45 protein-coding genes are annotated in these 44,287 nt (G+C 72.8%); 28 read left to right on the plus strand and 17 right to left on the minus strand.

The features are described 5' to 3' along the window. Positions 1-311: 311 nt before the first annotated feature. Positions 312-1,265 (minus strand): LLM class F420-dependent oxidoreductase, encoded by a 954-nt coding sequence (locus BG482_RS35295; RefSeq protein WP_069773303.1) that lies wholly within the window; start codon positions 1,263-1,265, stop codon positions 312-314. A 144-nt stretch (positions 1,266-1,409) separates the two neighbouring features. Here BG482_RS35295 and BG482_RS35300 point away from each other — a divergent pair, with 144 nt between their 5' ends. The 13 genes from BG482_RS35300 (at position 1,410) to BG482_RS35365 (ending at position 11,826) form a co-directional block, all read left to right on the plus strand. Next, on the plus strand, positions 1,410-3,254 hold the full coding sequence (locus tag BG482_RS35300; RefSeq protein ID WP_107450863.1) for an NAD(P)/FAD-dependent oxidoreductase: 1,845 nt from the start codon (positions 1,410-1,412) through the stop codon (positions 3,252-3,254). Between the two features lie 4 nt (positions 3,255-3,258). Then, positions 3,259-5,106 carry a transketolase gene (locus BG482_RS35305; RefSeq protein WP_069773304.1) on the plus strand — a complete coding sequence of 616 codons (1,848 nt, stop codon included), beginning with the start codon at positions 3,259-3,261 and terminating at the stop codon, positions 5,104-5,106. After that, entirely contained in the window at positions 5,103-6,044 is a 942-nt protein-coding gene (gene ligD / locus BG482_RS35310; protein WP_107450864.1) for a non-homologous end-joining DNA ligase, read from the plus strand. The genes BG482_RS35305 and ligD overlap by 4 nt, the downstream gene beginning before the upstream one ends. Before the next feature lie 417 nt (positions 6,045-6,461). Next, positions 6,462-6,767: a gas vesicle protein gene (locus tag BG482_RS35320; RefSeq protein ID WP_079142549.1), complete on the plus strand. Its 306-nt coding sequence runs from the start codon at positions 6,462-6,464 to the stop codon at positions 6,765-6,767. Positions 6,768-6,837: 70 nt separating this feature from the next. Continuing rightward, positions 6,838-7,269, plus strand: coding sequence for a gas vesicle structural protein GvpA (locus tag BG482_RS35325; protein WP_069773306.1), 432 nt, complete (start codon positions 6,838-6,840; stop codon positions 7,267-7,269). Continuing rightward, on the plus strand, positions 7,266-8,021 hold the full coding sequence (locus BG482_RS35330; protein WP_069773307.1) for a GvpL/GvpF family gas vesicle protein: 756 nt from the start codon (positions 7,266-7,268) through the stop codon (positions 8,019-8,021). Before BG482_RS35325 ends, BG482_RS35330 begins: the two co-directional genes overlap by 4 nt. 7 nt (positions 8,022-8,028) lie before the next feature. After that, positions 8,029-8,292 carry a gas vesicle protein GvpG gene (locus BG482_RS35335; protein ID WP_069773308.1) on the plus strand — a complete coding sequence of 88 codons (264 nt, stop codon included), beginning with the start codon at positions 8,029-8,031 and terminating at the stop codon, positions 8,290-8,292. Then, complete coding sequence (locus BG482_RS35340) at positions 8,289-8,987, plus strand: DNA primase (protein WP_069773309.1); 699 nt, start codon at positions 8,289-8,291, stop codon at positions 8,985-8,987. The genes BG482_RS35335 and BG482_RS35340 overlap by 4 nt, the downstream gene beginning before the upstream one ends. Further along, a complete protein-coding gene (locus tag BG482_RS35345; RefSeq protein ID WP_069773310.1) occupies positions 8,984-10,174 on the plus strand; it encodes an SRPBCC family protein in 1,191 nt (396 codons plus the stop codon). Before BG482_RS35340 ends, BG482_RS35345 begins: the two co-directional genes overlap by 4 nt. Continuing rightward, positions 10,171-10,542 carry a gas vesicle protein gene (locus tag BG482_RS35350; RefSeq protein ID WP_069773311.1) on the plus strand — a complete coding sequence of 124 codons (372 nt, stop codon included), beginning with the start codon at positions 10,171-10,173 and terminating at the stop codon, positions 10,540-10,542. The genes BG482_RS35345 and BG482_RS35350 overlap by 4 nt, the downstream gene beginning before the upstream one ends. Continuing rightward, positions 10,539-11,360: a GvpL/GvpF family gas vesicle protein gene (locus BG482_RS35355; protein WP_069773312.1), complete on the plus strand. Its 822-nt coding sequence runs from the start codon at positions 10,539-10,541 to the stop codon at positions 11,358-11,360. The genes BG482_RS35350 and BG482_RS35355 overlap by 4 nt, the downstream gene beginning before the upstream one ends. Beyond that, positions 11,357-11,545, plus strand: coding sequence for a gas vesicle protein (locus BG482_RS35360; protein WP_054241593.1), 189 nt, complete (start codon positions 11,357-11,359; stop codon positions 11,543-11,545). The genes BG482_RS35355 and BG482_RS35360 overlap by 4 nt, the downstream gene beginning before the upstream one ends. Next, positions 11,542-11,826 (plus strand): gas vesicle protein K, encoded by a 285-nt coding sequence (locus tag BG482_RS35365; RefSeq protein ID WP_069773313.1) that lies wholly within the window; start codon positions 11,542-11,544, stop codon positions 11,824-11,826. The genes BG482_RS35360 and BG482_RS35365 overlap by 4 nt, the downstream gene beginning before the upstream one ends. A 61-nt stretch (positions 11,827-11,887) precedes the next feature. On the opposite strand, the gene BG482_RS35370 is transcribed toward BG482_RS35365, so the two are convergent. Together BG482_RS35370 and BG482_RS35375 are read right to left on the minus strand one after the other, a co-directional pair. After that, entirely contained in the window at positions 11,888-12,058 is a 171-nt protein-coding gene (locus BG482_RS35370; RefSeq protein WP_069773314.1) for a hydrophobic protein, read from the minus strand. A 93-nt stretch (positions 12,059-12,151) separates the two neighbouring features. Next, positions 12,152-12,973: a methyltransferase domain-containing protein gene (locus tag BG482_RS35375; RefSeq protein ID WP_069773315.1), complete on the minus strand. Its 822-nt coding sequence runs from the start codon at positions 12,971-12,973 to the stop codon at positions 12,152-12,154. Between the two features lie 246 nt (positions 12,974-13,219). On the opposite strand from BG482_RS35375, the gene BG482_RS35380 reads away from it, so the two are divergent. The 3 genes from BG482_RS35380 (at position 13,220) to BG482_RS35390 (ending at position 16,158) form a co-directional block, all read left to right on the plus strand. Next, entirely contained in the window at positions 13,220-13,879 is a 660-nt protein-coding gene (locus BG482_RS35380; protein WP_069773316.1) for a histidine phosphatase family protein, read from the plus strand. Positions 13,880-13,957: 78 nt separating this feature from the next. After that, the gene (locus BG482_RS35385) at positions 13,958-15,577 is read left to right on the plus strand and encodes an ABC-F family ATP-binding cassette domain-containing protein (RefSeq protein ID WP_069773317.1); all 1,620 of its coding nucleotides are present in this window, start codon (positions 13,958-13,960) and stop codon (positions 15,575-15,577) included. Positions 15,578-15,825: 248 nt separating this feature from the next. Further along, positions 15,826-16,158: a DUF6158 family protein gene (locus BG482_RS35390; protein ID WP_256096580.1), complete on the plus strand. Its 333-nt coding sequence runs from the start codon at positions 15,826-15,828 to the stop codon at positions 16,156-16,158. A 204-nt stretch (positions 16,159-16,362) separates the two neighbouring features. Here the strand turns inward: BG482_RS35390 and BG482_RS35395 are convergent, their stop codons facing one another. The 3 genes from BG482_RS35395 to BG482_RS35405 all read right to left on the minus strand — a co-directional run bounded on the left by BG482_RS35395 (position 16,363) and on the right by BG482_RS35405 (position 19,396). After that, on the minus strand, positions 16,363-16,905 hold the full coding sequence (locus BG482_RS35395) for a type 1 glutamine amidotransferase domain-containing protein (protein ID WP_069773318.1): 543 nt from the start codon (positions 16,903-16,905) through the stop codon (positions 16,363-16,365). Positions 16,906-16,977: 72 nt separating this feature from the next. Further along, complete coding sequence (locus BG482_RS35400; protein ID WP_069773319.1) at positions 16,978-17,358, minus strand: DUF2795 domain-containing protein; 381 nt, start codon at positions 17,356-17,358, stop codon at positions 16,978-16,980. 136 nt (positions 17,359-17,494) lie between these two features. Continuing rightward, positions 17,495-19,396 (minus strand): thiamine pyrophosphate-binding protein, encoded by a 1,902-nt coding sequence (locus BG482_RS35405; protein ID WP_069773320.1) that lies wholly within the window; start codon positions 19,394-19,396, stop codon positions 17,495-17,497. Positions 19,397-19,658: 262 nt separating this feature from the next. Here BG482_RS35405 and BG482_RS35410 point away from each other — a divergent pair, with 262 nt between their 5' ends. The 4 genes from BG482_RS35410 to BG482_RS35425 all read left to right on the plus strand — a co-directional run bounded on the left by BG482_RS35410 (position 19,659) and on the right by BG482_RS35425 (position 24,382). Then, a complete protein-coding gene (locus BG482_RS35410; protein ID WP_069773321.1) occupies positions 19,659-20,453 on the plus strand; it encodes an RNA polymerase sigma factor SigF in 795 nt (264 codons plus the stop codon). A 474-nt stretch (positions 20,454-20,927) separates the two neighbouring features. Beyond that, the gene (locus BG482_RS35415; protein WP_069773322.1) at positions 20,928-21,674 is read left to right on the plus strand and encodes a hypothetical protein; all 747 of its coding nucleotides are present in this window, start codon (positions 20,928-20,930) and stop codon (positions 21,672-21,674) included. Positions 21,675-21,920: 246 nt separating this feature from the next. Continuing rightward, positions 21,921-23,273 (plus strand): aminotransferase class I/II-fold pyridoxal phosphate-dependent enzyme, encoded by a 1,353-nt coding sequence (locus tag BG482_RS35420; RefSeq protein ID WP_107450866.1) that lies wholly within the window; start codon positions 21,921-21,923, stop codon positions 23,271-23,273. After that, positions 23,270-24,382 (plus strand): MBL fold metallo-hydrolase, encoded by a 1,113-nt coding sequence (locus BG482_RS35425; RefSeq protein WP_069773341.1) that lies wholly within the window; start codon positions 23,270-23,272, stop codon positions 24,380-24,382. Before BG482_RS35420 ends, BG482_RS35425 begins: the two co-directional genes overlap by 4 nt. 130 nt (positions 24,383-24,512) lie before the next feature. On the opposite strand, the gene BG482_RS35430 is transcribed toward BG482_RS35425, so the two are convergent. Continuing rightward, on the minus strand, positions 24,513-25,142 hold the full coding sequence (locus BG482_RS35430) for a DedA family protein (protein WP_069773323.1): 630 nt from the start codon (positions 25,140-25,142) through the stop codon (positions 24,513-24,515). Next, on the minus strand, positions 25,139-25,912 hold the full coding sequence (locus BG482_RS35435) for an MBL fold metallo-hydrolase (protein ID WP_069773324.1): 774 nt from the start codon (positions 25,910-25,912) through the stop codon (positions 25,139-25,141). Before BG482_RS35435 ends, BG482_RS35430 begins: the two co-directional genes overlap by 4 nt. An 84-nt stretch (positions 25,913-25,996) precedes the next feature. Between BG482_RS35435 and BG482_RS35440 the strand changes: the two genes are divergently transcribed. The 5 genes from BG482_RS35440 to BG482_RS35460 all read left to right on the plus strand — a co-directional run bounded on the left by BG482_RS35440 (position 25,997) and on the right by BG482_RS35460 (position 32,138). Beyond that, positions 25,997-26,407, plus strand: a complete 411-nt coding sequence (locus BG482_RS35440; RefSeq protein WP_069773325.1) for a hypothetical protein — start codon at positions 25,997-25,999, stop codon at positions 26,405-26,407. A 143-nt stretch (positions 26,408-26,550) separates the two neighbouring features. Then, entirely contained in the window at positions 26,551-28,677 is a 2,127-nt protein-coding gene (locus BG482_RS35445; protein ID WP_370745941.1) for a phage holin family protein, read from the plus strand. A gap of 106 nt (positions 28,678-28,783) precedes the next feature. Continuing rightward, entirely contained in the window at positions 28,784-29,845 is a 1,062-nt protein-coding gene (locus BG482_RS35450; RefSeq protein ID WP_069773326.1) for an ATP-binding protein, read from the plus strand. Then, entirely contained in the window at positions 29,842-31,638 is a 1,797-nt protein-coding gene (locus BG482_RS35455; protein WP_069773327.1) for a hypothetical protein, read from the plus strand. The genes BG482_RS35450 and BG482_RS35455 overlap by 4 nt, the downstream gene beginning before the upstream one ends. A gap of 71 nt (positions 31,639-31,709) precedes the next feature. Continuing rightward, a complete protein-coding gene (locus tag BG482_RS35460; protein WP_069773328.1) occupies positions 31,710-32,138 on the plus strand; it encodes an OsmC family protein in 429 nt (142 codons plus the stop codon). A 219-nt stretch (positions 32,139-32,357) separates the two neighbouring features. On the opposite strand, the gene BG482_RS35465 is transcribed toward BG482_RS35460, so the two are convergent. The 5 genes from BG482_RS35465 to BG482_RS35485 all read right to left on the minus strand — a co-directional run bounded on the left by BG482_RS35465 (position 32,358) and on the right by BG482_RS35485 (position 37,334). Then, positions 32,358-32,765, minus strand: a complete 408-nt coding sequence (locus BG482_RS35465; protein WP_069773329.1) for a hypothetical protein — start codon at positions 32,763-32,765, stop codon at positions 32,358-32,360. Further along, positions 32,762-34,483 carry a right-handed parallel beta-helix repeat-containing protein gene (locus tag BG482_RS35470; RefSeq protein ID WP_069773330.1) on the minus strand — a complete coding sequence of 574 codons (1,722 nt, stop codon included), beginning with the start codon at positions 34,481-34,483 and terminating at the stop codon, positions 32,762-32,764. The genes BG482_RS35465 and BG482_RS35470 overlap by 4 nt, the downstream gene beginning before the upstream one ends. A gap of 131 nt (positions 34,484-34,614) precedes the next feature. Further along, positions 34,615-35,436 carry an SAM-dependent methyltransferase gene (locus BG482_RS35475; protein ID WP_069773331.1) on the minus strand — a complete coding sequence of 274 codons (822 nt, stop codon included), beginning with the start codon at positions 35,434-35,436 and terminating at the stop codon, positions 34,615-34,617. A gap of 55 nt (positions 35,437-35,491) precedes the next feature. Further along, complete coding sequence (locus BG482_RS35480) at positions 35,492-36,355, minus strand: helix-turn-helix transcriptional regulator (RefSeq protein ID WP_069773332.1); 864 nt, start codon at positions 36,353-36,355, stop codon at positions 35,492-35,494. A 109-nt stretch (positions 36,356-36,464) separates the two neighbouring features. Continuing rightward, positions 36,465-37,334 carry a helix-turn-helix domain-containing protein gene (locus BG482_RS35485; RefSeq protein WP_069773333.1) on the minus strand — a complete coding sequence of 290 codons (870 nt, stop codon included), beginning with the start codon at positions 37,332-37,334 and terminating at the stop codon, positions 36,465-36,467. A gap of 162 nt (positions 37,335-37,496) precedes the next feature. Here BG482_RS35485 and BG482_RS35490 point away from each other — a divergent pair, with 162 nt between their 5' ends. Beyond that, positions 37,497-37,802 carry a 4a-hydroxytetrahydrobiopterin dehydratase gene (locus tag BG482_RS35490; protein WP_069773334.1) on the plus strand — a complete coding sequence of 102 codons (306 nt, stop codon included), beginning with the start codon at positions 37,497-37,499 and terminating at the stop codon, positions 37,800-37,802. Positions 37,803-37,959: 157 nt separating this feature from the next. Continuing rightward, positions 37,960-38,751 (plus strand): class I SAM-dependent methyltransferase, encoded by a 792-nt coding sequence (locus tag BG482_RS35495; RefSeq protein ID WP_069773335.1) that lies wholly within the window; start codon positions 37,960-37,962, stop codon positions 38,749-38,751. Here BG482_RS35495 and BG482_RS35500 read toward each other — a convergent pair. Further along, complete coding sequence (locus BG482_RS35500; RefSeq protein WP_370745940.1) at positions 38,678-39,301, minus strand: hypothetical protein; 624 nt, start codon at positions 39,299-39,301, stop codon at positions 38,678-38,680. The genes BG482_RS35495 and BG482_RS35500 overlap by 74 nt on opposite strands. After that, complete coding sequence (locus BG482_RS35505) at positions 39,298-39,786, minus strand: hypothetical protein (protein WP_069773336.1); 489 nt, start codon at positions 39,784-39,786, stop codon at positions 39,298-39,300. Before BG482_RS35505 ends, BG482_RS35500 begins: the two co-directional genes overlap by 4 nt. Before the next feature lie 127 nt (positions 39,787-39,913). Here BG482_RS35505 and BG482_RS35510 point away from each other — a divergent pair, with 127 nt between their 5' ends. Beyond that, positions 39,914-40,882: a YafY family protein gene (locus tag BG482_RS35510; RefSeq protein ID WP_069773337.1), complete on the plus strand. Its 969-nt coding sequence runs from the start codon at positions 39,914-39,916 to the stop codon at positions 40,880-40,882. A gap of 151 nt (positions 40,883-41,033) precedes the next feature. Here BG482_RS35510 and BG482_RS35515 read toward each other — a convergent pair whose 3' ends face one another. Then, positions 41,034-43,697: a cellulose-binding domain-containing protein gene (locus BG482_RS35515; RefSeq protein WP_069773338.1), complete on the minus strand. Its 2,664-nt coding sequence runs from the start codon at positions 43,695-43,697 to the stop codon at positions 41,034-41,036. A gap of 328 nt (positions 43,698-44,025) precedes the next feature. After that, positions 44,026-44,287, minus strand: a 262-nt coding sequence (locus BG482_RS35520) for a glycoside hydrolase family 48 protein (RefSeq protein ID WP_141746566.1), incomplete at its 5' end; no start/stop codon positions are given.

The raw sequence follows: 44,287 nt of genomic DNA on the forward strand, positions 1-44,287 counted from the left end.
CCCGCCGGTGCCGCCGGTGCCGCCGGTCGCGCCGGTCGCGCCGGACGCGCCTCTGCGGGAACAGGGCGGGGCGCCGCGTGCCCAGGGCGTCGACCCCGGGGACCCGCACCCGCGCGGCTGACCTGCGACCGACCCGCGACGGCACCGGGCCCGCGGCGACGTGAACCGGGCCCGGGCGTCGTGATCGGCGTCGGAGCGGTCTGATCGGCGACCGGGCGGCCGGGGCCCCGCGGCACATCTGCCGCGGGGCCCCGGCCTGCAGCGGGTCAGGACTCCATCCCCTGCCGGTCCTCCGGCCCCCAAGGCCGGTCTCACTGGAGGCGGGGCAGCACCTTGGTCCGGTAGAAGTCGAAGAAGCCGCGCTGGTCCGGGCCGATCTGGTTCACGTACACCCGGTCGAAACCCGCGTCGGCGAAGGCGGTGAGAGCGGCGACGTGCTCGTCCACGTCGTCGCCGCAGACCGTGTTCTCACCGACCATCTCCTCGGTGATCAGCGGCTCCAGCTGCTCGAAGTGGCTCGGGGTGGGCAGGATCTGGCCCATCTCGCCGGGCAGCAGCTGGTTCGACCACAGCCGGTGGACCGTACGCACGGCCTCCTCGCGGTCGGCGCCGTAACAGACCTTGGTGCCGCCGCTGACCAGCTTCGCGCCGCCGCCGCCCTTGCGGAACTGCTCCACCATCGGCTCCTCGGGCATCATCGTGATGTAGCCGTCGCCCACCCGGGACGCCAGCGACGTCGCCTTGGGCCCGAATCCGGAGATGTCGATCGGGACCGGCTCGTCGGGGACGGTGTACAGGCGGGCGTTCTCCACCTTGTAGTGCGTGCCGTAGTGGCTGACCTCCTCGCCGGTGAACAGCCGGCGCATGACCTGGACGGCCTCCTCCAGCATCTCCAGGCGTACGTTCGCCGGTGGCCAGACGTCGCCGAGGATGTGCTCGTTGAGCGCCTCGCCCGAGCCGACGCCGAGGCGGAAGCGGCCGTCCGTCATCACGGCGGCCGTGGCGGCGGCCTGGGCCACCACGGCGGGGTGCATCCGTACGGTCGGGCACGTCACGGCCGTCTCGATCGGCAGCGACACCGCCTCCGACAGCGCGCCGATCACCGACCAGACGAACGGGCTCTGTCCCTGCGCGTCGTTCCACGGGTGGTAGTGGTCGGAGATCCACAGCGCCTGGAAGCCCGCCTGCTCGGCCATGCGGGCCTGTTCGACGAGGTCCGCGGGGCCGAACTCCTCGCAGGACAGGAAGTAGCCGTATTCGGGCATGGGGGGTACCTCCGAGTGGGTGACTCCGGTCCCGCACCGGGTACCCGACGTCCGGGCGGGAAACCGGCGCACGTTTGGCCGCCCCTGCCAGGGGGACGCGGAAACCCTCGTACGACAACCGTCCGCACCCGCCGGAGGCCACCCTTGAGTCGACCCCGCATCGTGATCGTCGGAGCGGGCTTCGCCGGACACCGGGCGGCTCGCACCCTCGCGCGGGCGGACCGCGGCCGGGCCGACATCACCCTGCTCAACCCGACCGACCACTTCCTGTACCGGCCCCTGCTGCCCCGGGTGGCGGCCGGCGTCCTGGAGCCGCGCCGGGTCGCGGTGTCGCTGCCGCGCACTCTGCGCGGGGTGCGGCTGGTGCTCGGCGAGGCCGACCGGGTGGACCTCGACGCCCGCACCGTGCGCTACACCGGCCCCGAGGGCGACGCGGGCGTCCTCGACTACGACCGGCTCGTGCTGGCCGCCGGCGTCGGCGGCCGGCTGCAGCCCGTCCCCGGGGACGCCGAGCACGCGTACGGGCTCCGCGGTCTGCCCGAAGCGCTCTGTCTGCGCGATCACCTCATCCGTCAGGTGGAGTCGGCCGCGGCCGGCGACGACGCGGCCGAGCGAGTGGCGCGTTGTACGTTCGTCGTGGCCGGCGCGGGCTACACCGGCGCCGAAGTGGCCGCGCAGGGACGGCGCTTCACCGAGGCGCTGGTGCGGGACCATCCCGCCCGCAGGGGCATGCGACCGCGCTGGCTGCTGCTCGACGCCGCCGAGCGCGTTCTTCCCGAACTGGACGAACGGCTCTCCCGCGCCGCCGAACGGGCGCTGCGCGAACAAGGCGTCGAGGTGCGCCCGGGGACCTTTGTGAAGGAGGCCACGCGCGAGGGAGTGCTGCTGACCGACGGCGAGTTCGTCCACAGCCGCACGCTGGTGTGGTGCGTGGGCGTACGGCCCGATCCGCTCCTGGGGTCGCTGGGACTGCCCCTGGAGAAGGGCAGGCTGCTCGTGGAGCCGACCCTCCAGGCGCCGGGCCGGCCCGAGGTGTTCGCCTGCGGAGACGCGGCCGCCGTGCCGGATCTGGACCGCCCCGGCGAGTACACGCCGATGACCGCGCGGCACGCCTGGCGGCAGGGGAAGGTGGCCGGACGGAACGTCGCCGCCTCCCTCGGCGGCGGAGCCGGGATGCGCCCGTACCGGCACAGGGATCCCGGGATCGCCGTCGATCCGGGCGGGGTGCGGGCGGCGGCCGACCCGCTGGGCATGCACCGCTGCGGCCCCGTGGCCGGCGCGGTCGCCCGCGCCCACCGACTCGCCGCGATGCCGGGCAACCGCGTCCGCGACGCCGCCGACCGGCTGCTCGACGCGCTTCTGCCGCGCCGACCCGTCCAGTTGGGGCTCGTCCGGCCCTGGTCGGCGCGCCTGGACACGGCGTCGCCCGAGCCGGCCCGGGTCCCGGACGCCCGCAGCCGCGTACCGACGGCTTTCGGACCCGGCGCGGCCACCGAGGAGGACGTGCACGCCGCCGGGGCCGCCGGGACGGACAGGGACACCGCGAACGACACGAACGGCACGACCACCCACTTCGACAGGAATCAGGTGAACGACGTGAACGACGTGAACGACGTGAACGACGAGAACCAGACGACCGGCGGGTCCGCCGAGCGGCGCCCCTCCCCGGAGGACGGCTCCCAGTCGATCACCTCGCCGACCCCCGAGGTGGGACGGCACGGAGGCGGTCACGGAGGCGGTGAGGACGACACCCGTACGGGTCGGTCGTCGCCCGAGGACGGCTCCCAGTCGATCACCTCTCCCACCCCGGAGGTCGGACAGCACAGCACCGGACCGGCGGCCCCGGGCGCCGACGAGGCGGCCGAGCCGGCCAAGAACCAGCCGGGCGGCGAGCCCGCGAAGAACCAGCCCGGTGGCGAGCCCGCGAGGAACCAGCCGGCCGCCGGCCCCGCCCGGAGCGCCGACGAGCACGCGGAAGGAAACCGATAGCCCGATGGACACCGCCGAACTCATCGAACTCGGACAGCAGTTGAGGGTGGACAGCGTGCGCGCCTCAGCCGCCGCGGGATCCGGGCACCCGACGTCGTCGATGTCGGCCGCGGACCTGATGGCCGTGCTGCTCGCGAACCACCTCCGCTACGACTTCGACCGCCCCGCCCACCCCGGCAACGACCGCTTCGTCCTCTCCAAGGGCCACGCCTCCCCGCTGCTGTACTCCGCCTACAAGGCCGCCGGGGCCGTCGACGACGAGGAGCTGCTGACCTTCCGCAAGCTGGGCAGCCGGCTCGAAGGCCATCCCACCCCGCGGCGGCTGCCGTGGGTCGAGACCGCCACCGGCTCGCTGGGCCAGGGACTGCCGGTGGGCGTCGGCATCGCACTCTCGGGCAAGCGGCTGGAGCGCACCGGCTACCGGGTGTGGGTGCTGTGCGGGGACAGCGAGCTCGCCGAGGGCTCGGTGTGGGAGGCCGCGGAGCACGCGGGCCACGAGCACCTCGACAACCTGACGGCGATCGTCGACGTCAACCGGCTCGGTCAGCGCGGCCCGACCCGGCACGGACACGACCTCGACGCCTACGCCCGCCGCTTCCAGGCGTTCGGCTGGCACACGGTCGAGATCGACGGGCACGACGTGGACGCCGTCGACCGCGCCTACGGCGAGGCGGTCTCCACCAAGGGCCAGCCCACCGTCATCCTCGCCCGCACCCTCAAGGGCCGGGGCGTGGAGTCCGTCCAGGACCGCGAGGGGTTGCACGGCAAGCCCCTGCCGGACGCCGACGAGGCGATCGAGGAACTGGGCGGCGTGCGGGACCTGCGGGTGCGGGTGCACGAGCCGGCCGACGCCCGCATGCTGCACTCCGTGCCGACGGGGCGCCTGGACCTGCCCCGCTGGGACAAGGGCGAGGAGGCGGCCACCCGGGACGCCTACGGTCAGGCGCTGGCCGCGCTCGGCGGCGCCCGCGAGGACGTCGTCGCCCTGGACGGCGAGGTGAGCGACTCCACGCGGGCGGAGGTCTTCGCCAAGAAGCATCCCGACCGGTTCTTCGAGTGCTACATCGCCGAGCAGCAGCTCGTCGCCGCCGCGGTGGGGCTCGCGGCGCGCGGCTGGGTGCCGTACGCCTCCACCTTCGCGGCGTTCCTGACCCGGGCCCACGACTTCGTCCGCATGGCCGCGGTCAGCGGCGCCGGGATCAACCTGGTCGGCTCGCACGCCGGGGTGGCCATCGGGCAGGACGGGCCCTCGCAGATGGGCCTGGAGGACCTGGCCATGTTCCGGGCCGTGCACGGCTCCACCGTGCTGTACCCGTGCGACCCCAACCAGACCGCCCGGCTCGTCGCCACGATGGCCGGCCTGGACGGCGTCCGCTATCTGCGCACCTCGCGCGGCAAGGCCCCGGCCCTGTACGGCCCGGACGAGGAGTTCCCGGTCGGCGGCAGCAAGGTGCTGCGCTCCTCCGACCGGGACCGGATGACGATCGTCGCGGCCGGTGTCACCGTGCACGAGGCGTTGAAGGCCGCCGAGGCGCTCGACGCCGAGGGCGTCGCGGTGCGGGTGATCGATCTGTACTCGGTCAAGCCGGTCGACCGGGACACGCTGCGGCGGGCCGCGGAGGAGACCGGCTGTCTGCTGAGCGTGGAGGACCACCACGAGCAGGGCGGCCTCGGCGACGCGGTCCTCGACGCCTTCCTCGACGGGCGGCCGGCGCCCCGCCTGGTGCGGCTCGCCGTCCGCACGATGCCGGGGTCGGCCGGTCCCGAGGAGCAGCTGCACGTCGCCGGCATCGACGCCGAGTCGATCGCCGCGTCCGCCCGGCTGCTGGTGGAGCAGGCGATCGCGCCGTGAGCGCGCAGGCGGGCGGCGGCGTACGGACGGTGCGTGCGGGCCGCCGTACCGTCGAGGTCCACCGGCCGGACAAGGTGCTCTTCCCGGCCGGGGAGGCGGCGAGGGAGTACACGAAGGCCGACCTCGTCGCCTACTACCGGTCCGTCGCGGCGTTCATGCTGCCGCACCTGCGGGGCCGCCCGCTGATGCTGGAACGGCATCCTGACGGGGTCGAGGGCCCCCGGTTCATGCAGAAGAACACCCCCGAGCACTATCCGCAGTGGATCAGACGGGTCGAGGTGGCCAAGGAGGACGGCACGGTCCACCACACCGTCTGCGACGACACCGCCACCCTCGTCCACCTGGCCGACCAGGCCTGTCTCACGCTGCATCGCTGGCTGTCGCGGGCCGACCGGGTCGACCGTCCGGACCTGCTGGTCTTCGATCTCGACCCGGCCGACGACGCGCATTTCGACGCCGTCCGCGAGACCGCCCGGTGGCTGGGCGAGCTGCTCCACGAGCTGCGGCTGCCCTCGGGGCTGATGACGACCGGCTCGCGCGGGCTGCACGTCGTCGTGCCGATCGACGGCGGCCACGGCTTCGACGAGGTGCGCGCCTTCGCCCGGGACGTCGCCGAGCTCCTCGCCGCCGAGCACCCGGACCGGCTCACCACGGCCGCCCGCAAGAAGGACCGCGGCGACCGGCTCTACCTGGACGTGCAGCGCAACGCCTACGCGCAGACCGCCGTCGCCCCGTACACGGTGCGCGCGCTGCCCGGTGCCCCCGTCGCCACCCCGATCACCTGGGAACAGCTCGACGACCCCGAGCTCGGCCCGCGGCGCTGGACGGTCGCCGACGCCGTCGAGCAGGCCCGCTCCCGCCCCTGGTCTGCGCTGACCGGCCGCGGACGCTCCCTGGACCCGGCCCGACGGCGGCTCGACGCACTGAACGGCTCGTGAAGGTTTGGCCATGAGGCTTCCGGCCACACGGAAGGAGAGGTGGCCATGGCGAACACAAAAAGCACATCGCATTCCACAGAGAACACATCGGGTGCGCGGACTTCACGAAACACCCGGAAGAAAGGGTCCGAGAGCGAGGAGCCCCGGCGCCACCGGCCCGCGCGCCACAGGGACGAGCGGGACGCCGAAGAGCAGGACGCCGCCGAGGCGGACGCCGAAGAGCTGGAGGCCGAAGAGGCGGACGGCGAGGAGGCGGAAGCCGAGGACGCCGAAGAGCTCGACGACGAAGAACAGGACGGCGAAGAACAGGACGTCGAAGAGGCGGACAGTGACGAGCCGGACACCGGCGAACTCGACGGCGACGAGTCCGAAGCCGACGAGGACGAAGCCGATGACGACGAAGCCGATGACGACGACATGAAGGGCGAGGACCACATCGTGACGGACGACCGGCCACGCCCCATGGAGGTACTGCGCGAGGCGCGTGCCCAGCTGGCGGAGCTCACCGGCATGACCGCCGAGAGCGTGTCCTCCTTCGCGCAGACGGAGGACGGCTGGTCCCTGGAGGTCGAGGTACTCGAGCTGGAACGAGTCCCCGACACCATGAGCCTCATGGCGACCTACCAGGTCGAACTCGACCCGGAGGGGCAGCTCACCGGCTATCGGCGCGTTCGCCGTTATGAGCGCGGGCGGGCCGATGCCCACCGGGCCGGCGGCCGTTAGGCCGCCGCCGAAGACCATTTCCGATCATCAATCGCGATCACCCATCACGAAGCAAGGAGGTGCGGTCGGCATGACCGTAGTCCCGGCACAGCAGTCCGGTGGCGGAGGCGGCTCGAGCGGTCTTTACGACGTTCTGGAGCTCGTCCTCGACAGGGGGCTTGTGATCGACGCGTTCGTGCGGGTCTCCCTGGTCGGTATCGAGATCCTCAAGATCGACGTGCGTGTCGTCGTGGCCAGCGTCGACACCTATCTGCGCTTCGCCGAGGCGTGCAACCGGCTGGACCTGGAGTCCGGCCCCAACAAGAGCCCGGGTCTGCCCGAGATCGTCGGGGAGGTCACCGAGTCGGGTGCGCGCGGCAAGTCCAAGGGCGCCCTCTCCGGGGCCGCCGAGACCATATCCGACGCGTTCAAGCAGTCGCGTGACGACGCTTCCGCAGAGCGCGAGTCCAGGCCGCGCGCCCGTAAGACCACGGCTTCGCGCCGGAAGGAGGAGCAGGAGTGAGCACCTACGTGTACGGCATCACCGCGGGCTCGCACCCTGCCCTTCCGGAGGGTCTGGGAGGCGTCGGGGACCCTGCCATGCCCGTGCGGGTGCTGAAGGAGGGCGACCTGGCGGCCGTCGTGAGCGACGCGCCGGAAGGCCTGCGCCCCAAGCGCCGTGAGCTGCTCGCGCACCAGAACGTCCTCGCCGAGGCGGGCGCCGGCGGCTGCGTGCTGCCCATGCGGTTCGGCAGCGTCGCGCCCGAGGACAGCGCCGTCACCGGCGTGCTGGCCGAGCGCGCCGAGCACTACAAGGAGCGGCTGAGGGCCCTCGACGGCAAGGTCGAGTACAACGTCAAGGCGACGCACATCGAAGAGGCCGTGCTGCACCACGTCATGGCCGGCAGCCCCGAGCTGCGTGCCCTCGCCGAGGCCAACCGGAAGGCGGGCGGCGGCAGTTACGAGCAGAAGCTGCAGCTCGGCGAGATGGTCGCCGCCGCTGTCAAGGCCCAGGAGGCCGAGGACGCAGGCGTCGTCCAGCAGGCGCTGGAGCCGCTCGCCGCGGCCGTCGGTCTGGGCCCGGAGTCCACGGGCTGGCTGGCCAACGTGTCGTTCCTGGTCGCCCGGGATTCGGCCGCCCGCTTCGCGGAGGCGGTGGATGAGCTGAGGCAGGCCCATCCGCACCTCGACGTGCGCCTCAACGGGCCGCTTCCGCCCTACAGCTTCGTCGAGCCCGGACCGTCCGAGCCCGCGGAGACGATCACCGGGGAGTAGGTGTGTCGTGGGACTGCTCGGAGAGGTGTTCCTGCTGCCTTTGGCTCCGGTCCGAGGCAGTGGATGGGTGATCCGCCAGGTACTTCGTGAGGCCGAACGGATCTACTACGACCCCTCCACGATCCGGGCCGAACTCTCCCGCCTCGAACAGCAGTTGGAGGCGGGAGAGATCACGGAGGAGGAGTTCGACCGCCAGGAGGACGAACTCCTGGACCGGCTGGAGGCCAGCGCACGCGGCACCACGCAAACGGACGACGGGACGGCAAGATGAACCGAATGGGACTGGGCCTTGCGGTCGGGGCCGGATATTTCCTCGGCCGTACCAGGAAACTGAAAATGGCGGTGGCCGTCGGGTCACTGGTGGCCGGCAAGCGGCTCAACCTGACGCCGAAGGGCATCGCCGATCTGGTCTCCCAGCAGCTGCGGGACAATCCGCAGTTCAAGGAGATCGGGGACCAGCTCCGTCAGGACCTGCGCGGGGTCGGCAAGGCCGCTTCCGGCGCCATGGTCGAGCGGCAGATCGACGCGCTCGCGGACCGGCTGCACGGCCGCACCGCCGAGGTGCGCGACCAGCTCGCCGGCGCCGTGCCCGGCAAGGGCGGAGAGCGCGAGCAGGACGACGAGCTGGAGGCGGACGAGGAGTACGACGAGGAGCCTCAGGACGCCCAGGACGACGAGGGCGAGGACGAGGAGCCGCGGGACGACTCCGACGACGAGGACGAGTACGAGGAGGACGAGGAGGAGGACGAGGAGCCGCCGAGGAAGACGGCGGCGAAGAAGACGGCCAAGAAGGCGTCGGCCAAGAAGGCCCCCGCGAAGAAGGCGCCCGCCAAGAAGGCTCCGGCTCGCAGGACGGCCGCGAAGAAGACTGCGTCGGCCGGGAAGACGGCCGCGAAGACGGCGTCCAGGCCCGCCTCCGGTGGCGGCTCCGGCGCCCGGCGCTCGAAGGGAGGCGGTGACCGATGACCGAGACCCTCGGATCCGCGAAGTCCGCCGCAGGGAAGGCGGACGGGGCCAACCCCCTGTCCGGCCTGGCCCAGAGCGAGGCCGCCGACCGGCTCAAGGGCGAGGTGCAGGACTATCTCGCCGCCCAGGCCACGCGTCTGCTCACCGGCATGGGGCACAAGCTCGGCGAGACCACGAACAAACTCAACGACATCGCCGAGGGCAACAGCCCGGGGTTCGCCAAACTAGCCCTGGACGGCGGCAAGAAGATCGCCGAGGGCAAGGGACCGGTCCGCTCCGCCCTGGAGCTCGGCGCCTCGCGCGCCAAGGACAAGGTGACCGGTGCCCTGAAGAACCTCGGCGGCGGCAAGGGCGGCAAGGGCAAGAAGAGCGCCGGCAAGAAGCCGACCGTGATCATGGAGACGATCGACGTCGGCGTGCCGCTACGCACCGCCTACGACCAGTGGACGCAGTACCAGGACTTCAGCACCTTCGCCAAGGGCGTCAAGAGCGCGAACCGCGCCGACGACACCACCAGCGACTGGCAGGCGAAGGTCTTCTGGTCCAACCGCAGCTGGAAGGCGAAGACCACCGAACAGGTGCCGGACGACCGGATCGCCTGGACGTCGGAGGGTGCGAAGGGCACCACGAAGGGCGTCGTCTCCTTCCACGAGCTCGCCGAGAACCTCACCCGCATCCTGTTGGTCATCGAGTACTACCCGACGGGCCTGTTCGAGAAGACCGGCAACATCTGGCGCGCCCAGGGCCGCCGTGCCCGTCTCGACCTGAAGAACTTCGCCCGCTTCATCACCATCAAGGGTGAGGCGCAGGACAGCTGGCGCGGCGAGATCCGCGACGGCGAGGTCGTCCGCTCCCACGACGACGCGGTCGCCGAGGAAGAGCAGGAGAACGGCGAGAACGAGGAGAACGGCGAGAACGAGGAGAACGGCGAGCCCGAGGAGGACGCCGAGGCGCGGGATGCCGAGGACGCCGCCCCGGAGGACGATGAGGAGTACGAGGCCGAGGACGAGGGTCCGGACGCCGAGGACAGGGAGGAAGAGGAACCCGAGGAGGAGGAGCCCGAGGGCGAGTACGAGGAAGAGGAGGAGGGCGAGCCCGAGGACGCCGAGGGCGAGTTCGAGGAGAGCGAGGACGAGTACGAGGAGGAGCCCGAGCCTGAGGACGCGAAGGGCGGGAGTCGTCGATGACCATGTCGAGCCGGCTGCCGGAGCCGTACGGTCAGGGCGGCGGCGCCAACCTCGCCGACATCCTGGAACGCGTTCTCGACAAGGGCATCGTGATCGCGGGCGACATCCGGATCAACCTGCTCGACATCGAACTGCTCACCATCAAACTCCGCCTCATCGTCGCCTCCGTCGACAAGGCCAAGGAGATGGGCATCGACTGGTGGGAGACCGACCCGGCGTTGTCCTCCGGCGCCCGCCGCGACGAACTCGCGCGTGAGAACGCCGAGTTGCGCGAACGGTTGGCACGGCTGGAGGAACTGGAGCTGGGCCGCGCCCCGGAGAACGCCCGGGAGCAGGGCCCTCGTGACGTCAGGAAGGAGTCGCCGTGACAGGACTGCGGTACGTCTACGCCGTCTGCCGGCCCTTCGGCGCGCCTCTGCAGACGGCCCTCAAGGGCGTGGCGGGCGATCCGCCCCGGCTGCTCGGCCATCGCGGACTGATCGCGGTCGTCAGCCACGTCCCGGAGGGGGACTTCGCCGAGGCGCCCCTGCACCGGCATCTGGAGGACCTCGACTGGCTGACCGAGACCGCTCGGGCCCACCAGCAGGTGATCGACGCGCTGACGGCCGTCACCACGCCGCTGCCGCTCCGGCTCGCCACGGTGTTCCGCGACGACAGCGGCGTCCGCGTGATGATGGAGGAGCGCGAGGCGGACTTCCTGCGCACTCTGGACCGGCTGGAGGGCCGGGTCGAGTGGGGTGTGAAGGTCTATGTGGAGCGCGAGCCCGCCGTCCCCTCCGAAACCACGGCGAAGCCCGCCTCGGGCCGGGACTACCTGCGTCAGCGGCGCATGCAGAGCAGGGCGCACGAGGACAGCTGGCAGCGGGCCGAGCGGTTCGCCGGACGACTGCACGCCACATTGTCCGCGCACGCCGACGGCGCCCGGCTGCACGCTCCGCAGAATTCCGCCCTTTCCAAGGCGCCCGGACAGAACGTGCTGAACGCCGCCTATCTCGTACCGCGCGCGGAATCCGAGGAATTCGTGGAACTGGTGGACCGCACGAAGGGTGAGGAGCCCGGAATGCGCGTCGAACTGACCGGTCCCTGGGCCGCCTATTCCTTCGTGGAAGACCCGGCGGATTCCTCGACGGCAGGGGAGTCCTCGTCGGCGGCGGCCGGCGCCGACATCGGCGAGGGAGGCTCATGACCGTCGTGGAGCGCCGCGAGGTCGCTCTCGTGGACCTGCTCGACCGGCTGCTGGCCGGGGGAGTGGTCATCACGGGCGACATCACGTTGCGCATCGCGGACGTCGACCTCGTCCGCATCGACCTGAACGCCCTGATCAGCTCGGTGAACGAGCAGGTGCCGTCGCCCTGGGGGGAGTCGCCGTGACGGACCGACGCAACCACATCGACCTGGAGCCCGACACCGTCGAGCGCGACCTGGTCAAACTCGTCCTGACCGTCGTGGAGTTGCTGCGTCAGCTGATGGAACGGCAGGCGTTGCGCCGCTTCGACCAGGGCGATCTGAACGAGGAGCAGGAGGAGCGCATCGGGCTCACCCTGATGCTGCTGGACGACCGCATGACCGAGCTGCGCGAGCGGTACGGACTGCGGCCCGAGGACCTCAATCTGGACCTCGGGCCGCTCGGACCGCTGCTTCCCCGGGAGTGAGCCCGGCCGGCGAGAGCCGGCGGCGCTCCCGGCGGAAGCCGGTTTCACCTCAGAACTTCGGTCACCACCTGTACCAGCGCCCCCTGCCTCCCGAGGCAGTGGTTCCGCGAGCCAGGAATCCCAGGAGCCACAGGACCAGAACCGCGAGCGCGATCCACCAGAGCAACTTCACCGCGAATCCGGCACCGAAAAGAATCAGTACCAGCAGCAGCACCAGCAGGACGGGAACCATAGTCTCTACCTCCTGCAGTGCGTGTTTCCCGGATTCGATGAAACATTCACCCCTGGATCTCCCGTATCTCCCGGATCTCCCGGAATGCCTGGATCAGGCGGCTTTTCGGCACAGGATCTCTCCGTGCAGGACGGCGAACCAGCCGTCCTCCCGCCGACCCCACTCCCGCCAGGCCGCCGACACGGCACGCAGCTGCTCCGCCGTGGCGTGTCCGCCGCGGGTGGCGAGCTCCGCGTACGCGGACGCCAGGGTGCGGTCCGCCCACAGGCCGCTCCACCAGGCCCGTTCCTCGGACGTGCTGAAAGTCCAGGTGGAGGACGTGGCCGTGATGTCGGTGAACCCGGCGGCCAGTGCCCAGGACTTCAGTCGCCGTCCGGCGTCCGGCTCGCCGCCGTTGGCGCGGGCCACGCGCCGGTACAGGTCCAGCCAGTCGTCCATACCGGCGGCGGCGGGGTGCCAGGTCATCGCCGCGTAGTCCGAGTCGCGGACCGCGACGTACCCGCCGGGCCTGGTGACCCGCAGCATCTCCCGCAGCGCCTGTACGGGATCGCCGACGTGCTGGAGCACCTGGTGGGCGTGCACGACGCAGAACGTGTCGTCGGGGTGGTCCAGGGCGTGCACGTCCGCGACCGCGAAATCGACGTTGGTCAGCCCCCGCCCGTCGGCCGTGGCGCGGGCCTGCTCCAGGATCCCGGGCGCGTGGTCGACGCCGGTGACGTGCCCGTCGGGCACCAGGGCGGCCAGGTCGGCGGTGATGGTGCCCGGGCCGCAGCCGATGTCCAGGATCTTCATGTGGGGCTTCAGCGAGCCGAGCAGATAGGCCGCGGAGTTGGCGGCGGTCCGCCAGGTGTGCGAGCGCAGCACCGACTCGTGGTGTCCGTGCGTGTAGACGGCGGTCTCCTGGGCTTTCGGCATGGCTGCTCCCCTTCTCGACGGACCGGGTCCGGCCCGGCCCCCGGTGACGCCACGCTACGCCGACGGTCGCATGGTGAGACAGATCGTTCTGAAATATGGACTGACACATCATCAGGTCTGGTTCCCGCACGGACGATGCGCCCCTGCGGCCCGAAGGCGGGGCCGCTGCCCGGGCTCGGCCGCCGCGGGTACCCTGAAGTGGCCGTTTCCGGTGTGGAGGCGGCCTCGGCACCGGAGGGTCCCCGCATGCGACTGCTGCTCGTCCGTCACGGCCAGACCCCCGCCAACGTCGACTACCTCCTCGACACCGCAGTCCCCGGCCCGGGCCTCACCGAACTCGGCGCACGACAGGCCGCCGCCCTGCCCGAGGCCCTGGCCGACGAGGACGTCGAGGCCCTCTACGCCTCCACCCTCGTGCGCACCCAGCTCACCGCCGCCCCGCTGGCCGCCGCCCGCGGCCTCGACGTCGTCGTCCGCGACGGGATCCGGGAGATCTCCGCCGGCGACCTGGAGGCGCTGCCGGGCGACACGGAGCAGGGCGCGCTGTACATGCGCACGGCGTTCGCCTGGGCGGCGGGCCGGACGGACCTGCGCATGCCGGGCGGGGAGAACGGCGCCGAGTTCCTCGCGCGCTACGACGCCGTGGTCGCCGAGGTCGCGGCGAGCGGTGCGGGGACCGTCGTCCTGGTCAGCCACGGCGCCGCGATCCGCACCTGGGCGGCGGCCCGTGCCCACAACGTCGACGTCCCCTTCGCCGCCGCGCATCGCCTCGCCAACACCGGCACGGTGGTCCTGGAGGGCTCGCCCACGGACGGCTGGAAGGCCCTGTCCTGGGCCGGCGCCACGGTCGCGCCCGTCGGGGAGGGCGGGCCGGCCGGGCAGCCCGTCGAGGGTGCCGGCCGCTGACCGGCGGGCCCGACCGCTCCCGGCCTGCGCCGATATCGGTTTGCCGCGGGCGGCGGGCGGCCCGCACAATGCGTCCTCATGGGACATCTGGAAGCCGCGCACCTCGAGTACTACCTCCCCGACGGGAGGGCGCTGCTCGGCGACGTCTCCTTCCGGGTGGGCGAAGGGGCCGTCGTGGCCCTGGTCGGCCCCAACGGCGCCGGCAAGACCACCCTGCTGCGGCTGATCTCCGGCGAGCTGAAACCGCACGGCGGGACCGTCACGGTGAGCGGCGGCCTGGGTGTGATGCGCCAGTTCGTGGGCTCGGTACGGGACGAGACGACCGTCCGCGATCTGCTGGTGTCCGTCGCCTCGCCCCGCATCCGCGAGGTCGCGCAGGCCGTCGACAAGGCCGAGCACGCGATCATGACCGTCGACGACGAGGCCGCCCAGCTGCAGTACGCGCAGGCCCTCTCCGACTGGGCGGAGGTGCGCGGCTACGAGGCCGAGACGCTGTGGGACATGTGCACCACGGCCGCCCTGGGCGTGCCCTACGACAAGGCCCAGTTCCGACTCGTGCGCACCCTGTCCGGCGGTGAGCAGAAGCGGCTCGTGCTGGAGGCGCTGCTGCGCGGCCACGACGAGGTGCTCCTCCTCGACGAGCCGGACAACTACCTGGACGTGCCCGGCAAGCGGTGGCTGGAGGAGCGGCTGAAGGAGACCCGCAAGACGGTCCTGTTCGTCTCCCACGACCGCGAACTCCTCTCCCGCGCCGCCGAGAAGATCGTCTCGGTCGAGCCCGGCCCGGCCGGCGCCGACGCCTGGGTGCACGGCGGCGGTTTCGCCACGTATCACGAGGCCCGACGCGAACGCTTCGCCCGCTTCGAGGAGTTGCGCCGCCGCTGGGACGAGAAGCACGCCCAGCTGAAGAAGCTCGTGCTGAGCCTGCGTCAGGCGGCCTCCATCAGCCATGAGTTGGCATCGCGCTACCAGGCCGCCCAGACCAGGCTGCGCAAGTTCGAGGAGGCCGGCCCGCCGCCGGAGCCGCCCCGCGAGCAGGACATCACCATGCGCCTCAAGGGCGGCCGCACCGGCGTGCGCGCCGTCACCTGCAAGGGACTCGAGCTCACCGGCCTGATGAAGCCGTTCGACCTGGAGGTCTTCTACGGCGAGCGGGTCGCCGTCCTGGGCTCCAACGGCTCCGGCAAGTCCCACTTCCTGCGGCTGCTGGCCGGCGACACCGTCGCGCACACGGGGGAGTGGAAGCTCGGCGCGCGCGTGGTGCCCGGACACTTCGCCCAGACCCACGCCCACCCCGAGCTGCTGGGCCGCACCCTGCTGGACATCCTGTGGAGCGAACACTCCCAGGACCGGGGCGCGGCCATGTCCCGGCTGCGCCGCTACGAGCTGACCCAGCAGGCGGAGCAGACCTTCGACCGCCTGTCCGGCGGCCAGCAGGCCCGTTTCCAGATCCTGCTCCTCGAACTCCAGGGCGTCACGGCGCTGCTCCTCGACGAGCCCACCGACAACCTCGACCTGGAGTCGGCCGAAGCGCTCCAGGAGGGCCTGGAGGCCTTCGACGGGACGGTGCTCGCCGTCACCCACGACCGCTGGTTCGCCCGCTCCTTCGACCGCTATCTGGTCTTCGGCAGCGACGGACGGGTCCGGGAGACCTCGGAGCCGGTGTGGGACGAGCGGCGCGTGGAGCGAGCCAGGTAGCAGGCGAGGTAGCGGGCCGGGCGGTCCGACGGCCGGCAGCCCCCGCGCGCGGTGTCCGGCAGTCCTCGCGCGCGGTGCGCCGTCGGCGCGTGCTGCCCGCGCGTTCTGCTCGCCGGGCGTCCTCGGCGAGGCCCGGGGGCCGGAATGTTCGTACAGTGGAGGCAAGGAAAGCGAGATCCGTGACTCCCTCCCGGATGCTGCTCGGGGGCAGCGCCGGTAGTGCTTCCGGGGGCGGGTACCCGAACCGTATGGACGAACACGACGAGCGGGGCACCACGATGACCGGAGTCGACCCGGACCGGCTGGACGACCAGCAGCTGATGAGAGAGCTGGAGACGATCCACCGCACGCGCCACGACACGCTGCTGTACGGCTCGAACGACGCGCTGCGCGCCCACAACGACCGCATGGCCCGGCTGGAGGGCGAGTACCTGCGCCGCAACCCGAGCCGCTTCGTCTCTCCGGGCCGGACCCGCGAGGGGGCCCGGGAGCGGACCGCCGGGACGGACGTGCGCGGCCCGGCGGGCGCTCCGGTCGGCAAGTGGGGGCCGGGAACGACGGCGGGCTCCGGCGGGGCCTGAACGACGGCCCGCTCGGCGCGCCCGCCGGAGCGAGGCCCATCACGAGGACCATCAGGGGTGACCGCCGCAGCTGTGCCCACCACCGTCGTGTGAGAAGCGGGGCGCCGGTCTGCGTCGTGAAGCGGGGCGCCGGTGAGGGGAGCATCCGCGCCCCTCACCGGCGCCCCGCGCCGTTCCCGCCGTCCTCGTCGTCCCCGTCGTCCGTCAGTCGCCTTCCGCGGCGAACACGCGCAGGTACGCCTCGCAGAACGCCGCGAGATCGTCCGGCTTGCGGCTGGTGACGAGCTTGCCGGGACCGTGGTCGCAGATCCGGACCTGCTCGTCGACCCACTCGCCGCCGGCGTTGCGGATGTCCGTCCGCAGGCTCGGCCACGAGGTCAGCACACGGCCCCGGACCACGTCGGCCTCGATCAGGGTCCACGGGGCGTGGCAGATCGCGGCGACCGGGCGGCCCTGCTCGAAGAACGCCTTGACGAACGCGACCGCCTTGTCGTCGGTGCGCAGGTAGTCGGGGTTGGCGACTCCGCCCGGCAGGACCAGGCCGCCGAAGGAATCCGCGGAAGCCTCGCCGACCACCTCGTCCACCATGAACGTGTCGGCCTTGTCGAGGTGGTTGAAGGCCTGCACCTTGCCCGATTCGGTCGACACCAGGACGGGTTCGTGACCCGCGTCCACCGCCGCCTGCCAGGGCTCGGTGAGCTCGACCTGCTCGACGCCTTCCGGTGCCGTCAGAAACGCGATGCGCATGAGGGTTCAACATCCTTTCCGTGTCATCAGGGATGGTCTGCTCATCAGGGATGGCCTGCCGCGCCGAGCGGGTCAGCCGCCGGCGCCGACCAGCGCCTCGGCCAGTTGCTGCACGTTGGTGTAGCGCTCCTTGTGCGGCAGCTCCTGCACCGCCTCCACGAGCGCGTCCGGCGCGTTCTCGCGGCGCAGGCCCACCGCCAGCGCACCCGGCCCGGCGGGGAACGAGGTCCGTCCCAGGATCCTGGCGAGCTCCAGCCGGACCGATTCCAGCGACGCCCGGGGGTTCCCCGGCACCACCGGCCCGCCCCACACCTCGGGGTCGTCCTCGGCGGACGGCTCCGGGTCGTGCCACTCCTCCGTGCGAGTGGGGTGTCCGGACCTCAGCAGGCCCTGCAGTTCGTGCTTCATCTCGTCGTCCCGGTGCACGCTCAGCCGGTCACTGCCTCGCTGCATGTCTCGCCCTCCAGATCTTCGGGTGGCCACCGCGTACCCGAGGAGGGCAGGCCGACACGGAATCGCCGCCGGGCTCTTCGAAAAACACTCTGACCTGTGGTGATGGCCCGGGCGAGGACGGGGCGAGCCTGCGGACCTACCCGGCCTGCGGGCCCGGCAGGAACTCCTGCATCTTCGCCTTGAAGGCGTGCCGGACCACGGAGCCCGCGTCGGGCTCGCCCTTCAGGACCGCCGCGGCGGCGGCCCCCAGCTGTTCCCAGGTGGCGTGAGCCGGCACCGGCGGCACCGTCGGGTCGGTGAGGAACTCCACGACGGCCGGGCCGTCCGCCGCCAGTGCGGTCCGCCAGCCCGACTCCACGTCCTCGGGCGTCTCCACCCGCACCCCGGTCAGCCCCAGGGAGCGGGCGAACGCCGCGTACGGCACGTCCGGCGACGGGACGGAGGGGACGGAGGGGACGGAGGGGACCGCAGGGTCGTCCTCCGTGTCCTCCGTCCGTCGGGCGCCCCGGTCGAGGCCGCGGTCGTTCCACACCGCGACGACCAGCCGCGGGTCCCGCCACCGGTCCCGGTACCTCGCCGCGGCGAGCAGCTCCACGAGCCCGTCCAGCTGCGTCGCCCCGCCGCCCACCAGCGCGATCACCGGCCGGTCCGGGTGGGCGAACTTCGCGCCGATCGCGTACGGCACCGCGCAACCCGTCGCCGCCAGGCCGAAGGAGAGGGCGCCCCGCATGCCCGGCCGCATCGTCAGATGGCGGGCGTACCAGCCCGTCACGGGGCCCGAGTCGCAGGTGAGGATCGCGTCGGGCGGCAGCAACCGGTCCAGGACGCGGGCCACCTGCTCGGGGTTGATCGGGTCGGCCGACAACCGAGCCCTGCGGTCCAGCACTTCGTCCCAGCGCCGCACGTTGTCGCAAACGGTTTCGAACCACTCGCGGCCGCGTTCCTCGCTCCGGATCGTCGGGATGAGCCGCCCCAGCGTCTCCCGCACGTCCGCGACGAGTTCCACCTCGTACGGATCGCCCGACCGACCCCCCGCGGGCCGGTCCGCGGGCCGGTCTGACGCGTGGTCCGATGAGCAGCGGTCCGACGGACGGTCCGTCCCCGTCGGGTCCGGTTCGACGTCGATCCGGACGCTGCGCGCACGGCCCGGCTCGGGCAGGAACGGCGGGTGTGCGAACGACGAGCCGATCGTCAACAGGGTGTCGCAGTCGCGCATCAGCTCGTAGGACGGGCGGGTCCCCAGCGGTCCGACCGTGCCGGTGACGTACGGGAGTTCATCGCTGACCACGTCCTTGCCGAGCAGCTCCTTGGCCACACCCGCGCCGAGGAGCTCGGCGATCCGGCGCACCTCGGTGCTCGCGCCGGCAGCGCCCCGACCGACCAGGATCGCCACCTTGTCACCGGAGTTGAGGATCTCCGCGGCCCGCTCCAACGACTCCGCCGAGGGGGCCGGCGCCCCCTCGTCCCGGCCGGGACCGGCCGAGACCCCACCGAAGCCGGCCGGGGGCCCCGCGGACTCAGGGGGCTCGGGGCGGTCGAGCTCCTGGACTTCCTCGGGGACCACGACCACGACCGGGCAGCGGCGGGCGTACGCGGTGCGAAGGGCCCGGTCCAGGACGTCCGGAAGCTCCTGAGGGGTCGTCACCGTCTCCAGGAACTCCGATGCGACGTCCCTGAACAGCAGGTACGGGTCCATCTCGGGCCGGTGCGGGTCGTCCCCGCCGGTCCGTCGGCGTCCGACGATCGCCAGCACCGGGACGCGGTCCAGCTTCGCGTCGTACAGACCGCCGAGGAGTTGGATCGCGTCCGGCCCGGACGCCGCCGCGCACACCCCCGGACGTCCGCCGAACCTGGCGTGGCCCACCGCCTGGAACGCGGACGTCCGGGCGTGCGTCGACCGCACGAGACGCGGCGCGTCCTCGGTGCGGTCGAAGGCGGCGAGCAGTTCCTCGATGCCGTCGCCGGGGCAGCCGAAGACGTGGTCCACGCCCCAGGCGTGCAGTCGTCTCGGAATGTGTTCGCAGACCGTGGCGGTCATGAACGGGACCTCCCTGACTGGGGAAGAAGCGGAAATTCGGGAGTCGGCCGTGCACGGGCACGGGTGACCCCGCAGGCCGTCCGAAAACCTGGGCGGTGTTTGCAGGCGTGAGTCCGGGGCAGGCGCAGCCTCAGTGCTTCGGACCGGAGGCACGTCCGTGGCGGGTCCCGACCTCGTGGCCCCTCAAAGTCCGGTCGGGCCGCGGCTGCTTCCACGAAAGGCCGGCCAACCCGAAGCATTGCTCAGGGAGTTGCTGCGTCCCATGCCGAACCGAGCGCACACGAAGCACCATCCGCACGACGACGCCCCCGACACCGCCGACGCCTTCCGCAGGCTCGCCGCCCTGCCTCCGGGGGAGCGGCGCGACGCCCTTCGGGCCCAGATCGTCGAGGCATGGCTGCCGATGGCGAACCGCCTCGCCGGCCGTTTCCGCAACCGCGGCGAGAACCAGGACGACCTGCGCCAGGTCGCCGCCCTCGGCCTGGTCAAGGCCGTCGACCGCTACGACCCCGCGCGCGGCAACGCCTTCGAGAGCTACGCCGTGCCCACCGTCACCGGCGAGATCAAGCGCCACTTCCGTGACCACATGTGGACCCTGCACGTGCCCCGTCGCGTCCAGGACCTGCGCAACCGGGTGCGCTGCGCCGGCCAGGAGCTGGCCCGGACCACCTCGGGCCGACGGCCCACCGTCGCCGAGCTCGCCGAATGCGCGCAGCTCAGCGAGGAGGACGTACGCACCGGGCTGGAGGCGCTGGAGAGCTTCACCGCGCTGTCGCTCGACGCCGAGCTGCCGGGCGCCGAAGGCGGGTACTCGCTCACCGACACCATGGGCGAGGCGGACCCGGCGCTGGACAAGGTCGTCGACCGGGAGGCCGTCCGGCCCAGGCTCGCCGCCCTGTCCGAGCGAGACCGGACGATCTTGTACATGAGGTTCTTCGGGGACATGACCCAGAGCCGGATCGCCGAGCAGTTGGGGATCTCGCAGATGCACGTGTCCCGGCTGATCAATCGGTGCTGCGACCGGTTGCGGGAGCAGATCCTGAACGACGGGGTCTGAACGACGGGGTCCAGACGGACGCGGCAGGCGGAATGCCGGATGCCGACGTCAAGGTCGGGTGAGGGTCTGGGGCGTCGGGGCGCGGGCGCGAGGGCCTGCGGAGCGAGGGGGCGGCGCGAGGCCTCCGGCCCGGCTCCCTCCGGTCTTGCCGGTGCGCGCGGCCCCGGCCGTGCCGGTCAGGGACCGGGCGAGGCGTCTCCGCCGGTCCGGGCGGTACCGGTGGCACGGATGCCCAGCCGGCACGGCCCCGGCATGAGCCCGGCGTGAGCCCGCTACGGGCCCGGCATGAGCCCGGTACGGAACATCGAGACAGGCATGGCGCCGCAGACGCGGTGAGCCGGTCGGCGTCACCCGCATGGGGGCGTCCGTCCCGCCAATGGCGTCCGGCCGCGCGCGGCCCGGGCCCCCTCGGGCTGTGATGGCTGTGGGGCGGCGACGCCCCGTCCCGCAGCCACCGGCCGAAGGAGCCGTCCCATGGGTCGCACCGCCCACTTCCTCTCCGCTCTGGCCGTGGCCGGTGCCGTCCTGGTCGCCGTCGGTCCGGCCGCCTCCGCGGACCCGTCGGCGGAGGTCAGCCCGGGCAGCGTCGCCCCCGGCGACAGCGTCAGCGTGTCCGTCGCCTGCGGCCCTCTCGCCGCCCCCGCACCCGAGAGCCTCGACGCCACCTCGCGCGCCTTCGCCGAGGGCACCGTCAAGCTCGACAAGATCCCCGGCGACGACGCCCAGACCGGCGCCGCCTACCGGGGCACCGCCCGGATCGCCCCCGCCGCCGACCTGGAGGCGAGCCCGGACGCGGCCGTGGCGGACGCCGCCTGGACCGTCGACGGCACCTGCCCGGCCGCGCCCGGCGCCCAGGGCCGGCCCTGGACCGCCTCCCTGGAGGTCGCCCACGGCCCGACGCAGCCGTGCACGGCGGCGACAGCCGGCGCGTCCTGCGCCACCGGCCGGCCCTGCCCGCAGACCCCGGGCGCCACCCAGCCGCACTCCGACGCCTGCTCCACCGCCCGGCCGTGCGCCCGGCCCGAGCCGCTGCAGCACGGCGCGGCCTCCGAGGAGGCCTCCTGCGCCCCGGCGACCGTCGACCACGGCGTACAGGCCGGGGAGGGCGGTGCCTTCACCGACTCCGTGCCCGCGCTGATCGCCGGCGGACTGCTGATCGCCGGTGGCCTCGGCGCCGCCGTGCACCGGCTGCGCCGCCGGGCCCCCGCGGGCGACGCCTGACCGCGGCGTACGGGCGGCCCGGGCCCGCGATGTGACCGGCGCAACGCCAGACGGCGGTCATGGGGCGCCGCCCCACCGGGTACTCATCCCCCAGGGGGCACGAACCGCCTCCTACGAGGGTCCGGCCCCCTGCGAACGCCGAGTCCCGGACGGGACGGCGCGCACCACGCGCCCTGTGACGTCCCACGGCCGGGACGCCACAGGGCGCCGAGCACGACACGAGGGACGGACTGCGCGGAGGACGCGATGCCACGGACGGAGCCGGGGGACCAGGGACCCGTCCGGGAGCCCGGCTCCGTGCCGGACGAGGGGCCGGTGCCGGACGATCGCTCCGCGGCCGACGGACCCGGATCGGGCCGCGGCCGCGCGCAGGGCCACGGGCCCGTCCGCTACGGCCCGCCGCCGCCCACCGACGTCCTGCCGGTGCTGCCGGAACTCGCCTCGGTGCTGGCCCGGGCAGCCGGCCGTGCCGAGGGCGAACCGGTCGGCGGCGGCCCCGCCCTCCTCGACGCGGCCCGCGGTTACTGGTCCCGACGCGGCGCCCCCGCCGGGCCGGGCCGGGTCGTGGCCGGCCCGGGCGCCCCCGCCCTGCTGCTCGCGCTGACGGCCGCCCTCGGCGGCGACGTCCTGGTGCCCCGGCCCTGTGCGGCCTGGTGGGCGCCGTACGCACGTCTGCTGGGGCGACCCGTCTTCCATGTGGCCACGCCCGCCGAGTGCGGCGGCGTCCCGGATCCCTACGCCCTGCTGGAGACCGTGCGCCGGGTGCGCGCCGAGGGCGGCGACCCGCGGCTGCTGGTGCTGTCCGTGGCCGACGACCCCACCGCGACCGTCGCGCCGCCCGAGGTGCTGCACGCGGCCGTGGAGGCCGCCGCGGGCGAGGGCCTGCACCTGGTCAGCGACGAGACCTGGCGCGACACGCTGCACGCCCCGCACGAGACCGTGCTGGTCAGTCCGGCCGACATGCTGCCCGAGCAGGTCACCGTCGTCAGCGACCTCGCCGGCGCGCTGCTGCCCGCGGGCTGGCCCGCGGCGATCGCCCGGTTCCCCGCGACGGCGGCCGGCGACGGCCTGCACGCGCGCGTGCTCGACGTGCTCACCGCCCTCGACGGACGCGTGGCCGCCCCGGTGGCGGCCGCTGCCGCCTACGCCCTGGCCGAGCCGGAGCCCGTCACCACGCGCGTGGCCACCGCCGTACGCCTGCACGCGCGTGTGGCGGACGCGCTGCACTCCGCCGTGGTCGCCGCGGGCGGTCTGGCCCGCCCGCCCCGGGCCGGCCGTCACCTGTACGCCGACCTGAGCCCGCTGCGCGAGGCGCTGTCCGCGCACGGGGTCGGCGACGCCCAGGAACTCGAGGACTTCCTCTCCGCCCGGCTCGGCATGCCCGCGCCGGGCGGTCACCGCTTCGGGGACGACCTCGGGGCGCTGCGGGTCCGGCTGTCCACCGGCATGCTCCTGGACGGGACGGACGCGCAGCGCAGGGAATGCCTCACTTCCCCCACGCCGTTGGAACTGCCACACGTGCAACGCGCGTTGATGCTCTTGAGGTCCGTCTTCGACGATCTCCGTGACGACGCTCAGCGATGGGAGCCTCCTCGATGACGCAGCAGTCCGAGACCACTGCCGGCACGGTCGCCTCCCACGAGGGCGCCACCACCTCCGCCACGGTCGCCGCCCGCGGCGACGACGCCCCGGCCCCGCTGTCCCCGCCGTCCTCCCTGTCGCCGTTGTCGCGGCCCGCCCCGCCGCTCGCCGAGCCCCGTCCGCCGGGCGAGCGGCGGGTGTGGCCGCGCAGTTTCCACGACCGGCTGACGTCACCCCTGCCGGGCCTCAAGGCCCTCGCCCGGTTCGCCCGCGAGGGCTCGGTGCGGCCCGGCAAGGAGGGGCTCGCCGACATTCCCCGGCTGCCCGTCGCACCCGCCCCGGCGCCCCGTGTGGACGCCCGCACGATCGCCGTCACCTGGGCGGGACACGCCAGTTGGGTGGTGAGCATCGGCGGCCTCACCGTCCTCACCGACCCGGTCTGGTCCCGCCGCATCCTCGGCACCCCGGCCCGCATCACCCCGGTCGGCGTCCCCTGGGAGGAGCTGCCGCGGGTCGACGCCGTCGTCATCAGCCACAACCACTACGACCACCTGGACGCCCCCACACTGCGCCGGCTCCCGCGCGACACACCGGTGTTCGTGCCGGCCGGGCTCGGCCGCTGGTTCCTGCGCCGCCGGTTCACCCGCGTCACCGAGCTGGACTGGTGGGAGGCGGCCGAACTGTCCGGCGTGCGCTTCGACTTCGTGCCCGCGCACCACTGGTCCAAGCGCACCCTGGTCGACACCTGCCGCACCCTGTGGGGCGGCTGGATGCTCACCGCCCCCGACGGACAGCGCGTCTACTTCGCCGGGGACACCGGCTACGGTCACTGGTTCTCCCGCATCGGACAGCGCTACCCGGGCATCGATCTGGCGCTGCTGCCGATCGGCGCCTACGACCCGCGCTGGTGGCTCAGCGACGTCCACTGCGACCCGGAGGAAGCGGTCCGCGCGGCCCTCGACCTCGGCGCCCGGCGTATGGCCCCGATGCACTGGGGCACGTTCGTGCTGTCCGCGGAGCCGGTCCTCGAACCCCTCACCCGCGTGCGTGCGGCCTGGGAGAGGGCGGGCCTGGAGCGGGACGACCTGTGGGACCTGCCCGTCGGCGGCTCACGCGTCCTGGAGTGACCCGCGCCGGGCCGTTCGCGCTCCTGCCCCGGGCGACGTCCGTGCCCGCCGTGATCCCGTGACCGGCGTGACGTCATGAGCCCGACGCGATACCACGCGCCCGCGTGCCGTCATGGCGCTCGCTGCGGCCTCAGGCGGTCCGGGTCCGTCTGACCCGGCGCCACAGGCTCGGCGCCGTGCTGACCACCACGGTCAGCACGACCGCGGCGACCACGCCCTCCCAGGGCTCGGGAAACAGCGAGCCGCCCAGGATCCCGATCAGCTGGTAGGTCACCGCCCACGCCAGACACGCGGGCAGATTGCCCCGCACGAAGCGGCGCAGCGGCCACTTCGCCATCAGACAGGCCAGCATCACCGGTATCCGGCCCGCCGGCACCAGCCGGGACAGCACCAGCACGGCCACGTTGTGGTCGGCGAGCTTCTCCTGGGCCTGCGCCAGCCGCTCCTCGGGCGCACGCGAGCGGATCGCCTCCAGCCAGCGCGAGCCGTTCTTCGACCGCATCCCGCGCCGCCCCAGCCAGTACAGCGCCGCGTCCCCGCAGAACGCCGCCAGCGACGCCGTCACGAACACCAGCGCCAGGGAGAACGGCGCCTTCTGGTGGAACGCGACCACGGCCGCCGTGCTCACCAGGGCTCCCGTCGGCACCACCGGCACCAGCGCCCCGATCAGCACCAGCAGGAACAGGGACGGATAGCCGAGCGCCTGCTGCGTGGCCTGCGTCGGTATGACCGTCGTGGCCGCGGCGGCCAGCACGGTCACCGGTCGGCCTTCAGACGCACGCTCTCCCCGTGCCCGAGCCGGTGCACCGCGACCCCCGGTGCCCGCTCCGCCGCGAGGCGCACGAACTCCTCACCGGGAGCATGGAATTCATGGGGGCGCACGGCGTCCATGCCGATCGGCCAGTACGTCCCGTAGTGCACCGGCACGGCGCTTCGGGGGGCCAGCCGGCGCACAGCCTCGGCCGCGCGCCCCGCGTCCAGGTGCCCCTCGCCGAGATAGGGCCCCCAACCGCCCACGGGCAGCAACGCCGCGTCGACCGGCCCGACTTCCTCGGCCATCTCCTCGAACAGGCCGGTGTCCCCGGCGAAATACGTCCGCGCCCGGCCCTCGATCACATATCCGAGCGCGGGGGAGCGGTGACGTCCGACCGGCAGCCGGCGCCCGTCGTGCCGCGCGGACACGGCGCGGACCAGCAGGTCGCCGACTCGCGTCTCGTCCCCCGGCGCCACCTCGCTCAGCCGCAGATGACGCAGCCGGCGCAACCCCGGCACGGCGCGCGGAGCGCCCTGAGGCACCAGCAGGCGCGTGCCCGGCGCGAGGCGCGCCAGCGAGGGCAGATGAAGATGGTCGGCGTGCAGGTGGGAGACGAGCGCCACGTCCGCCTGCCAGGCCTCGGGCCGGGGCAGGACGCCCCGGCGGCGGCGCAGATGCGCGAGCCGCCGCGCGAACAGGGGGTCGGTGAGCACACGTACGTCCGAATCCTCGACCGTGCAGGTGGCATGACCCCACCACGTGATCTCCACCGGCACCTCTTTGCCTCCTTCGCGCGACTCCCCCGAAGCCTACGGGCAGGAGTAGGGTCGGCGGCGAAACCCGGAGGTGAGGGGGACGCCATGGGACCGTTGCGGGTCATGCGGGTCACGGCGATCGCGAGTCTGACGCCGCTCGAGGAACTGGACGCCGATCCCTTCCTGGTGGACTCCCGAAGTCAGCACGCGATGTGCGCGCGGTGGGCGGCGGAGCGCGGATACGTCGTCGGCCGGGAACTGCTGGTGCGCGCGGTGCGCGCCGACCACTGTGTGCTGTGGGACGGCGTCCGGCCCGGGGTCGACCTGTTCGTCGCGCCGAGCCGCCGGGTGCTGGAGAGCGCGCTGTCGTCCATCGAGGAGTTCGCCGCGGAGTGCGCGCGGCGCGGGGTGCGGATGGAGACCGTCGGCAGCGCCGAGCCCGCCTACGACGCGCAGATGAAGGCCCGGGTGCACCGCAGGCTGTCGATGCCGACGGCCGGCTACGACGGACGGTAGACGGTGGTCCCGGAGGCCCGGGACGGCGGTATGACAAGGTGGAGGACGGCCCCGCGGGCGTCGGGGCCGGAACGCGAGGTGTACGGGGCGTGCGTGGGGTGCGGTGGCGGCGGGCCTTCAGCCAGGCCGGGCGCAGCATCGCGGTGTGGGGTGTGTCCACGCTGACGATGCTGGTGCTGGCCGGGATACTGCCGGACTTCCGGCTGCAGTCCGCCGACGGCGACAGCTCCACCACCATCGCCGTGACCGCGGCCGTCGGCGCCGGGGTGTTCGGCGTGCTGTCGGCCCTGGTCTGGCCGCTGCTCGTGCGCCTGCTGCTGCTGGTGCCGGCGCTGGTCCTGGGCCTGCTGGTGTTCTTCCTCAACGGCTCGCTGCTGCTGCTCGCCCTGCGGCTGAACCCCTCCGGGCAGAGCGAGGCGGCCCCCGAGACCGCCGTCATCGTCGCCGCCGTGATGTCCGCCGTGGCCTCCGCGACCGGCGGCGCCCTGGCCGTCCGCGACGACGACGCCTACCGCCGCCGTCTGTACCGGCTGGCCGACCGCCGCCGAAGACGCGGCCCCGCCTGTCCCGACACGCCCGGCACCGTCTTCCTCCAGCTCGACGGCGTCGGCCACGACGTGCTGCAGGCCGCCGTGCGCAAAGGGCTGATGCCGACCGTCGCCAGGTGGCTGGGCAGCGGGCCGGGGCAGGGCAGCGCCCGGGCCGTCGACGGCGGAGCCACGCACCGCCTCACCCCCTGGCGCACCGACTGGTCCAGCCAGACCGGCGCGAGCCAACTGGGCATCCTGCACGGCAGCAACCACGACGTGCCCGCCTTCCGCTGGTACGAGAAGGACAGCGGGGAGGTGATGGTCTGCAACCGCCCTACCAGCGCCGCCGAACTCCAACGCCGGGCGGTCGAACGCACCGGTGACGGCGGGCTGCTGTCCGCCGACGGCGCGAGCCGCGGCAACCTCTTCAGCGGCGGCGCCGACGAGCAGGCGCTCGTGCTGTCCATAGCCGCGCGCCGGCGCAGCCGGGAGAACCGGTCGAGGGACGGCTACTTCGCGTACTTCTGCGACCCGGCCAACGCGGTGCGCACGGCTCTGTCGTTCGTCGCCGAGGTGGTCCGCGAGATCGCCCAGTCCACCCGTGCCCGCCTGCGCAAGGAGCGCCCGCGCGTGGGGCGTGGCGGCCTCTACCCCCTCGTCCGCGCCTTCGCGACCGTCGTCGAGCGGGACGTGGTGGTGGCGGCCGTCACGGGCGACATGCTCGCCGGCCGCACCGCCGTCTTCGCCGACCTGGTGGCCTACGACGAGGTCGCGCACCACTCCGGGCCGCTCGGGCGGGACACCGAGCAGGTGCTCGGGCGGCTCGACCGGGCGCTCGCGCTGATCGAGAGCGTCGCCGAACACGCCCCCCGCCCCTACCGGATCGTCGTGCTGTCCGACCACGGCCAGAGCCCGGGCGAAACGTTCCACGCCCGCTACGGCCTCACCCTCGGCGACCTGGTCCGGGCCGGCTGCGGACTGCCCGTGCCGCGCCGGGCCGAGCGCACCCACAGCGGCGCGGAGGCCCGGGCGGCTGTTCGCGCGGCACTGCGCCGGCCCGTGGAGGAGGACGGCGCACACCACCGCCCGGCCGGCCGCGGCTCGGAGCCGGTCGTGCTCGCCTCGGGCAACCTCGGCCTCATCTCCTTCCCGGACGTGCCGCACCGGATGAGCAAGGAGGAGATCGACGCCCGTCACCCCGCGTTGCTGACCACGCTCGCCAACCACCCCGGCATCGGGTTCCTCCTCGTGCGCAGCGAGCAGCACGGCGGGGTCGTCCTCGGCGCGTACGGCGCGGAGATCCCCCTGGACCGGCTCGACGACGACCCGGGCCCGCTGGCCGAGTTCGGGCCGGGCGCGGCCGACGCCGTGCGCCGCACCCACTCCTTCCCGCACACCGCCGACATCATGGTCAACTCCTTCCACGACCCGGCCGACGGCGAGGTCCTCGCCTTCGAGGAACAGATCGGCTCGCACGGCGGCCTCGGCGGCGCCCAGGCCCGGCCGTTCCTGCTCTCCCCGCTGGCCCTGTCCGTGCCCGTCGAGGACGGTGCGGAGCCGGTCGGAGCGGAGCACGTCCACCGCGTGCTGCGGCGCTGGCTGCGCGAGTCCAACGGACCCGAGGTGCCGGTGGAGCCGGACACGGCGACCGACACGGAGCCGGGCACGAACGCGGAGACGGAGCCGGTCACGGAGCCGGGCCCGGAGCCGGAGACGGCGCCGGAGGAGCACGTCGCCTGAAATTCGGCTGCGCCGGGAGAAACACGGGCCCACACTGTCCGTGCGGATCCCTCCGCCCGTCCCGCGCACTCGCGCACCCTTCGCCTTCCCCCCGAGGAGTCCTGCTTTGCAGGCTGCCGTCGCCGTCACGCCCTCCCGTGTCCCCGAACTCCTGCTCGGGCTCGCCACCGTGCGACCGGTGTTCCTCTGGGGCGCCCCCGGCATCGGAAAGTCCTCCCTGGTAAGGGAGTTCGCGCAGTCCCTGGGACTGGAATGCGTGAGCCTGCTCGGCACCCAGCTCGCGCCCGAGGACCTGATCGGCGTGCCCCAGATCCGCGACGGCCGTTCGGTGTTCTGCCCGCCCCAGGCCATCGCCCGCGACGAGCCCTACTGTCTGTTCCTGGACGAGCTCAACGCTGCCACGCCCGACGTGCAGAAAGCGTTCTACTCGCTGATCCTCGACCGCCGGATCGGCGACTACGAGCTGCCCGAGGGCTCGATCGTCATCGGGGCCGGGAACCGGGCCACCGACAACGCGCTCGCCCGGCCCATCGCCTCCGCGCTCGTCAACCGTCTCACCCATGTGCACCTGGAGGCGTCCGCGAAGGACTGGCTGCGCTGGGCCGCGGGCAACGGCATCCACCCGTGGATCCTCGACCACCTCACCGACCGGCCCGACCACCTGTGGTCCAAGCCGCCGAAAACCGAGGAACCGTTTTCCACGCCCCGTTCCTGGCACATGCTCTCCGACGCCCTGCACTCCTTCGGCCGCGACCTCGACGAGGACACCCTGAAGGTCCTCGCGCACGGCACGCTGACGCCCGCACACGCCACCGCCTTCTGCGGCTACGTCAAGATCGTGCGCAGCCGGTACGGCATCGAGGCCGTCCTGAAGGGCGAGGCCTCCTGGCCGCACCGCGTCGAGGACCGCGACCTGCTCTACTACCTCGCCGACGCCTTCCGCGGCCGACTGGTCAAGGAGCTTCCCGCGGTCAAGGAGCACATGTCCGCGAAGGGCCGGCAGACCGCGTACCGCGCCAAGTCGCTGCTCGTGCAGCTCGCCGAGATCTCCGTGGAGGTCGCCCAGACCGTCATCGCCTCCGACGCCGACGGCAACCCCGTGCTGCCCGCCTGGTTCCTGGTCGAGGCGGCCCGGGACATGCCCCGGCTGGTGGAGGCGCGCCGGTGACCCGTGCCGACCGTGACAAGAAGAAACGCGACCTGGCCAGGGAGCACTTCGAGTCCGGTCTCGCCGTGATGCGCGCCAACCCGGCCTTGGCCGCCGTCGAGTTGGACGTCTGCCGTCGCGAGGCGTGCCCCACGGCTCCCCGCGACGGACTCGTGCGCGCCGACTCCAACGGCACCCTGCACGTGCACCCGACCCGCATCGTCGAACCCGCCCGCTGGGCCTGGTCGCTCGCGCACGCCGCCCTCCACCTCGGCTTCGGGCACCTCCCGGCGTCCAGGGACCGGCGCGATCAGCCCGACCGGTACGAACTCGCCGCGCGATGCACGGTCGTCAACCGCTTTCTGCTGACTTTCCGCGTCGGCGCCGCCCCGGACGACCTTCCGCCGACGTACCCCGGCGGCGACGAGGAGCAGCTCGCCGCCCGCTGGCGGCGCACCGGACTGCCGACCGCGTACGAGCACTGCGGCGCCGCCGGGAGGGAGGCCGACCAGGTGTTCGTCCCGTGGGGCCGGTACGCCGGGCAGGCGCCGGACTGGCAGCTGGCGTTCGCCGCCGCCCTGACCCGCACCGTGTCCGCCGCGATGGACATGGCGGGCGGCCGACGCGACTCCCTCGACGGCTCCGCGCCCGACCGCCGTCCCTGGGAGCGCGCCCTGAGCTGGTTCGTCTCCTCCTACCCCCTGCTCGGCGCCCTCGCGGCCGGCGTCGAGCTCGTCGCCGACGCCGAACTCGCCCGTGCGCACGGGATCTCGATCGCCGCCGTGAACGCGGAGGCGGGCGAGATCTACGTCAACCCGCTGCGCACCTTCGACGACGAGGAGTGGCGGTTCGTCCTGGCCCACGAGATGCTGCACGCCGCGCTGCGCCACGGCGACCGCTGCGGCGGCCGCGACCCCTATCTGTTCAACGTCGCCTGCGACTACGTCATCAACGGCTGGCTGCGCGAGATGCAGGTCGGTGTCATGCCCGAAGGGCTGCTGTACGACGTCCGGTTGGCCGGCCTGTCCGCCGAGGAGGTCTACGACCGCCTCACCGTGGACCTGCGCCGGATGCGACGTCTGGCCACCCTGCGCGGCAAGGGCCTGGGCGACGTCCTCGGCGCCCCGCTCGGGCCGCCCTGCGACCACGTCGACCTCGACGGCTTCTACCGCCGGGGCCTCGCCCAGGGTCTCGACCTGCACCGGAGGCAGGAACGCGGCTTCCTGCCCGGCGGGTTGGTGGAGGAGATCCGCGCGCTCAGCCATCCGCCACTGCCCTGGGACGCTCAACTCGCCCGCTGGTTCGACGAGTTCGTGCCCCGCCCCGAGCCGCTGCGCACCTTCGCCCGTCCTTCGCGCCGCCAGGCGTCCACCCCCGACATCCCGCGCGCCGGCCGCTGGTTCCCGCCCGAGGAGATCGCCCGCTGCACCTTCGGCGTCGTCCTGGACACCTCCGGATCCATGGACCGCACCCTCCTGGGCAAGGCGCTCGGCGCCATCGCCTCCTACGCACAGGCCCGCGACGTGCCGGCGGCCCGGGTCGTGTTCTGCGACGCGGCCCCGCACGACGCGGGCTATCTGCCGGTCGGCGACATCGCGGGCCGGGTCCGCGTGCACGGGCGCGGCGGCACGGTCCTGCAGCCCGGGATCGACCTGCTGCACCGCGCCGACGACTTCCCGCCCGGCGCGCCGCTCCTGGTCATCACCGACGGCTGGTGCGACGTCCTGCGGATCCGGCGCGAGCACGCCTACCTCGTCCCCCAGGGCCGCCGGTTGCCGTTCACGGCTCGGGGGCCGGTGTTCCGCGTGCGGTGAGCGAGAGTGTGATCGGATGGGGGGACGGAAAACCCGTCCCCCGACGGGTAACCCACGCGAAAGGAAGAACCGTGGCCACCACGCGCTCCGCACACACCGTCTGGGAAGGCAACCTGATCGAGGGCAACGGGGTCGTGACCTTCGACTCCTCGGGCGCCATCGACCAGCAGCCCGTGACGTGGGCCGCCCGCACCCAGGAGGCGAACGGCAAGACCAGCCCCGAGGAGCTGATCGCGGCCGCCCACTCCAGCTGCTTCTCCATGGCCTTCTCGCACGCCCTCGCCGGCGCGGGCACGCCGCCCGCCAAGCTGACCACCTCGGCCGACGTCACGTTCCAGCCGGGCGAGGGCATCACGGGCATCCACCTGACCGTCGAGGGCACCGTCCCCGGCCTCGACGAGGAGGCGTTCGTCGCCGCCGCCGAGCAGGCCAAGGTCAACTGCCCCGTCAGCCAGGCCCTCAAGGCCGTCCCGATCACCCTCTCGGCCAAGCTCGCCTGAACCGACCCGCCGACCCCGGGACTGCGGGGGTCGCGGTGCGGGCCACGGCGAGCCCCGCACAAGCCCGGAAACAGGCTCGGGAACACGTTCAGAAACAAGTCCGGCCTCGCCGGCCGGAGCCCCACCGGCCGGCGAGCCCGGACGGTCACGGCCGCAGGGCCCGGACGGTCACGGCCGCCTGGCCCGACGCGGAGGGCAGGGGGCCGGGCGACCAGGGATTCAGAGCAGGCCGCTGAGGCCCCTGATCGCCTCCTGTGCCCACTCCTGCGCCCCCACCGCCGTTCCGGCCGCGATCCCCGTCGCCACCGGGGCCAGGGCGCCCCTGAGTCCGTTCAGGGCGCGGCGCAGCCGGCCCGGCTCGGGATCCCGCGGTCCGGTCACCTCCGTCAGCACGTCCCGGGCGGCGGCCTCGGCGTCCTCGCGTTCGCGATCGGCGAGGCCGGCCCCGGGAAGCTGCCGCAGCAGCTCGCCCACCAGCGAGGCGAGCGCCTCGTACCCCGGCGCCACCGGGCCGTTGAGCTGCTGGTTCTGGGTGACCGTCTCGTTGTTCCAGGCGAACTGGGAGCTCGACACGGCGTCGTTGAACACCGGTCCGTCATAGTTGTTCACCTGCTGCGGGTCGTTCATCGGCCGACTCCGTCCTCGTCGCTGTGGTTGGTCTGCTGCTGGACGACGCTGCTGTTGTTCCAGGCCAGTTGGGCGTGATGGACCGCCTGGTGGAAGACGGGCCCGTAGTAGTTGTTGACGACGGACGTCGGCGCGGCGGCGGGTTCGGCGATCCGCACGACCGGCAGGGTCGTGCGGAGCGTGGTCAGGTCGACGCGGCCGTTGTGCTGGACGGCCGTGACCCCGGTGCCGGTCACCGAGCACTCCACCAGCCGGCCGCCGCCCGAGCCGTCGAAGCGCATGCCGGTGGCCGCGCAGTCGTCGAAGCGGCTGTGCGAGACGTCCAGATACGCCGAGCCCGTCACGCAGACGCCGAACGACTGGGCGTCGCTGACGCGGAGGTTCGCGACGACGAGCCGCGCTGTTCCGTGCGCGAGGGCCCCGCCGGTGGTCACCGCCGAGACGTCGCAGTCGTGCGCGTGCAGTTGCGCCTCCTCGCCGGCGCTGAAGCCCAGCAGCCCGCGCTGTGCGGAGACCCCCTTCAGCGTGGCCCGGGACTGGCCGACGACGGCCACGGCCGCCATGTCGAAGTCGTGGATCGTCGAGTCGGTGAGCTCGGCCGTCGTCCCGCCGTTGCCGCGGGTCTCCAGGCCGAACGGACAGCGCTCGACGCGGATCTGCTCGAAGACGGCCTTGCTCTCGTCCCAGACCCGCAGCGCGACGCCCGTCAGGTCCAGGACGGCGGTGCGGGTGAAGCGGCCCCGGGCCTTGTCGGTGACCGCGATGCCGACGTTGCCGCCCGTGACGCGGCAGCCGGTCACCCGGGGAGCGCCGCCGCCGGTGGACAACACGCCGATGTTCCCCGCGCCGAGGATCTCGCAGTCCTCGAACGTGCCCCGGCCCGCGTCCTGGACATGTACGCCGGTGTCCCGGCAGTCGGCGAACACACAGCCGTGCACCGAGGGGTCGGCGCCGCTCGCCACCAGGATCCCGTTCTCGGCGTCGGTGACGCGGGTACCGCGCACCGAGCCGCGGGACTGCTCGACGAACGCGAGCGCCGCCATGTGCACGGCGTCGATCCTGCAGTCCTCCACCGTCAACTCGGCCCGGGTGTCCGCCATGAGGGCCGCCTTCTCGGTCCCGGTGACCTCGCATCCGGCGAGATGCGCCCATGCGTCACTGACCCGCACGCCGTGGATGCGGGCACCGTCGACGCGACTGGCCCGCATCGTGACCCGGGCGCTCTCGATCACCGCGAGGGCGTTGTTCGCGGAGTCGGCGAACCGGCACCGTTCGACGTGCCCGGCGGAACCGGCGAACACGACCCGGCCGAACCAGAACTGACTGTCCGTCAATGTTGCGGCCGTGTGCGGCCGCACGTGCACGCACACCCCGTCGTGCGCCCGTACCTCCACCCGGTCGAGCAGGAGGGCCCCTCCCTGGCAGTCGACGACACCGGCGTCGGCGTTCCGGCCGACCAGCACGAGCCCTCGGACCGCCACCGAGCCGAGGACGTCGAGCACGGTGCCGCGGGGTCGGCTCACCACCACCGAGCCGGGCTCGCCGAGCGCGATCAGCTCGACCTCGCCGCGGAGGGCGAGCCGCTCCTCCTCGTAATGGCCGGGAGCGATCTCCACGCGCGCAGCCCGGCCCCGTGCGGCGGCGGCGCGCAGCGCGGACGCGATGTCGGGATGGGCGCCGCGACCCCCGTGCGGCGACACGACGTACTTCTTGACCATGCCCGCTTCCCCCGCAGCACCGACCGTGAAGAATCGTTGACTCGCGGTGGCCGATGCTACCGGAGCGGACCGGGCGTCGGACGGGCCGCGTGAGGCCTTCACCCGCCCCTCCGGCTCTCCGTCCCGCCCGGTCAGGGTTTGCGGGCGACCCCGGCGTAGACCGGCACGATGCCCTCTGCCTGGGCCGCCACGTCCTGCGGCTCCGGCCGCCAGCCGGAGACCGGGATCACGCCGGGGCCGAGCAGCTCCAGGCCGTCGAAGAAGCGGACGAACTCGGAGAGCGGCCGGGGGTGGAAGGGCGTGCCGCTGCGCCGGAAGTTCTCGGCCGCCTTCCCGACCGCCTCCGGGTTCAGATCGGCGGTCACCTGGGAGAGGATCAGCCAACTGCCCGGGGCGAGTGCGGCCGTGTAGTCCTTCAGCAGGCCGTGTACGTCGTCGCCGTCCGGGTCCGTGCCCAGATAGTGCGTCAGCGCCACCAGCGACAGCGCGACCGGCCGCCCGAAGTCCAGAGAGCCGGCGGCCCGGTTCAGCAACGCGACGCGGTCGCGGACGTCGGCGTGCACGTACCGGGTGGAGCCCTCGGCCGACCCGTGCAGCAGCGCCTCCGCGTGCCGCAGCCCGATCGGATCGTTGTCCGCGTAGACGACCCGCGCCTCGGGTGCCACGTCCTGCACCACCTGGTGCAGGTTGGGCTCGGTGGGGATTCCTGTGCCGACGTCCAGGAACTGGCGTATGCCGGCCTCGGCGGCCGCCCGCACGGCCCGCTGCATGAACCGCCGGTTGGCCCGTGCGCCGCGCAGCACCGTGTCGTCCACGGCGAGGATCCGCCGGGCCAGCTCCTCGTCCACGGGGTAGTTGTCCTTGCCGCCCAGCCACCAGTCGTAGACACGCGCGGGATGCGGCCTGGTGGTGTCGACACGTGCGGCGAAGTGGTCCGGGTCGGTTCCGGTCATCCTGGTCTGCTCCTGGAAAGGTCCGAAGGGGAGCGGCTCGGGCGGCGGGCCGCGTTCAGAGGCCGGCGCGGAGGTCGCGCAGGATGTTCTTGGTGTGCAGCGCCGACGCGGCGTGCGTCGTCATGTGGTCGAGGACCTCCAGATGCGCGGAGACCTCCTTGCGGTCGTCGAGATACAGGGCGCCGGTCAGATACTCGGTGACGACCATGTCGGGCAGTTCGGGCTCGGCGAAACGGAACAGCGAGAACGGCGCGGACGTCCCCGGATGGGGACCGGCCGCGAACTCGGAGATCTGCAGGGTGACCCGGTCGTGCTCGGCGAACTCCAGCAGTTTGTCGAGCTGTTCGGACATCACGGCGGCGTCCGTGCTCACGGGGCGACGCAGCACCGTCTCGTCCATCACCACCCACAGGTGGGGCGGGTCCTCGCTCTCCAGCAGTCGCTGGCGCGCCATCCGCAGCGACACGTGCCGCTCGATCGCCTCCGGGGTGGTCCGCCCGACGGTGCCCGCGTCCAGGACGGCCCGCGCGTAGTCCTCCGTCTGCAGCAGCCCCGGAACGAAGTGCGGCTCGTACGAGCGGATCAGCCGGGCCGCGCCCTCCAGGCTGACGTAGAGGCTGAACCACTCCGGCAGCACGTCGTGATAGCGCTGCCACCAGCCGGGCCGGTTCGCGTCCTCGGTGAGCGAGACGAACGTCTCGGTCTCGGCCTCGGGGACCCCGTACGTCTCCAGCAGCACCTGCACATAGGGGACCTTCAGCGCGACGTCGGCCGTCTCCATGCGGCGTACGGTCGCCGGGGCCACGCGCAGCGCGCGGGCCGCCTCCTCGCGACTGAGACCGGCCGCCTCGCGCAGCTCCTGCAGACGCCTGCCGAGCACCACCTGGCCCACCGTGGGCGCGGGCCGCCGTTCACTCACGCCACGTCTCCCCTACGCGTTCGGGCACACCGGCCAGTGTGTCACGTTCCGGTGCGCGACTCACGGGAACGGAGTCGAACATTCCTCGCGGTCTCGGCATGACGGTGCATCAACCGACAGCCGTGTGGAGGTACTTCACCGTGGCCGGGTCGGCCGGGAGGAACGTCTCGATGGCGAGTTCGGCGACGGTCACGTCCATGGGGGTGTTGAAGGTGGAGACGGACGAGATGAAGGAGAGGACCCTTCCCTCGTGTTCGATCCGCATCGGCAGCGCGAAGTACGGAACGTCTTCCGCCGGGCCGGCCGGAGGAGAGCCGGCCGAAGAAGAGCTGGTCGGAGAAGGGCTCTCGGCGAGCGGGTACGCGGCGACCTCGTCGTACAGCGCCCGCAGCGGCGCCGAGCGGTACAGCGCGATCTGGCGTTCCATCTGCGCCAGCAGGTGGCCGCGCCACTCCGGCAGGTTGTGGATGCGCGGCGCGAGACCCTGAGGGTGGAGGGTGAGGCGCATCGCGTTGAGCGGCGGCGTGAGCAGGGACTCCGGCACGCCGTCCAGCAGCATCGCGATGCCCCTGTTGGCCGCCACCACGTCGTACAGCGCGTCCATGACCAGCGCCGGATACGGCTCGTAGCCCCGGATGAGCCGCTCCAGTCCGGTGCGCAACGTGTCCAGCGCGGGGTCGTCGAGCGGGGTCTGGGGGTAGCGCGGGGCGTAGCCGGCGGCCAGGAGCAGCGCGTTGCGCTCCCGCACGGGCACGTCCAGGCGTTCGGCGAGCCGCAGCACCATCTCCTCGCTGGGCCGGGAGCGGCCCGTCTCCACGAAGCTGATGTGCCGGGCCGAGGAGTCGGCGCTCAGCGCCAGTTCCAGTTGGCTCATCCGCCGACGCTCCCGCCAGGCCCGCAGCAACGGGCCGACACCACGGTCGGCGGGCACGGCGGGGACGGTGGGCACGGCGTTCGTACCGGTCGCGGCAGTGGTCATGCCCAAGACCGTAGTTGAGGAACGCAGGGATGTGCGCGGCTGTAGCCGCTCTCTCGCCGCGAGCGTCGCCTGCTGACCACGGGCGGACCTCTGACCAGGGCCGGGACGGCGTTCCTGTGGCACGCTGGACAGGTACGCGACACCCAGGAAGGGAGCCGGGACATGGCCGTCGAACCGCTGTCGCGGAAAGAGATCGAGGAGCACCTGTCCGAGCTGCCCGGCTGGTCTCTGGACGGCGACCGTCTCACCCGTTCGTACCGACTGGACTCCCACTTCGCCGCGGCGGCCCTGGTCGTCCATGTCGCCCGGATCCAGGAGGAGCTCGACCACCACTCCGAGCTCACCCTCGGTTACCACTCGGTGGCCCTCGCCGTGCACACCCACAGCGCGGGAGGGGCCGTCACCCGCCTCGACGTCGAACTGGCCCGCCGGGTGGAGGAAGCGGCCCCCGCACACGGGGCCCGCTGACCCACCAGGCAACACGGGAGAGAAACAGCAAGAAGCGGCAAGAAACAAGAAGAGAAGAAACAAGCGGCCAGAAATAAGCGGCAACAAGCGAGAAGCGCGGGGCACGGCGGGCAGGGAGCAGGGGCGGGCGACGGCGGCGACGGATCGGGGAACGCGCGTGCTGGACTACGACGAGGAAGCCGAACGGTACGACGTCTCGCGCGGCGGCGAACCCCGGGCGGCGGCCGCCGCGCAGGGCGTGCTGAGCCTCGTGCCGGCTCGGGCCCGCAGTCTGCTGGACGTCGCCTGCGGCACGGGCATCGTGACCCGGCGGCTCGCGTCCGGCCGGGAGGGGCTTCGCGTGACGGGCGTGGACCGGGCCCCCGCCATGGCCGGGCACGCGGCCGCCCGGTTGCCCGGCGCGGTCGTCCTCGCCGACGCCCGCCGGCTCCCCTTCCGGGACGGGGGGTTCGACGCCGTGAGCAGTGTCTGGCTGCTCCACCTCGTCGGAGATCCCGCGGACGCGCGGCGGATCGTCGCCGAGTGCGCGCGGGTGCTGCGGCCGGGCGGCGTCTACGTCACCACGGTCGACAAGGGCGCCTCGCACAACGTGGGCAGCGACATCGATGTCGTCCTGGCCGCCCGTCCGCCCCGCCCCGCCTCCGACACCGCCGAGGCCGTCGAGTCGTACGCCCTCGGATGTGGTCTGGTCCCGGCCGGCGAGGCCCGCTTCCCCGGCCGGGGACAGGGCCGCAGCCCGCGCCGGGCCATCGCGGACCTGCGACGCGGCTGGTTCGTCACCCTGCCGCCCGGGCATCCGCTCGCCGACGACTTCGCCGCCCGCCTCGCGGCCCTGCCGGACCAGGACCGGCCCCGCCCCGACCCGGTGTTCACTCTCAGGGCGTTTCGGAAACCGCCTTCTGGGATGATTCCGGTCGCGCGCCCTCGGGTGGAGCAATCCTTTGCGTAACCGGATACGCAACGGGGCGCGTGACGCTCGGGCGGGTGAAGTCCATGACCCAGTTGGTCAGCCAGGTCCGGCCGCCGTCCGACGAGAAGGCCTGTTCCCAGCGGGCGGAGGCGCCCGAGATGCCCGACCAGATGAAGCGGGCCCGCACGTTCCGTCCGTCGTGGACGTCGTCGCCGTAGAACTCTCCGCGATCACGACGGGGCCCACCCGAGCCCTCCCGGACGCCGGCCCCCTCGACCTCGTCTCCGTCTCCGTCGTATGTTCCGAAGCCGCCGATCACCGGGGGGAAGAGCCGGCCGCTGCGGCTGGACGCCCAGTTCAGCGACCACTGGCGGGTCTCCGGGTCGAAGAGCCGCAGGGTCAGTCCCTTCGCCCCGAGGTGCGGCATGTCGATCTCGTCGATGTTCGCGGCGCCGTCGAACAGCGGCCGGCACACGGCCGTGGACGCGAACTCCTCCCACTGGCTGCCGGGGTCGAGGAAGTCGGTGCGCCTGCGGTGGCGGACCTCCCACTCGCCGTGGAAGAAGTCGAAGTCGTGCGGGCCGCTCATGAACGCTCTCCCGTCGTCCGGTCGGTCAGGGAGTCGGCCAGATAGGCCTCGAGGTCCGGGGCCTCGGACGCCGGGCGGTCGAGCATGTGTCGTACCCACGCGTCCCGTTCGTGCAGGATCGGCGGCAGTTCCCAGACGCAGCCGATCCAGGGCCGGTCGGTCGTCACGAAGTGGGTGGGGTCGTGGTCCGGGCAGCCCAGCACCGGCTGGCCCGCCGCGGCGCCCCCGAAGTGCAGCACGTTGTCCCACACCCAGCTGTACGCGTTGAGGTAGGCGCCGTCGTCGCCGCCCCGGTGCAGGACGACGAACGTGGCAGGCGGCGTCCCGTCCGGCTCGGGCAGCAGGTCGGGGAGGATCGCGTAGGCCGCCTGCTCTACCTCCGGCGCGATGCCCGCCGGATCGGCGGTGACGTGGTAGCGCTTGATCCACCGTCCCGCGAGCTCCATCGGGGGAAGCACGGTCAGCGGTTTCTCGACGAAGGGCACGCTGGGCGCAAAGGACGCAGAGGAGACCGGGGGAGCCGGGGGCGCTGCGGAGGCGAGGGGTCGGGCAGTGGGGCGGGAGAAGGTCATGGGCAGGACGTTAGGGCCGCTTCGCTGACATCATGTGTCAGTGAAGTCCAGCCGTCTCGTCTCGATCCTCCTGCTGCTCCAGACGCGGGGGCGGATGACCGCCGCGCAGCTCGCCGAGGAGCTGGAGGTGTCGGTGCGCACGGTCTACCGGGACGTCGAGGCGCTGGGCGCGGCGGGCGTCCCGCTGTACGGCGACGCGGGCCACGCGGGCGGCTACCGCCTGCTGGACGGATACCGGACCCGTCTGACGGGACTGAACGCCGACGAGGTCGAGGCCCTCTTCCTGGCCGGCGCTCCCGGCGCCGCCGCCCAGCTCGGCCTCGGATCGGTCCTGGCCGCCGCGCAGCTCAAGGTCCGTGCCGCGCTCCCGGCGGAGCTGCGGGCGCACGCCGACCGGATCAGCGGCCGCTTCCACCTGGACGCGCCCGGCTGGTACACGGAGGCGGGCGCGCACGAGGCGCCGTATCTGACGGCGGTCGCCGACGCGGTGTGGAACAACCGGGTCCTGCACGTCGTCTACCGACGCTGGAAGGAGCCCACCGACGTCGAACGCCGGCTCGAACCCTACGGACTGGTTCTCAAGGCGGGACGCTGGTACGTCGTGGCCGGCCCAGGACCGCGTACCTTCCGCGTCGACCAGATCCTCGAACTCACCCTGATGGAGCAGGAGTTCGTGCGACCGGCGGACTTCGACCTGGCCGCCCACTGGGCGGAGTACCAGCGCGGATTCCACGAGCGGCTGTACCGGGACAGGGCGGAGGCGGTGGTGCGGCTCGCGCCGGGCGTGGCGCTCACCCGGGCGACGAGGCTCGACGAGCCGCCGGCGGCGGACGGCTGGACGACGGTCACGGTGCCGATCGAATCCGTCGAGCACGCCCACGCCGAGTTCCTGCGCCTGGGGGCGGACGTCGAGGTGCTACGGCCGGCCGGACTGCGTGCGCGGATCGCGAGGACGGTGACCGAACTGGCCGCGAAATACGGCGACCCGCGTGCATCCGGGGACGGGTGAGGGGACGGCGCCCGTCCGTCCCCTCGGTCCTCATGGTGGGTGCGGTCCTCACGGTGGTGCCGGTTCAGGGCCTCGGGCGTGCCCTGTGGTTCCGGTCCACGGTTCCGCTCCGTGATGCCGCACGCGAGCGTGCGGCGGGCCCCCGCCGGTTTCAGTTCACCGTGCAGCTCTGATCGCCGAGCTTGAACACGCCCGGTTTCGTGTTGGACCCCGACCAGCTGCCGGTGAAGCCGAAGGCGACCGACGAACCGGCCGCCACATTGCCGTTCCAGCCGATGTTCTTCGCCGTCACGGACGGACCCGACTGGGTGTGGTCGGCGTTCCAGAGCTGGGAGACCGTCTGCCCGTCGGCGAAGCTCCAGTTGAGGCTCCAGCCGGACCACGCGGTCGTCCCGGTGTTGGTGAGCTTGACGTCCGCCTGGAAGCCGCCCGACCACTGGTTCGTGATCGTGTACGTCACCGCGCAGGCTCCCGTCGGCGTGGGTGGCGTGGGGTCCGTGCCACCCCCGCCGTCCCCGCCGCCGGTGTCGGAGGTGTCGCCGTAGACGACGCCCCGGCCGTTCGTCGACACGTACACCCGCCCGTACACCCTCGGGTCGCCGGTGATGGCCCCGCCGGTCCAACCCCACTGGTGGGCGTCGTCGTTGATGCGGGTCCAGGTCGCTCCCTTGTCCGTCGAGCGGAAGATGCCACGGACGCCGGCGATCTTCGCGCTGGTGTACAGGGTCTGGTACGACGCTCCTGTGGCCGCCTTGCCGAAGCCGATCGTGTCCGCCTGCTCGACGTTGGACAGCTTGGCGAAGGTCGCGCCGGCGTCGGTCGAGTGCCACAGTCCGTAGACGCCGTCGCTCGCCCCGCCCGCCAGCCAGACGTCGCCCCGGACGCCGGGCAGCGCCTTGAAACGCACGCTGTCCCCGCTGGGCAGCCCGGTCGCCGAAGACGCGGTGAAGGTCGCGCCGCCGTCCGAACTCACGTAGAACTTGCCGGACTTGAAGCCGTAGAAGACTTTGGGGTCGACCCGGTCCGATTCGACGATCGCGTCGGCGGGGATCCCGCTCGCGGCCTGCCACGAGGTGCCGAAACCGGTGGTGTACTGCACGGGCGCGCCCGCGGGGCTCCACACGAACCGGCTGCCGTCGGCCGCGGCGGCGACCGTTCCGCCGCCGCTGACGCCCGACGGGTCGGTGCCGGCGAACCAGTTGGCGCCGTTGTCCGTGGAGAACGCAACGTGCGGGCCGGAGTCGAGGTTGCCGACCCGGACCACCGTGGCGGGGTTCTTCTCGGCGAAGTCCAGGCTCGTCGTCGTCGTGAAGTTCGGGGAGGTGAACATCATCGACGGCGTCTTCGTCAGATCCGTGTGGCGGAAGCCGCCGACGTCGCCGAGCGCGCTGAGCAGCGGGGCGCCGGTCGGGGGAGAGGCCAGGTCGTTGACCGCCGTCTCCTCCAGCCCCTGCACCATCGGTTTGAGGGTGAACCGGCCTCCGCTGTCCCACTCGGCGAGGTTCTCCGTGCCGTAGATCGTCGCTCCCGTGCCGTACATCATGCGGCTGGAGTTGAACGGGTCGATCTCCAACGCCTCCGTCATCCAGCCGAGTTTGGGCGCCTGCTCCGGTGGCGACGGGTTCGCCCCCCAGGTCAGCCACGGCGAGGACGAGACGTCCATCGTGTACCGGTTCGCACGGGTGGGATACGACGTGTAGTCCCATGCCTTCGTCCAGGTGCCGCCGCTGTTCGTCGAGCGGAAGATCTGCGTGTCCGGCCACCAGGAGCTGTAGGCGGTGGCCATGACGGTGCCCGGCCTCTGGCGGTCGATCGTCAGACCGCTGAAGCCGTAGTAGGTGTCGGCCTCCGCCACCGGGCTGATGTCCGTCCACGTCCCGGTGGTCGTCGCGTACCGCCACAGCCGGCCCTTGCCGCCGTCGTAGGGGCCGCCCTTGTCGCTGTAGGCGATGTACAGATAGCCGTTGACGGCGTCCAGAACACCCTTGTGCGCCAGGTAACCCGTGGGCTGTCCGGCCAGCCGGGACCAGGTCGCGCCCGCGTCCGTCGAGCGGTACACGGCGTTGTCCTTGTCCGCCACGCCGACGTAGACCGTCTTCGTCGCGGTGCCGGACGTCCCAGTGGACTCGTCGAAGGTGACCCAGACGATGCCCTGGTTGTCGGAGGCGTACCCGCTCGTGTCGGCCGGATCCTGCTGGTAGTTGCCGACGTTGGGGAAGCCGGTCACCTGCGACCAGCTGACGCCCGAGTCCGTCGACCGCCACAGGCCCTTGCCGCTCGGGGCGCCCAGGTAGAGCACGCTGTTCTTGTTCGGGTCGACCGCGAGCCGCTCGCCCATGCCCCGGCCGGGCATGTTGCCGCCCAACTTGAAGGGCAGATCCGTCTTCCGCCAGCTCGCGCCCCGGTCGGCGGAGCGCAGCACGGCCCCGTTCCCCGGATCCCAGCTGTTGGTGTATGTGCCGACCGCCGCGTACACCTTGTTCGGGTCGACGGAGTCGGAGGCCAGGCTCACCACGCCGGTGTGCCCCCAGTCCGTCCAGCCGACCGAGTCCAGCAGAGGAGTCCAGCTCTTGCCCGACTCCTGCCAGCGGTACGCGCCGCCGATGTCGGTGCGGGCGTAGGCGAGGTTCTTCTCCTTGCGGTTGAAGACGATGCCCGGCACAAAGCCGCCGCCGTCGATCCGGGCGTTCTTCCAGGTGTACGACTCGGCGGCGAGCGTCGCCCTCGGGCTGTCCGACGCGAGCGCGGGCGGACTGCCCGCGATCAGGCCGGCGGCGAGCGCCAGTACGGCCGTGAGGATGCGGGTTCTTCGCACGGTGGGGGTTCCTTCCTCGCGAAACGCCATGGGGAGGAGATCGGTGCGGGGGGAAGTGCGAGACGTGCGGTTGCGGGGTGGAGGGGCGGGTGCGGGGCGTGCGATTGCCGGGCGGCCCCCTGTGCGGGTGGGGGCCGCCCGGCCTGGGCCCCGTCGTCAGGTGACGGGGCCACGTACGCGGAGCCTTCGAGCGACTCCGTCGAGGGGCGGCGTCACCCCGCGCGCCCGGATCCCGAAGGGGCTACCAGGGGCGCGGGGCGCCGCGCGGCCGGTCATGTCCGGCCACGCGGACGAACACAGCCCGCACGGCGGAGTGCTCAGCGGGGGTTTATTCGAGAAGCTCCGCGTACGAGCCCATGGCCAGGGCGATGTCCGCCTGGGCCCAGAAGCGGTGGTAGGTGAACACGGGGGCGGCGCCGCCTGCGAGGTAGGCCTGGATCTTCGACCAGGCCGGGTCGTTCTTGTAGAAGGAGCGCAGGGAGGCGAAGGTGGAGGTGGAGTCGATGGCGTCGCCGTTGGGCATCTTGCCGGTGTAGCCGCTCGGGACGTAGACGCTGTCGTTGAAGCGGTTGTAGTCGGCGCGGGTTTCG

Source organism: Streptomyces sp. LUP30, assembly GCF_001746365.1.
Classification (GTDB): Bacteria; Actinomycetota; Actinomycetes; order Streptomycetales; family Streptomycetaceae; genus Streptomyces.

Coding starts and splice junctions, on each gene's coding strand:
- BG482_RS35295 (WP_069773303.1), bottom strand. CDS start 1,265: ATGCCCGAATACGGCTACTTCCTGTCCTGCGAGGAGTTCGGCCCCGCG.
- BG482_RS35305 (WP_069773304.1), top strand. CDS start 3,259: ATGGACACCGCCGAACTCATCGAACTCGGACAGCAGTTGAGGGTGGAC.
- BG482_RS35320 (WP_079142549.1), top strand. CDS start 6,462: ATGAAGGGCGAGGACCACATCGTGACGGACGACCGGCCACGCCCCATG.
- BG482_RS35325 (WP_069773306.1), top strand. CDS start 6,838: ATGACCGTAGTCCCGGCACAGCAGTCCGGTGGCGGAGGCGGCTCGAGC.
- BG482_RS35340 (WP_069773309.1), top strand. CDS start 8,289: ATGAACCGAATGGGACTGGGCCTTGCGGTCGGGGCCGGATATTTCCTC.
- BG482_RS35345 (WP_069773310.1), top strand. CDS start 8,984: ATGACCGAGACCCTCGGATCCGCGAAGTCCGCCGCAGGGAAGGCGGAC.
- BG482_RS35350 (WP_069773311.1), top strand. CDS start 10,171: ATGACCATGTCGAGCCGGCTGCCGGAGCCGTACGGTCAGGGCGGCGGC.
- BG482_RS35360 (WP_054241593.1), top strand. CDS start 11,357: ATGACCGTCGTGGAGCGCCGCGAGGTCGCTCTCGTGGACCTGCTCGAC.
- BG482_RS35370 (WP_069773314.1), bottom strand. CDS start 12,058: ATGGTTCCCGTCCTGCTGGTGCTGCTGCTGGTACTGATTCTTTTCGGT.
- BG482_RS35375 (WP_069773315.1), bottom strand. CDS start 12,973: ATGCCGAAAGCCCAGGAGACCGCCGTCTACACGCACGGACACCACGAG.
- BG482_RS35380 (WP_069773316.1), top strand. CDS start 13,220: ATGCGACTGCTGCTCGTCCGTCACGGCCAGACCCCCGCCAACGTCGAC.
- BG482_RS35385 (WP_069773317.1), top strand. CDS start 13,958: ATGGGACATCTGGAAGCCGCGCACCTCGAGTACTACCTCCCCGACGGG.
- BG482_RS35390 (WP_256096580.1), top strand. CDS start 15,826: ATGGACGAACACGACGAGCGGGGCACCACGATGACCGGAGTCGACCCG.
- BG482_RS35395 (WP_069773318.1), bottom strand. CDS start 16,905: ATGCGCATCGCGTTTCTGACGGCACCGGAAGGCGTCGAGCAGGTCGAG.
- BG482_RS35400 (WP_069773319.1), bottom strand. CDS start 17,358: ATGCAGCGAGGCAGTGACCGGCTGAGCGTGCACCGGGACGACGAGATG.
- BG482_RS35405 (WP_069773320.1), bottom strand. CDS start 19,396: ATGACCGCCACGGTCTGCGAACACATTCCGAGACGACTGCACGCCTGG.
- BG482_RS35410 (WP_069773321.1), top strand. CDS start 19,659: ATGCCGAACCGAGCGCACACGAAGCACCATCCGCACGACGACGCCCCC.
- BG482_RS35415 (WP_069773322.1), top strand. CDS start 20,928: ATGGGTCGCACCGCCCACTTCCTCTCCGCTCTGGCCGTGGCCGGTGCC.
- BG482_RS35420 (WP_107450866.1), top strand. CDS start 21,921: ATGCCACGGACGGAGCCGGGGGACCAGGGACCCGTCCGGGAGCCCGGC.
- BG482_RS35425 (WP_069773341.1), top strand. CDS start 23,270: ATGACGCAGCAGTCCGAGACCACTGCCGGCACGGTCGCCTCCCACGAG.
- BG482_RS35440 (WP_069773325.1), top strand. CDS start 25,997: ATGGGACCGTTGCGGGTCATGCGGGTCACGGCGATCGCGAGTCTGACG.
- BG482_RS35465 (WP_069773329.1), bottom strand. CDS start 32,765: ATGAACGACCCGCAGCAGGTGAACAACTATGACGGACCGGTGTTCAAC.
- BG482_RS35470 (WP_069773330.1), bottom strand. CDS start 34,483: ATGGTCAAGAAGTACGTCGTGTCGCCGCACGGGGGTCGCGGCGCCCAT.
- BG482_RS35475 (WP_069773331.1), bottom strand. CDS start 35,436: ATGACCGGAACCGACCCGGACCACTTCGCCGCACGTGTCGACACCACC.
- BG482_RS35485 (WP_069773333.1), bottom strand. CDS start 37,334: ATGACCACTGCCGCGACCGGTACGAACGCCGTGCCCACCGTCCCCGCC.
- BG482_RS35490 (WP_069773334.1), top strand. CDS start 37,497: ATGGCCGTCGAACCGCTGTCGCGGAAAGAGATCGAGGAGCACCTGTCC.
- BG482_RS35500 (WP_370745940.1), bottom strand. CDS start 39,301: ATGAGCGGCCCGCACGACTTCGACTTCTTCCACGGCGAGTGGGAGGTC.